General features: G+C 61.3%; 55 protein-coding genes and 1 tRNA gene. 29 read left to right on the plus strand and 27 right to left on the minus strand.

The window, feature by feature from the left end; translation table 11 throughout:
• Nucleotides 1-228 precede the first annotated feature (228 nt).
• Nucleotides 229-315: transfer RNA gene (locus tag ACQY6C_RS00935), tRNA-Leu, on the minus strand.
• A gap of 171 nt (nt 316-486) precedes the next feature.
• On the opposite strand from ACQY6C_RS00935, the gene ACQY6C_RS00940 reads away from it, so the two are divergent.
• Nucleotides 487-1,440 (plus strand): complex I NDUFA9 subunit family protein, encoded by a 954-nt coding sequence (locus ACQY6C_RS00940; RefSeq protein WP_427963690.1) that lies wholly within the window; start codon nt 487-489, stop codon nt 1,438-1,440.
• Nucleotides 1,441-1,460: 20 nt separating this feature from the next.
• Here ACQY6C_RS00940 and ACQY6C_RS00945 read toward each other — a convergent pair whose 3' ends face one another.
• Nucleotides 1,461-1,955, minus strand: a complete 495-nt coding sequence (locus tag ACQY6C_RS00945) for an NfeD family protein (protein WP_427963692.1) — start codon at nt 1,953-1,955, stop codon at nt 1,461-1,463.
• Nucleotides 1,955-2,944, minus strand: coding sequence for an SPFH domain-containing protein (locus tag ACQY6C_RS00950; RefSeq protein WP_427963694.1), 990 nt, complete (start codon nt 2,942-2,944; stop codon nt 1,955-1,957). The genes ACQY6C_RS00945 and ACQY6C_RS00950 overlap by 1 nt, the downstream gene beginning before the upstream one ends.
• A gap of 137 nt (nt 2,945-3,081) precedes the next feature.
• Between ACQY6C_RS00950 and ACQY6C_RS00955 the strand changes: the two genes are divergently transcribed.
• Nucleotides 3,082-3,546 carry a protein tyrosine phosphatase family protein gene (locus ACQY6C_RS00955; RefSeq protein WP_427963696.1) on the plus strand — a complete coding sequence of 155 codons (465 nt, stop codon included), beginning with the start codon at nt 3,082-3,084 and terminating at the stop codon, nt 3,544-3,546.
• A gap of 10 nt (nt 3,547-3,556) precedes the next feature.
• Here the strand turns inward: ACQY6C_RS00955 and ACQY6C_RS00960 are convergent, their stop codons facing one another.
• The 5 genes from ACQY6C_RS00960 to ACQY6C_RS00980 form a co-directional block, all read right to left on the minus strand.
• Nucleotides 3,557-4,432 carry a dienelactone hydrolase family protein gene (locus tag ACQY6C_RS00960; protein ID WP_427963698.1) on the minus strand — a complete coding sequence of 292 codons (876 nt, stop codon included), beginning with the start codon at nt 4,430-4,432 and terminating at the stop codon, nt 3,557-3,559.
• Between the two features lie 66 nt (nt 4,433-4,498).
• Nucleotides 4,499-5,518: an NAD(P)H-dependent flavin oxidoreductase gene (locus ACQY6C_RS00965; RefSeq protein WP_427963700.1), complete on the minus strand. Its 1,020-nt coding sequence runs from the start codon at nt 5,516-5,518 to the stop codon at nt 4,499-4,501.
• A 92-nt stretch (nt 5,519-5,610) separates the two neighbouring features.
• Nucleotides 5,611-6,540, minus strand: coding sequence for a GGDEF domain-containing protein (locus ACQY6C_RS00970; RefSeq protein ID WP_427963702.1), 930 nt, complete (start codon nt 6,538-6,540; stop codon nt 5,611-5,613).
• 289 nt (nt 6,541-6,829) lie between these two features.
• Nucleotides 6,830-7,501, minus strand: a complete 672-nt coding sequence (locus tag ACQY6C_RS00975) for a helix-turn-helix domain-containing protein (RefSeq protein ID WP_427963704.1) — start codon at nt 7,499-7,501, stop codon at nt 6,830-6,832.
• 141 nt (nt 7,502-7,642) lie between these two features.
• Nucleotides 7,643-8,923 (minus strand): aspartate kinase, encoded by a 1,281-nt coding sequence (locus ACQY6C_RS00980; protein ID WP_427963706.1) that lies wholly within the window; start codon nt 8,921-8,923, stop codon nt 7,643-7,645.
• A 52-nt stretch (nt 8,924-8,975) separates the two neighbouring features.
• Here ACQY6C_RS00980 and ubiG point away from each other — a divergent pair, with 52 nt between their 5' ends.
• On the plus strand, nt 8,976-9,743 hold the full coding sequence (ubiG, locus tag ACQY6C_RS00985; protein WP_427963708.1) for a bifunctional 2-polyprenyl-6-hydroxyphenol methylase/3-demethylubiquinol 3-O-methyltransferase UbiG: 768 nt from the start codon (nt 8,976-8,978) through the stop codon (nt 9,741-9,743).
• On the opposite strand, the gene ACQY6C_RS00990 is transcribed toward ubiG, so the two are convergent.
• Nucleotides 9,718-10,785 (minus strand): glycerophosphodiester phosphodiesterase family protein, encoded by a 1,068-nt coding sequence (locus tag ACQY6C_RS00990; RefSeq protein WP_427963709.1) that lies wholly within the window; start codon nt 10,783-10,785, stop codon nt 9,718-9,720. The genes ubiG and ACQY6C_RS00990 overlap by 26 nt on opposite strands.
• 20 nt (nt 10,786-10,805) lie before the next feature.
• Between ACQY6C_RS00990 and ACQY6C_RS00995 the strand changes: the two genes are divergently transcribed.
• Nucleotides 10,806-10,958, plus strand: a complete 153-nt coding sequence (locus ACQY6C_RS00995; protein ID WP_427963711.1) for a hypothetical protein — start codon at nt 10,806-10,808, stop codon at nt 10,956-10,958.
• Between the two features lie 27 nt (nt 10,959-10,985).
• Here ACQY6C_RS00995 and ACQY6C_RS01000 read toward each other — a convergent pair whose 3' ends face one another.
• From ACQY6C_RS01000 to ACQY6C_RS01040, 9 genes are all read right to left on the minus strand, one after another.
• Complete coding sequence (locus tag ACQY6C_RS01000; protein ID WP_427963713.1) at nt 10,986-11,330, minus strand: ArsC family reductase; 345 nt, start codon at nt 11,328-11,330, stop codon at nt 10,986-10,988.
• A complete protein-coding gene (locus ACQY6C_RS01005; RefSeq protein ID WP_427963715.1) occupies nt 11,327-11,641 on the minus strand; it encodes an antibiotic biosynthesis monooxygenase family protein in 315 nt (104 codons plus the stop codon). The genes ACQY6C_RS01000 and ACQY6C_RS01005 overlap by 4 nt, the downstream gene beginning before the upstream one ends.
• Nucleotides 11,642-11,650: 9 nt before the next feature.
• Entirely contained in the window at nt 11,651-12,115 is a 465-nt protein-coding gene (gene ruvC / locus ACQY6C_RS01010) for a crossover junction endodeoxyribonuclease RuvC (protein ID WP_427963717.1), read from the minus strand.
• Nucleotides 12,116-12,126: 11 nt separating this feature from the next.
• Complete coding sequence (locus tag ACQY6C_RS01015) at nt 12,127-12,882, minus strand: YebC/PmpR family DNA-binding transcriptional regulator (RefSeq protein ID WP_427963718.1); 756 nt, start codon at nt 12,880-12,882, stop codon at nt 12,127-12,129.
• Between the two features lie 157 nt (nt 12,883-13,039).
• Nucleotides 13,040-13,906 carry an alpha/beta fold hydrolase gene (locus tag ACQY6C_RS01020; protein ID WP_427963719.1) on the minus strand — a complete coding sequence of 289 codons (867 nt, stop codon included), beginning with the start codon at nt 13,904-13,906 and terminating at the stop codon, nt 13,040-13,042.
• 58 nt (nt 13,907-13,964) lie between these two features.
• On the minus strand, nt 13,965-14,447 hold the full coding sequence (locus ACQY6C_RS01025; protein WP_427963721.1) for an arsinothricin resistance N-acetyltransferase ArsN1 family B: 483 nt from the start codon (nt 14,445-14,447) through the stop codon (nt 13,965-13,967).
• 2 nt (nt 14,448-14,449) lie between these two features.
• Nucleotides 14,450-14,797, minus strand: coding sequence for a heavy metal-binding domain-containing protein (locus ACQY6C_RS01030; RefSeq protein ID WP_427963723.1), 348 nt, complete (start codon nt 14,795-14,797; stop codon nt 14,450-14,452).
• 51 nt (nt 14,798-14,848) lie between these two features.
• Entirely contained in the window at nt 14,849-15,085 is a 237-nt protein-coding gene (locus ACQY6C_RS01035) for a DUF2312 domain-containing protein (protein ID WP_203111360.1), read from the minus strand.
• Between the two features lie 111 nt (nt 15,086-15,196).
• On the minus strand, nt 15,197-15,514 hold the full coding sequence (locus ACQY6C_RS01040) for a DUF1244 domain-containing protein (RefSeq protein ID WP_427963987.1): 318 nt from the start codon (nt 15,512-15,514) through the stop codon (nt 15,197-15,199).
• Between the two features lie 48 nt (nt 15,515-15,562).
• On the opposite strand from ACQY6C_RS01040, the gene pyk reads away from it, so the two are divergent.
• Both pyk and ACQY6C_RS01050 read left to right on the plus strand, forming a co-directional pair.
• Nucleotides 15,563-17,032 (plus strand): pyruvate kinase, encoded by a 1,470-nt coding sequence (gene pyk / locus ACQY6C_RS01045; RefSeq protein WP_427963725.1) that lies wholly within the window; start codon nt 15,563-15,565, stop codon nt 17,030-17,032.
• Nucleotides 17,033-17,095: 63 nt separating this feature from the next.
• Complete coding sequence (locus tag ACQY6C_RS01050) at nt 17,096-17,410, plus strand: hypothetical protein (RefSeq protein ID WP_427963727.1); 315 nt, start codon at nt 17,096-17,098, stop codon at nt 17,408-17,410.
• Nucleotides 17,411-17,458: 48 nt separating this feature from the next.
• Here the strand turns inward: ACQY6C_RS01050 and ACQY6C_RS01055 are convergent, their stop codons facing one another.
• The 5 genes from ACQY6C_RS01055 to rpoB form a co-directional block, all read right to left on the minus strand.
• Nucleotides 17,459-17,755 (minus strand): PilZ domain-containing protein, encoded by a 297-nt coding sequence (locus ACQY6C_RS01055; protein ID WP_427963729.1) that lies wholly within the window; start codon nt 17,753-17,755, stop codon nt 17,459-17,461.
• Nucleotides 17,756-17,967: 212 nt separating this feature from the next.
• On the minus strand, nt 17,968-19,317 hold the full coding sequence (gltX, locus tag ACQY6C_RS01060; protein ID WP_427963731.1) for a glutamate--tRNA ligase: 1,350 nt from the start codon (nt 19,315-19,317) through the stop codon (nt 17,968-17,970).
• 115 nt (nt 19,318-19,432) lie between these two features.
• Nucleotides 19,433-19,789 carry a DNA-directed RNA polymerase subunit beta' gene (locus ACQY6C_RS01065; RefSeq protein WP_427963733.1) on the minus strand — a complete coding sequence of 119 codons (357 nt, stop codon included), beginning with the start codon at nt 19,787-19,789 and terminating at the stop codon, nt 19,433-19,435.
• Nucleotides 19,790-20,118: 329 nt separating this feature from the next.
• Nucleotides 20,119-24,411: a DNA-directed RNA polymerase subunit beta' gene (rpoC, locus tag ACQY6C_RS01070; RefSeq protein ID WP_427963735.1), complete on the minus strand. Its 4,293-nt coding sequence runs from the start codon at nt 24,409-24,411 to the stop codon at nt 20,119-20,121.
• Between the two features lie 64 nt (nt 24,412-24,475).
• A complete protein-coding gene (gene rpoB / locus ACQY6C_RS01075) occupies nt 24,476-28,657 on the minus strand; it encodes a DNA-directed RNA polymerase subunit beta (protein WP_427963737.1) in 4,182 nt (1,393 codons plus the stop codon).
• 20 nt (nt 28,658-28,677) lie between these two features.
• Here rpoB and ACQY6C_RS01080 point away from each other — a divergent pair, with 20 nt between their 5' ends.
• The 3 genes from ACQY6C_RS01080 to ACQY6C_RS01090 all read left to right on the plus strand — a co-directional run bounded on the left by ACQY6C_RS01080 (nt 28,678) and on the right by ACQY6C_RS01090 (nt 31,145).
• Nucleotides 28,678-28,881, plus strand: coding sequence for a hypothetical protein (locus tag ACQY6C_RS01080; protein WP_427963739.1), 204 nt, complete (start codon nt 28,678-28,680; stop codon nt 28,879-28,881).
• Nucleotides 28,882-29,064: 183 nt separating this feature from the next.
• A complete protein-coding gene (locus tag ACQY6C_RS01085) occupies nt 29,065-30,111 on the plus strand; it encodes a metallophosphoesterase (protein WP_427963741.1) in 1,047 nt (348 codons plus the stop codon).
• Entirely contained in the window at nt 30,108-31,145 is a 1,038-nt protein-coding gene (locus ACQY6C_RS01090; RefSeq protein ID WP_427963743.1) for a hypothetical protein, read from the plus strand. The genes ACQY6C_RS01085 and ACQY6C_RS01090 overlap by 4 nt, the downstream gene beginning before the upstream one ends.
• Nucleotides 31,146-31,172: 27 nt before the next feature.
• On the opposite strand, the gene ACQY6C_RS01095 is transcribed toward ACQY6C_RS01090, so the two are convergent.
• Complete coding sequence (locus ACQY6C_RS01095) at nt 31,173-31,847, minus strand: DUF4956 domain-containing protein (RefSeq protein WP_427963989.1); 675 nt, start codon at nt 31,845-31,847, stop codon at nt 31,173-31,175.
• A gap of 245 nt (nt 31,848-32,092) precedes the next feature.
• Between ACQY6C_RS01095 and ACQY6C_RS01100 the strand changes: the two genes are divergently transcribed.
• Genes ACQY6C_RS01100 through ACQY6C_RS01110 form a run of 3 tightly spaced genes read left to right on the plus strand, consistent with a single transcriptional unit; the run spans nt 32,093 to nt 33,007 of the window.
• Nucleotides 32,093-32,224 carry a hypothetical protein gene (locus ACQY6C_RS01100; protein ID WP_427963745.1) on the plus strand — a complete coding sequence of 44 codons (132 nt, stop codon included), beginning with the start codon at nt 32,093-32,095 and terminating at the stop codon, nt 32,222-32,224.
• A 28-nt stretch (nt 32,225-32,252) separates the two neighbouring features.
• The gene (locus ACQY6C_RS01105; protein ID WP_427963746.1) at nt 32,253-32,798 is read left to right on the plus strand and encodes a DUF2975 domain-containing protein; all 546 of its coding nucleotides are present in this window, start codon (nt 32,253-32,255) and stop codon (nt 32,796-32,798) included.
• Nucleotides 32,798-33,007, plus strand: a complete 210-nt coding sequence (locus ACQY6C_RS01110) for a helix-turn-helix domain-containing protein (protein WP_427963748.1) — start codon at nt 32,798-32,800, stop codon at nt 33,005-33,007. Before ACQY6C_RS01105 ends, ACQY6C_RS01110 begins: the two co-directional genes overlap by 1 nt.
• Before the next feature lie 19 nt (nt 33,008-33,026).
• Here the strand turns inward: ACQY6C_RS01110 and ACQY6C_RS01115 are convergent, their stop codons facing one another.
• Nucleotides 33,027-34,148 carry a dipeptidase gene (locus tag ACQY6C_RS01115; protein WP_427963750.1) on the minus strand — a complete coding sequence of 374 codons (1,122 nt, stop codon included), beginning with the start codon at nt 34,146-34,148 and terminating at the stop codon, nt 33,027-33,029.
• 60 nt (nt 34,149-34,208) lie between these two features.
• On the opposite strand from ACQY6C_RS01115, the gene ACQY6C_RS01120 reads away from it, so the two are divergent.
• From ACQY6C_RS01120 to ACQY6C_RS01165, 10 genes are all read left to right on the plus strand, one after another.
• Complete coding sequence (locus ACQY6C_RS01120) at nt 34,209-34,736, plus strand: MarR family winged helix-turn-helix transcriptional regulator (RefSeq protein WP_427963752.1); 528 nt, start codon at nt 34,209-34,211, stop codon at nt 34,734-34,736.
• A 287-nt stretch (nt 34,737-35,023) separates the two neighbouring features.
• On the plus strand, nt 35,024-35,539 hold the full coding sequence (gene rplJ / locus ACQY6C_RS01125; protein ID WP_427963754.1) for a 50S ribosomal protein L10: 516 nt from the start codon (nt 35,024-35,026) through the stop codon (nt 35,537-35,539).
• A gap of 80 nt (nt 35,540-35,619) precedes the next feature.
• Entirely contained in the window at nt 35,620-35,997 is a 378-nt protein-coding gene (gene rplL, locus ACQY6C_RS01130; RefSeq protein WP_427963756.1) for a 50S ribosomal protein L7/L12, read from the plus strand.
• Nucleotides 35,998-36,153: 156 nt separating this feature from the next.
• Nucleotides 36,154-37,554 (plus strand): MATE family efflux transporter, encoded by a 1,401-nt coding sequence (locus ACQY6C_RS01135; protein ID WP_427963758.1) that lies wholly within the window; start codon nt 36,154-36,156, stop codon nt 37,552-37,554.
• A gap of 181 nt (nt 37,555-37,735) precedes the next feature.
• The gene (gene groES, locus ACQY6C_RS01140; protein WP_427963760.1) at nt 37,736-38,023 is read left to right on the plus strand and encodes a co-chaperone GroES; all 288 of its coding nucleotides are present in this window, start codon (nt 37,736-37,738) and stop codon (nt 38,021-38,023) included.
• Nucleotides 38,024-38,076: 53 nt separating this feature from the next.
• Nucleotides 38,077-39,726 (plus strand): chaperonin GroEL, encoded by a 1,650-nt coding sequence (gene groL, locus ACQY6C_RS01145; RefSeq protein WP_427963762.1) that lies wholly within the window; start codon nt 38,077-38,079, stop codon nt 39,724-39,726.
• Nucleotides 39,727-39,839: 113 nt separating this feature from the next.
• Nucleotides 39,840-41,594, plus strand: coding sequence for a DUF1963 domain-containing protein (locus ACQY6C_RS01150; protein ID WP_427963764.1), 1,755 nt, complete (start codon nt 39,840-39,842; stop codon nt 41,592-41,594).
• A gap of 108 nt (nt 41,595-41,702) precedes the next feature.
• Nucleotides 41,703-42,497 carry a class I SAM-dependent methyltransferase gene (locus tag ACQY6C_RS01155; protein WP_427963766.1) on the plus strand — a complete coding sequence of 265 codons (795 nt, stop codon included), beginning with the start codon at nt 41,703-41,705 and terminating at the stop codon, nt 42,495-42,497.
• Nucleotides 42,498-42,590: 93 nt separating this feature from the next.
• Nucleotides 42,591-42,998 (plus strand): host attachment protein, encoded by a 408-nt coding sequence (locus ACQY6C_RS01160; RefSeq protein ID WP_427963768.1) that lies wholly within the window; start codon nt 42,591-42,593, stop codon nt 42,996-42,998.
• A 138-nt stretch (nt 42,999-43,136) separates the two neighbouring features.
• Nucleotides 43,137-44,153: a serine hydrolase gene (locus ACQY6C_RS01165; RefSeq protein WP_427963991.1), complete on the plus strand. Its 1,017-nt coding sequence runs from the start codon at nt 43,137-43,139 to the stop codon at nt 44,151-44,153.
• A gap of 196 nt (nt 44,154-44,349) precedes the next feature.
• On the opposite strand, the gene ACQY6C_RS01170 is transcribed toward ACQY6C_RS01165, so the two are convergent.
• Nucleotides 44,350-44,634 carry a hypothetical protein gene (locus ACQY6C_RS01170; protein ID WP_427963770.1) on the minus strand — a complete coding sequence of 95 codons (285 nt, stop codon included), beginning with the start codon at nt 44,632-44,634 and terminating at the stop codon, nt 44,350-44,352.
• 261 nt (nt 44,635-44,895) lie between these two features.
• Between ACQY6C_RS01170 and polA the strand changes: the two genes are divergently transcribed.
• Nucleotides 44,896-47,754 carry a DNA polymerase I gene (gene polA, locus ACQY6C_RS01175; protein WP_427963772.1) on the plus strand — a complete coding sequence of 953 codons (2,859 nt, stop codon included), beginning with the start codon at nt 44,896-44,898 and terminating at the stop codon, nt 47,752-47,754.
• Between the two features lie 102 nt (nt 47,755-47,856).
• Nucleotides 47,857-48,936, plus strand: a complete 1,080-nt coding sequence (locus ACQY6C_RS01180) for a mechanosensitive ion channel family protein (RefSeq protein ID WP_427963774.1) — start codon at nt 47,857-47,859, stop codon at nt 48,934-48,936.
• 24 nt (nt 48,937-48,960) lie between these two features.
• Here ACQY6C_RS01180 and ACQY6C_RS01185 read toward each other — a convergent pair whose 3' ends face one another.
• Nucleotides 48,961-51,303: a CDC48 family AAA ATPase gene (locus ACQY6C_RS01185; RefSeq protein WP_427963776.1), complete on the minus strand. Its 2,343-nt coding sequence runs from the start codon at nt 51,301-51,303 to the stop codon at nt 48,961-48,963.
• Between the two features lie 913 nt (nt 51,304-52,216).
• Between ACQY6C_RS01185 and ACQY6C_RS01190 the strand changes: the two genes are divergently transcribed.
• From ACQY6C_RS01190 to ACQY6C_RS01210, 5 genes are all read left to right on the plus strand, one after another.
• Nucleotides 52,217-52,924, plus strand: a complete 708-nt coding sequence (locus ACQY6C_RS01190) for a CoA transferase subunit A (protein ID WP_427963778.1) — start codon at nt 52,217-52,219, stop codon at nt 52,922-52,924.
• Nucleotides 52,925-52,944: 20 nt separating this feature from the next.
• A complete protein-coding gene (locus tag ACQY6C_RS01195) occupies nt 52,945-53,736 on the plus strand; it encodes a hypothetical protein (protein WP_427963780.1) in 792 nt (263 codons plus the stop codon).
• A gap of 10 nt (nt 53,737-53,746) precedes the next feature.
• Entirely contained in the window at nt 53,747-54,403 is a 657-nt protein-coding gene (locus tag ACQY6C_RS01200; RefSeq protein WP_427963782.1) for a CoA transferase subunit B, read from the plus strand.
• Between the two features lie 53 nt (nt 54,404-54,456).
• The gene (locus ACQY6C_RS01205) at nt 54,457-55,125 is read left to right on the plus strand and encodes a ferritin-like domain-containing protein (protein WP_427963784.1); all 669 of its coding nucleotides are present in this window, start codon (nt 54,457-54,459) and stop codon (nt 55,123-55,125) included.
• A gap of 121 nt (nt 55,126-55,246) precedes the next feature.
• Nucleotides 55,247-55,633, plus strand: a complete 387-nt coding sequence (locus tag ACQY6C_RS01210) for a DUF302 domain-containing protein (protein ID WP_427963786.1) — start codon at nt 55,247-55,249, stop codon at nt 55,631-55,633.
• Nucleotides 55,634-55,727: the final 94 nt, after the last annotated feature.

Consider the following 55,727-nt stretch of genomic DNA (forward strand, 5'->3'; position numbering starts at 1 on the left):
ATTGTCCGACCTTCGGCTGCAAAGAGCGAATCTTGGTGTCCGTTAGTGGCAATGGCCAATCCTCTGGCTGGACCAACTTCCCTCACTCTTTCGTTACCCCCAATATTACCCCCGAATCACGTGGATTAACGAGAATCAACCAGAAGCACCAGCAAACGAAAATGGCCGTTAAATCGCTGTTTTTCGCGACTTTAACGGTAAAATCAGAGTTGTCTAGAATTGCATAAATGGTGCCCAGAAGAGGACTCGAACCTCCACGCCCTTGCGAGCGCCGCCACCTGAAGACGGTGCGTCTACCAATTCCGCCATCTGGGCACACACATGCAGCGGGGTCATCGAAAGCCGCGCCGCTCGGTAGGAGCGCGCCAATAGCGACTGCCTGCCACCCCTGTCAACGCCCGTGATGCACCCGCGAGGCTTGCAGTCGCCAAAGCCTTGCGGCAAGGCGGGCGCCAACACCCACTCTCTCACAAATACGGACCGGCCATGGCTAAGACTGATCCCCTCAAGGACAAGCTCGTAACGATCTTCGGCGGCAGCGGCTTTCTGGGTAATTACCTCACGCAATCGCTGCTTGAGCGCGGCGCGCGCATCCGCCTCGCCAGCCGCACGCCCGAAAAGGGCTGGCCGCTCAAACCGCTGGCGAATCTCGGCCAGCTCCAACTTGCCCGCTGCGACGTCAATGACGAGCGCGCCGTGGCCGCAGCCGTCGCAGGCACGCATGCGGTGGTCAATCTGGCAGGATCGTTCAGCGGCGATCTGATGCAGCTTATGGGCGAAGCGCCCGGCGCAATCGCGAAGCACGCCAAGGCAGCCGGGGCTCAGGCGTTGGTGCATGTCAGTGCGATCGGTGCCAATTCCGAATCGCCGACCGCCTATGGGCGGGCCAAGGCGCTGGGTGAAACCCGCGTTCTCGAAGCCTTCCCGACAGCGACAATCGTCCGCCCTTCGGTCCTGTTCGGCAAGGATGACAATTTCATCAATATGTTCGCCGGGCTGATCCAGTTCGCCCCCGTGCTGCCGGTTTTCGGCCCCACGGCAGAGTTGCAGCCCGCCTATGTCGACGATGTCGCCGAAGCAATCGCCCAGTCCGTGCTGGGGCCGGGCAAGCATGGCGGCAAGACATTCGAACTGGGCGGACCCGAGCGGATGACGATGCTGGAGCTCAATGAGCGGATTGCAGCCGCGCAGGGACGCAAGCGGTATTTCATCGCCATGCCGGATGCGCTGTCGGCGATTTTCGCTGCGCTTCCGCTGACCCCCATGTCGAGCGACCAGTGGAAATTACTGAAAGCAGGCAACGCAGCCTTGGGCAATTATCCGGGCTTCGACGAGCTGGGTATCGAGCCAAGACCGCTCGGCCTGTTCCTCGACAAGTGGATGGTACACTTCCGCACGCATGGCCGCTTCGGCCTCAAGGACGCCGGGGTCACCGCCTGAGCGCGCGCTAGCTCGCCCGGCTATCCCGCTTCGCCTGCCTCGCCATCCTGTTGCGGCGGTGGCAGGGCGGCTTCGATCGCTTCGACAATCAGGATCGCCCCGTCGCTACCGGTGATGCGCACGCGCGCGCCCACGTCCATGTCGGGACCGCGCGCGAGCCACTCGCTGTCGCCCAGCTTGACCCGGCCGGTGCCGCCATCGAGCGCTTGCGTCACCAGCGCAGTCTCCCCCACCAGCCGCGAACCGCGGCGGTTGAGCAGCGGATCCGCGCTTTCGATCGGCGTATCGCGCAGGAAGCGTTTGGCGCTGAAGGCCGCGATCAGAGAAAGCGAGACGAAGATGACCACCTGCGCCGGCAGGCCAAGGTCGAGCCCCAAGGTCAGCAAGCCGGTGATGATCGCCGCGACCGCCAGCCAGATCAGATAGACGCCGGGCACAAGCATTTCGAGCGCGGCCAGAACCAGCCCGATCGCGATCCATACCCAATGCGGATCGAAGGAGCCGAAATCGTCCATCAGCTATCGCCTGAGCGCGGCACACTGGCGCGCGGGCGGCTGGGCGGGAGCGGTTGGCCCGAGCGGGTTGTGACATCGCCTTCGGTCGGTTTGATCGCGTCTTTCACCAGTTCGCCGATCCCGCCGAGCGAGCCGATCAGCTGGGTGGCTTCGACCGGGAACAGGATCGTCTTGGCATTGGGGCTTTCCGCGAACTTGCCCACCGCCTTGGTGTATTCCTGCGCGACAAAATAGTTGATCGCCTGGCTGCCCGAGGATGCGATGGCGTCCGACACCAGTTGAGTGGCGCGGGCTTCCGCCTCTGCAGCGCGTTCGCGAGCCTCGGCGTCGCGAAAGGCCGATTCACGCTTGCCTTCCGCTTCGAGGATCGACGATTGCTTGCGTCCTTCAGCGCGCAGGATCGAGCTGGTCTTGTCGCCTTCGGCCTCGAGGATTTCGGCGCGCTTCAAACGCTCCGCCTTCATCTGCCGCGCCATTGCTTCGGAAATGTCCAGTGGCGGGCGAATATCCTTGATCTCCACGCGGGTGATCTTGACGCCCCAGGGCGAGGTCGCATGATCGACCACCGCCAGCAGACGGGCGTTGATCTCGTCACGCTTGGACAGTGTCTCGTCAAGATCCATGCTGCCCATCACCGTGCGCAGATTGGTGGTCGTGAGCGCCATGATCGCCTGGTAGAGATTGGCCACCTCGTAAGCCGCCTTGCCCGCATCGAGGACCTGGAAGAAGACCACCGCATCCACGCCGACCATGGCGTTATCCGCCGTGATGATCTCCTGACCGGGAATGTCGAGCACCTGCTCCATCACATTCACCTTCTGCCCGACGCGGTCGATGAAGGGGATGATGATGTGCATGCCGGGATCGGCGGCGAGCGTGAACTTGCCGAGCCGTTCGATGGTATAGACGTAACCCTGCTTCACCACGCGCACTGCCATCAGCAGGAACACGATCAGCAGGAACAGCAGAGCGATTAGCACGTAACCCATGGAAATTGGCTCCTTTCGGTCCTCTGGTGGCAATCTAGACTGCGGGATCGCCTTGGCCAAGCGAAAGCGGAGAAAATCGACATGGTCCGCGCGGCTGCTATGAAACGGTTCCGAACAATTGGAGCAGCTACATGGCCATGAGTGACGTTTCAGATCCGCAGTATATCCGCAATTGGCAGCGCAGGCCTGACGGCATCACGACCTCGGGCAAGCTCGATGCGGGTGACCCTGCGCGGCTGGCGGCAATCGGGGTCAGGCATGTGGTCAATCTCGCGCTGGACAATCATCCCGAAGCGCTGGCGGGTGAGCGCGAGCTGCTGGCGCAGCACGGCATCGGCTATACGCATATCCCCGTGCCTTTCGATGCGCCGACGCGCGAGCACGTGGCGGCTCTGCGTGACGCCATCGACCAGGCCGAAGGGCCGGTCCATGTGCATTGCATCATGAATTACCGAGTCACGGGCTTCTTCTACCTGCTCGACCGAGAAAGCGGCCTGCCGGAGCCCGAAGCCCGCGCGCGCATGACTGCGGTGTGGAACCCGCTCGACAGCGATGAGCCCGCCGCACAGCCATGGAAGGCGTTGCTGAGCGGGGAAGGCTGAGAACCAGCCGCTAGAGTGTGCGCTTGTAGAGCGCCAACAGCGCCGCCCAGGCCTCTTCCGCCGGGCCTTCGGCATAGGACGGGCTGTCAAGCACCGTCCAGCCGTGATCGCCGCCATAGACTTTGATATCTGCAGTGCGACCCGCCGCATCTGCTGCCTCGCGTAAGGCGGTCTTGTCGTCGGGTGCCTTGGCATCATCGTTCTGAGCGATCGCGATCAACAGCTCCGCCTGCATCTTGCCCATGACCGCATGCGGACTAAGCGGATCGTCAGCACGCACAAGCCCTCCGCCATGGAAACTTGCCGCCGCTTTCACCCGCTCAGGGACTGCCGCCGCAGTCCACAGCGCGAAGGAACCTGTCATGCAATAGCCCTGCGTGCCGATCCCGCGAGCCGTATCGACGCCGTCCTGCGCGTCGATCCATGCCACCACGCTGCGCGCGTCGCGCGTCACCGTTTCGGCGGTAAACTTCTCGCGCCACGGCCCGACCTTCTGGAAGCCGCCCTCGTCGATGAAGGCAGCGAAATCCGCGAATTGCTCGCCCGCAACATCGCGGTAATAGGGATTGGCGACGAAAACTGCATAGCCTTCGCCCGCCAGCCTCCTAGCCATGCTGCGTTTGGCTTCGCGCAGGCCAGCGATATCGGGCCACATGATGACGCCGGGAGCCAACCCGCTTGCGGGGCGGACGAAGAATCCGTCCATCGTCCCGTCGGCAGTTTCGAAGGTGACCCCGCTTTCGGTCAGTTCGATCAAACCGTCTTCGGCATTGCTCTGTCCCGAGGAGCCACAGGCGGCGATTGTCGCCGCGCCCGCCAGCACGCCGAACTGCCGGCGGCTGATGCGCTCGCGCGCCCATTGCTTCAGATTGGCTTCGTCGCACATGGGTGCACTCTCCTTCGTTTCCGGTCGAAACGAAGACTATGGTGCCATACCATCATCGACAAGGGCTTAGCGGCGCGAGAGCGCCTCTTCGCTTTCGGCCATCAGCGTAGCGATGATCTCAGCCACAGGCTCTTCTGCCTTGACCATGCCGACCGACTGGCCCGCCATCAGGCTACCGCCCTCGACATCGCCATCGATTACTGCGCGGCGCAATGCACCGGCCCAGTAATGTTCGATCTGGAGCTGCGCTTCGTCCATCGCCACTTCCTCTCGGTCGAGCTTTCCGGCGACCTCGATCTGTTTGGCGGTAAAGGATTCGGTGCCCTTGTTCTTGAGCGCGCGGACCGGAATGACCGGCAGGCGCGGATCGACCTGGACGCTGGCCACTGCATCGCGGGCCGAAGCGCGGAAGAATGCCTTCTTGAAATCGGGATGCGCGATGCTCTCGCTGGCGCAGGCGAAACGCGTGCCGAGCTGCACGCCAGCCGCCCCCATCTCGAGATAGCCCGCAATCGCCTGGCCCTTGCCGATGCCGCCTGCAACGAAGATCAGATGCTCGTCCGCCAGCGCGGGCAGCATCTCCTGCGCCAGCACGCTGGTCGAAACGGGACCGATATGGCCGCCTGCCTCCATCCCTTCGATCACCAAAGCATCGGCACCGGAACGCAGCAGCTTCTTGGCCAGCGCCAGCGTGGGTGCGAAACAGATCACCTTGGCATCCGCGCCGCCTTCTCCCTTTATCGCTTCGACGCTGCCCTTGGGCGGAATACCGCCCGCCAGCACGACGTGGCCCACACCATGCTTGCGGCACACGTCGATCAGATCGAACAGCTGCGGGTGCATGGTGATGAGGTTCACGCCGAACGGCTTTGAGGTCAGCTTCTTCGTCTCGGCAATCTCGGTATCGAGCAGTTCGGGCGTCATCGCCCCGCACGCGATCACGCCGAAGCCCCCGGCATTGGAAATGGCGGAGACGAGATTGCGCTCCGACACCCAGCTCATCGCGCCGCACAGGATGGCGTAGTCGCAGCCGAGGAAGTCGGTGCCGCGTTTCATCAGCGCGGCCGTTTTTGAAAAGGTGCTCATGCTGAGCGCGATTAGGCGGGTCAGCGCGTGCGGGCAAGACGCTTCGCTGGTACCTTGCGGCATTATGCCCACCGGCGCCATGGCGACCAGTACTATGCCAGTCGGCGCTGCTCCATGCGGATCGACGCCTGGTGGCCCAATTCGCTGCGCCGCCCTCCCGCCGCCTGCGACAGGGTAAGCGCCAGCTCGGCGCTCGCCAGCACTTCGTCGCGGTCGCCGGACATGGCGGCGATCCCGGCGCTGGCGCTGACACGGATTTCCCCAGTGCCGCTCTCTTGCGAAAGGCGCGCGAAGATCTCGATCGCTTCGGCGGCTATGTCATGCGCTGCATGGACATCGACGTCAGGCAGGATCGCTGCGAACCTCTCCCCCTCCAGCCGGGTCAGGATGGGTTCGTCGCCCAACATGGCGCGCAGGAACTGGGCAAAGGCCCACAGCACCTCATCGCCCTTGCTCTGCCCATAATTGAGCGTGATGGCGCGAAAACGGTCGATCCCGAACAGGATCATCGCCCCCTTGTTCCCTTCGCGGCACAGCATCCGCGACATGATCGACATGAAGGCATGGCGATTGCCCAGGCCCGTCACCTGATCGGTCATCGAGGCGTTGAGAACCTCGTCTTCCAATGAGCGTCGATGGGCGATTGATCGCATGATGCCGATGGCGCCGGAGATTGTACCACTGGCATCGGGCGTGGGCCGAAGGGCGAGTGCATACCAGCGCTCTCCCACATCGATGTCACCGCCACTGCAGGCCGGGAACTCGATCCGGTCGGCGCTTGGCCTGCCACCAAGAGCGTCCTTGCAATATTGCCGCACCCGCGCCGCGTGACCGCCCTGCGCAATATCTGCGATATGCGGCGCGATCAGCATTGCACCGAGTTCGATCCCGAAGCTCTCGAGCCCCGGCGAAGCTTCGGTCATGAAGCCCCCTGCATCGGTCTTCAGCAGAATGTCTCCGGCGCAATCGGCCAGCAATCCGCACAATATTGAACCGTCATCGACGGTGAATCTCCCGACCATTGCCGTGTGCCCCCTCGGCGTTGACGAAGTTCCCCAGTTGCTCCGCGCTCAGTCCGGCATATTGACGTTAGCTAACCCGTTTCCTTGCTTTCCCCGCCCTTTTTCCCCAAGCGGATCGGTACAAATCCCCATTCGCGTTAGCCGTGTAAACATACAAAACTGAATTACGAATCAACGACTTACTTCGTTTACCATAATTCCGCGAAGGGGCAGTTGGTTTTGCGGTGAACGGAGAGGCTGGCAGCAGACCATCGGGGCCGGAAGCGCAGCTGTGCAAGGACAGTGTCGATCAGACTTCGATCATGATGCGGACCCGATCGGGCGTCGTGCCATAGGCTTCAGCAATCTGCTTGCGGCTCGTTTCGAGCAGTTCTGAGATGCCGGGCGGCTCACTGAAACTGGCCAGCTCGTTTGGCTCGATCCCCAGCGCTGCGGCGATCGCCGGCAAGCGCTCCTCGACCGGACGTGCCTTGCCCTTTTCCCATGCCCAGACAGTCGGCTTGCTGACCCCGAGCTGGTCGGCGACTTGCGCCAAGGTCATTCCGCGCTGTTTGCGCAGGTTTTCCAGCCGCTTGCCGAACAGTTCGCCAGTCGCCCTGCGCCCGATGCTCGGTTGGCCGATTTCCGGCGGCAAGGGAGCGGATGCGCGCAGTTCGGTAGCGCTCAGCGCCGCAGCGCCTAGCCGTTCGTCGAATGCGCAGCCGAACAGCATACCGCTCGCCCAGACCACGCGCGCGCTGGCGAGCCCGGCCTCTGGGATCTCGACCGCAAGCCGTTCGTCCACACTCAGGGCAAGCGTGGTTTCAAGCAGCATCCCGGTGGCCGAGACATTGTGCACGACGACATTGGCCTGCTCCCCGCTGGGAAGTGTGCCGCTTGTTTCAAGCAGCAGGTGCCGGCGCGGATCAGCCCGCGATTCAATACTTAACTCACTTGATTCGAGATGCGCCTTCAGCGGCATGGGTGTCGCTCCTTCTGAACCCTGAAGGTCGAAGGGCGGAGTTAAGGATTGGTTATCAGGCCGCGTTAGCGCGGTGGGCCGTTTCGCACTGTCGCCTAGCGTTGGACAGCACGCATTTCCATACCGAGAAGCCGGTGCGCGTCAGGCGGCCTCGTCTTCGGAATCGAGCCCATAGGCGGTGTGCAGAACGCGCACGGCCAGTTCGGTCTCATCCTCGTCGATCATCACCGAAACCTTGATCTCGGAGGTCGAGATCGCCTGGATATTGATCCCGCGATCGGACAGCGCGCGGAACATGGTGCTGGCGACACCTGCGTGGCTCTTCATGCCCACACCGACCACGCTGATCTTGGCGACCTTGCTGTCAGTGATGATGCGGTTGAAGCCGATGTCGCCGCGCTTGTCTTCCAGCAACGCCTGCGCCCGTGCCAGATCGGTCTGCGGCACGGTGAAGGTCACGTCGGTCTCGCCCTTGTCGCGGCCCACGTTCTGGATGATCATGTCGACATTGATCGAAGCATCGGCGAGCGGCTCAAAGATATGCGCCACCGCGCCCGGCTTGTCAGGTACGCGGGTCAGGATGATTTTCGCTTCGTTCTTGTCGTGAGCGATACCGGTGACGAGCTGGCGTTCCATGTCGCCCTTCTCCACTAATTGATCCATTTCCTCATCCGACACGATCAGCGTGCCGGGCAATTCATCGGCGGGCACGGCATCATCGCCGATAAAGCTCGAAAGCACCTGCACCCGCACGCCTTCCTTCATCGCCAGTCCGACGGAGCGAGTCTGCAGCACCTTGGCCCCGACTGAAGCGAGCTCCAGCATTTCCTCGTAAGTCACAGCCTTGAGCTTGTGCGCCTTGGCCACGATACGCGGGTCGGTAGTATAGACCCCGTCGACATCGGTGTAGATATCACAGCGGTCCGCCTTGACTGCCGCCGCCACTGCCACCGCCGAGGTGTCCGAACCACCGCGCCCCATGGTGGTGATGCGGCCTTCTTGCGAAATACCCTGAAAACCGGGGATCACCGCGATCTCGCCGCGGTCCATCGCTTCAATCATGCCGGGCGCATCGATCGTATCGACCCGCGCCTTGGCATGGGCCTCAACCGTGCGGACCGGCAATTGCCAGCCGAGCCAGCTACGCGCCTTGCAGCCCATCGATTGCAGCGTCAGCGCCAGCAATCCGCTGGTGACCTGCTCGCCGCTCGCAACCACCACGTCATATTCCGCCGGATCATAAAGCGCATTGGCTTCGCGGCAGAAATTGACCAGCCGGTCGGTCTCGCCTGCCATCGCGCTTACGACCACGGCAACCTGGTGCCCGGCGGCCTGCTGTTTGCGCACGATATTGGCCACGCGACGAATGCGTTCGGTCCCCGCCATCGAGGTGCCGCCGAATTTCATCACGATACGTGCCACGAGTAATACGCTCCTTCTGGAATCGCGCTCCGCGCGCTGTTAGGGGCAGTATATGGGCGATGCAACTGTATCAGACGCAATGAAATCTACGGGCGGCACAACCATCCGTCCCGATGAAGCTGCGCATTTCGGGGCGCTGGCGCGCGAATGGTGGAATGCCAAGGGCCCGATGGCCTCGCTCCACCAGGTCAATCCGGTGCGTCTGCGCTTCATCCGCGAGGCGGTGGACGCGCATTGGGGTAGCGATCGCGCCGGCATCCGCCCGCTCGCGGGAAAGGCCGCGCTCGATGTCGGTTGCGGTGCCGGGCTGGTGTGCGAACCGCTGGCGCGGCTGGGCGCGGATGTGACCGGTGTGGATGCTTCGGCGGAGAATGTGGGTGTCGCCAGCGCCCATGCAGAGGGCGCCGGACTCGATATCCGCTACATGTCTGGGGAACTGGCGAGCCTCGACATCGGAGCATTCGATCTCGTCACTTCGCTGGAAGTGGTGGAGCATGTCGCCGACAAGCCGAAGTTCCTGTCATCGCTGGCGGAAAAGCTCGTACCCGATGGGCTGCTGGTGCTCTCGACCCCCAACCGCACCACGGCGAGCAAGCTGTTGCTGGTCGAAGCGGCGGAGCGGACCGGCTATGTCCCGCGCGGCACCCATGACTGGGACGATTTCGTGACGCCTGAGGAGTTGCGCGAATTGCTTGCCGCGGCCGGGCTGGAAATGGGCGAGCCGCAAGGCATCACCTGGCGACCGGGCAAGGGGCTGCACCTGTCGGTGAGCGACCTTTCGCTCAACTACATCGTCACCGCCCGGCATCGAGCTCGCTGAGCGCGCCCACGACAAGCCCAGGATCGTCGGTGAAAATGCCGTCGATTCCCTGGACCACTAGCAGATTGACCATCCCCAGCACGTCGCCGGTGCCGCCATCCTGCGATCCGCGTTTCAGCACGGGCGGAAGGAAGGCGTTCTCCTTGCGCAGGGTCCAGCCATGTACCTTCAACCCGGCATTGTGCGCGTCATCCACCAATCCTGACGGTATGCCATCGGGGCCGAATGCCAGACGCAAATCGATCCCTATCGCGTCGGCATATTTGGCGACTTCCGCCAGCCCCGTGGGCGTGATCATGTCGCCATAATACATATCGGGCTCGTCCGCCGGGCCGCCGCTTTCGGCGACAAGCTGCACCAGCCTGAAACCACTGCGTTGCTTGAGCCGCTGGAGCGTCCCGACTTCGAAGCACTGGATGAAGATCGGATCGTCCGCGGTAATACCGAATTTGCGCAATTCGTGCAGCAGCAGGTCAACCATGTCGATGCCCGAATTCTGCAGCAGGAAAGTGGGATGCTTGATTTCAGGATAGATGCCGATCCTGCGCCCGGTCTCGGCTTCCTTTGCGCGGACCAGCGTGACGATCTCTTCAAGTGTCGGCACCTGGTACAGCCCGTTGAATCGCGCATTGGCAGGGCGGATCGCGGGGATGCGCTCCTTCGCCCGCAGCGTCCGCAGCTCCGCCAGCGTGAAGTCCTCAGCGAACCAGCCCGCAACGCGCTGGCCATCCACGGTCTTTTCGCGGCGGCGGTCCTCGAACTCCTCACGGCTTGCGACATCGGTGGTGTCGGACAGCTCGTTTTCATGCCGCGCGACCAGCGCCAGGTCCTTGGTCACGACCAGATCGGGCTCGATATAGTCCGCACCTTCATCGATCGCACGCTCATAGGCGGCAAGCGTATGTTCGGGCCGCTCGCCGCTGGCACCGCGATGGGCAATGACGATCGGGTTTTCCGCCGCCACGGAAACAGCCGGATACGCCAGGGCCAGCAGCATGGTAGCCGCCACGGTAATCATTTCCCTGAACCTGCCTTTAGACATAGGCGTCACATCCTGCGCGCATGTTCAAATACCTCATCCTGCTTGTCGCAGCCGGTGGAATCGGCCTGTGGGCGACCGGTTATGATCTGGCCAAACTCAAGCATGAGTTCCAGAGCTATTCGCATTCCGAGGCGGAGCAGTTCAGCGGTCGGGCCTTTCTTGGCGACAATTAGCTCGGCGGTGGCCAGAGCGCACTGGCTCTAGAATACCTCCGCCCATTCGCTTTCCTTGAAACCGACCAGCAACCCGCCATCATATTCGACCACCGGACGCTTGATCATGCTCGGATTGGCTTCGAGTAGCGTCACCGCCTTCGCGGCATCGATATCCGCCTTTTCTGCGTCGGAAAGCTTGCGAAAAGTCGTGCCGCGCCGGTTGAGTATCGTATCGACGCCCTTGTCCGCGATCCACACTGCGAGTTTCGCCGGATCGGCGCCTTCCTTCTTGTAATCATGGAAGGCGTAATCGAGGCCCTGCCGCTCGAGCCATTTGCGCGCCTTCTTGACTGTGTCGCAATTGGGGATGCCGTAAAGCTTGATCGTCACGTGTCGTCCTTAGCCTTGAAATTGTGAACCTTTGGGGAATCGCAGGCGAACAATGTGTAGCTCGCATAATAATCCTGGCGCCCCCTGGCCTGGACCTCCGCGTGTTCGGCCACCCGCCGCCAGCCGAGCGCGGCCGCTTCGTCCTCCCATTCGGAGATAGCCACGACCTCGCCGTCATCGGCGGTGTAGCTCTTGAACGAAAGGAAGCCCGGCTGCGCGCTTGCCAGTTCAACCATCCTGTCGGCATCGGCGGCATAGGCCGCCGCATCCATGTCGGCGCGTTTGCGATTACGGAACACGACCAGATACACGGCTCTCTCCTACCCTAGATTCGCATCGGCAATCGCCACCGCCAGCGCATCAGCGGCGTCGGCTCCGGCGATTGCTGCGCCGGGTAGCAGCACCTTGAGCATGGCCTGCACCTGAACCTTGTCTGCTCCACCGGTGCCGGTGATCGATTTCTTGACCAGTCGCGCGGCGTGTTCGTTCACGCTGAGCCCATGAGCTGCACAGGCGGCCAGCACCGCACCGCGCGCCTGCGCCAGCTTGAGCGTCGTTTGCGGGTTCTTGTTGACGAAGATTTCTTCCGCCGCCGCCCGATCGGGTGCGTGCGTCTCGATCACGGCACGGATCGCATCATGCAGATGATGCAGCCGCACGGCGATCGGTGCCTTGGCATCCGTCTTGACCTGGCCGTTGGCGATGTGGCTGATGCGCGATCCCTCGGCCCGGATCACACCCCAGCCGGTACAACTGAGCGAAGGATCGAGGCCGAGGATCAGCACCGCGTTCCGGCTCAGTCGCCGAGCTTTTCCATGATGTCGTCGGAGATATCGTAATTGCCCCACACGGTCTGCACATCGTCATCATCGTCGAGCGCATCGACCAGCTTGAGCAACGTTCCGGCAGACTTTTCGTCCATCTCGACGGTCAGATTGGGCTTCCACGCCAGCTTGACGTTCTCCGCTTCGCCCAGCGCCTTTTCCAGCGCACCGGCGACTTCGTGAAGCGATTCCGCGCTGGTCCAGATCGAGTGGCCGCCATCTTCGCCCATCTCGCTTTCGACATCGTCCGCACCCGCTTCGATCGCGGCTTCCAGAATCGTGTCCTCGTCGCCCGCGCTAACCGGATATTCGATCAGGCCGACACGCTCGAAACCGTGGACCACGCTGCCTTCGGTGCCGAGGTTGCCGCCGTTCTTGCTGAAACAGGTGCGCACATTGGTGGCTGTGCGGTTGCGGTTGTCGGTCAGCGCTTCGACGATGATCGCGGAGCCGCCCGGACCATAACCCTCGTAACGCACTTCTTCGTAACTATCGCCGTCGGCAGCAGAGGCCTTGTCGATCGCACGCTGGATATTGTCCTTGGGCATGGACTGCGCCTTGGCGTTGTTGACCGCCAGGCGGAGGCGCGGGTTCATGTCCGGATCGGGCGTGCCCATCTTCGCCGCCACGGTGATTTCGCGGCTGAGCTTGGAAAAGAGGTTCGAGCGCTTCTTATCCTGCGCACCCTTGCGGTGCATGATGTTCTTGAATTTGGAATGGCCTGCCATGGCTTCGCTTAAGTCCGTATCGATGGTTTGGAATGACTGCCGCAGCCCCTAGAGTGATTTCGAGTGAATTGGCAACATTTCAGGACTCGTAAATCGCGGCCGGACAAGTGCGTTGCGCCGAGCAACGGGGGCGACGGATAGCAGAACTGCGGTCCGGTCAGAGCGGCATATAGCGCGCAAGGAAGCCCATTACCGCGGTGTTGAAGACATCGTTCTTGTCGCCTGCAACCATATGCCCCGCTCCGCCCACATCGGCGATCTCCACATGCGGCACCTTGGCCTTGAATGCCGCGATGCCCCTGTCCGAAACCATGTCGCTGAGCATCCCGCGCACGACCAGCACCGGCACATCGCCATCCTCGCCGATCCGCTGCGATGAACGCTCCAGCGGCTCGTGGAACCGGCCCGCATCCTCGATATCGAACATCACCGGGTCCCAATGCCAATGGAGCCGCCCGTCATCGCGCAGGCGCAGGTTCTTCATCAGCCCGCTCGGATCCCTGGGCCGGGGCCGCTCGGGATAATAGGCCGCAACCGCATCGGCCGCTTCGTCCAGATTGGCGAAGCCTGCGTGATGCGCATTCATGAAGCCGACGATCCGCTCCACCCCGGTGCGCTCCATCTCGGGCACGATATCGACCAGAATGATCGCGGCCGGTTTCAGCCCTTCGCCTGCAGCATGGATCGCGGTGAGCCCGCCCATGGATGCGCCGACCAGCGCATAGGGAACGGTGCAGCCGTCAACCACGGCGCGGACATCTTCGATCCGGTTCTGAAGCGCATAGGCCTGGTCAGGCGACCAGTCGCTCTCACCATGGCCGCGCGCATCGAGATTGACGACGCGATATCCCGCCGCAACCAGCGCGCGCATCGCACCCGCCCAGCTATGCCGTGTCTGCCCGCCGCCATGCATCAGCAGCACCAGCGGCGCGCCTTGCGGCCCGGCAACGTCAGCCGCCAATGTGAGCCCATCCGATGTGACGAAGTGTTGAACCAGCGATTCGCTAATATTGGTTTCGGCCATTTTGCTGCCGTGCTTCCCGGTTTGTTATGTGCACAGCGGCCCTATGAGAAAAGGTTGCTTAGAGCAACCTTTGCCACCAGCCCACGTCGCGCCAGCCGCCCAGCTTGTGGCCAACCTCGCGATAAATCCCGACCGGCGTGAACCCCATGCGCTCATGCAGAGCGATGCTTGCATCGTTGGGCAAAGCGATACCGGCAAAAGCGGCGTGATAGGTGCGCCCCAGCAGCGGGAGCAATTCGCCATAAAGCGCGCTGCCCAGGCCCTGCCGCGCGAATGCATGCTCGACATAGACCGCCACATCGCAGGAACTGGCATAGGCCGCGCGCGTCCGGTGCGGCGAGCCATAGGCATATCCGGCGGTTGCGCCGTCGATCTCGGCCACCAACCAACCGTGAGTTGCGCCGTAGCTTTCGATTCGCCGCGCCATCTCTGCTGCATCGGGCGGTTCGGCCTCAAAGCTCACCCAGCTTTCGCTGACGAATGGCGCATAGATTTCCGCGCAGCGAGCGGCATCGTCAGCCGTCGCCGCACGGATCTGCACGGTCAGACTTTCACCGCCGTGCCACTGGCCGAAACCATCAGCATCGACCCTGTATCGCCGATCACCTCGTAATCGAGATCGACACCCACCACGGCATTGCCGCCGCGCGCGCCGCATTCGGCCTGCAATTCATGGATCGCCTGTTCGCGCGCTTCGGCCAGGATACGCTCATAGCTGCCCGAACGCCCGCCCACGATGTCGCGAATATTGGCAAACAGGTCGCGGAACAGGTTGGCGCCAACGATCACTTCGCCCGTCACGATGCCCAGATATTGCTGGATCGGCTGCCCCTCGATCGTGGGTGTGGTTGTAACGATAATGCCGCGTGCGTCTTTCCAGGGTCCGGCCATGAATTTCTCCTTTGAAGCTGTATTATAATGATAATACAGAAGACCGGAAAATCAACCGAGGCCGAGCGCCGCCTTGTAGGTATCGAGCACCATTTCCATTTCGGCGCGATCATCGGGCTTCATCTTACGCAGACGCACGATCTGGCGCATGATCTTGGCGTCGTAACCAACCGCCTTGGCTTCGGCATAGACGTCGCGGATATCGTCGGCGATGCCCTTCTTTTCTTCCTCGAGGCGTTCGATGCGCTCGATCAGCAGGCGCAGGCGGTCGTCGGTGGCTTCGGCCATGTCGTATCAGCTCCAGTGAAATGAGAATCGCGAGAGATTCGGTTGGCGGCTCGATAGCCAGCGGGCGCGAGCCCGTGAACCCGGCGAATCCTCAATCCACCGTATTTTCGACTACTGGTTCTTTTTGAGGCTCGCTTCCATCGCCGCGAGCTGTTCTTCGGTGGCGGGTTTCTGGCGCGTGGCCTTCCATTCCTCCATCGGCATGCCGTGGATCAGCTCGCGCGCGGCAGGCTTGTCGCCTTCGTATCCAGCATCACGAATCCAGTCCGCCAGGCAATTTCGGCAAAAACCCGCCAGCCCCATCAGCTCGATATTCTGCGCATCATGGCGGTGGCGCAGGTGGCGGACCAGCCGCCGAAATGCCGCCGCCGCTACGGCATCGTCGAGTTGATCCAGTGCATCGGGGGCGGAGGGCGCATTCGTATCCATCATTACTTGTCCTTGAGTTGCCCAAAAGCTGTGCCATAGCACTCATCCATGTCAAACCCCGATCTCCAAAGGCTCGATCCACGCGGTCGCAAGGTCAAGATCCTCGCTACGGTTGGCCCCGCCAGCCGCAGCCCCGAAATGCTCGCCAAGCTGCTCAAGGCCGGCGCAGACGCCTTCCGCGTCAATATGAGCCATGGCGACCATGAAACCCATGCCGCCACGATCAAGGCGATCCGCGCGCTTGAGCGCGAGTTCAACCGCCCGGTTGCGATCCTGGCCGATCTTCAGGGCCCCAAGCTGCGCGTCGGCACTTTCAAGGACGGGCAGGCGGTGATCCGGCACTCGGGCCATTTCACGCTCGATCGCAATCCGGAGCCGGGCGACGAGAAACGCGTCTGCCTGCCGCATCCCGAATTGTTCGGTATCCTCGAGAAGGGCCAGCGCCTGCTGATCAATGACGGCAAGATCCGGCTCAAGGTGATCCGCGCGAGCGAAGAGGAGATTCTCTGCTCGGCCGAAGTCGGCGGCGTCATCTCCGACCGCAAGGGCGTGAACGTGCCTGACGCCGAAGTGCCGATTCCCGCGCTGACGGAGAAGGATCGCAAGGATCTCGCCTTTGCAGTCGAGAATGGCGTCGACTGGATCGGCCTCAGCTTCGTTCAGCGACCCGAAGACCTCGCCGAAGCGCGCAGGCTGATGGGCGGATATGGCGCGCTTTGCGCCAAGATCGAAAAACCCATGGCGGTTCGTCGTCTCAGCGAAATCATCGAACTGTCGGACGGGATCATGGTCGCGCGCGGCGATCTGGGGGTCGAGCTCGAACCCTATGAAGTCCCGCCGCTGCAGAAGAAGATCGTCAACGCCACGCGTATGGCGGGCAAGCCGGTGATCGTGGCGACGCAGATGCTCGAGTCCATGATCTCCTCACCGGTTCCGACCCGCGCGGAAGTTTCCGATGTCGCCAATGCCGTTTATGACGGCGCCGACGCGGTGATGCTTTCCGCCGAAAGCGCGGCAGGCGAATGGCCCGAGGAATCGGTTGCCATGATGGACAAGATCGCGATGCAGGTTGAGCGCAGCGAGGATTACAAGGCGCGCGTCCGCTTCCTCGAGACGCCGCCCGATGCGACCACCAGCGATGCGCTCGCCCATTCATGCATGACGATCGCCGATACGGTGTCGATCAGTGCAATAACCGTTTTCACCTCATCCGGCTCGACCGCCCGGCGCGTGGCGCGAGAGCGGCCCGCTACGCCGATGCTGGTGCTGACCCCTTCAGACAAGACCGCGCGGCGCGTGGCGCTGCTTTGGGGTGCGCATGCCGTCGCGACGAAGGACATCGGCAGCTTCGAAGAGATGATTGCCAAGGGCAAGCGGATGGCGCTGCGGCATGGATTCGGTAAGGCCGGGAGCAAGCTGATCGCGCTGGCGGGCGTGCCGTTCGGCACACCAGGAGCGACGAACCTGCTGCATGTCGTCACGCTGACCGGCGACGAGCTGGACCGGCACGAGAGTTGATAGCCTCAAACGTCCGTTAATGACCCCGTTGCCGACGTTAGACATCGCATGCATAATTAGGTGATGAAGAAAGTTGCAGGAACCAGTTTCGGCCTAATCGCCGTTTTTGCGATGACCGCCATTTATCTGGAATATAGGGGGCTCGTAATTGTCCACGATGAAACAGGCATGGCATCCAATGCTCGACTAACAAATGCGGAGGAAAAGCAGGCGCTTTCGGTGCTTCCGTTAGGTTATTTTGTTGGCATCCCCTCGTTAGAGGGCGGAATTGAAGTGCTGTGTTCCGACGGTTCAAGGGCTCGCGGAGGTTACGTGACACCACACGCACGCACTGTTGTGACTGTAAAAGGCCATGGAACCTGCTCAACGATGTCGTAGCAATGTCCGTTTTCCACCCACTTGCGGACGTTCGCTACAGAAACGCCCTCAGGCCGCCTGCTGCATCTGTTCCTGGATATGCACCAGCGTCGGCTCGTAGAGCATCTCGTCGAAAGCTACGCCCGCTCGCTCGTCCTCGATCCACACCACCTTGGCCGAGCGATAGCCCAGCGTCGGCATCTTGATCGTGATGTGTTCTTCCGGCTGGACCGACCAGCCGCGCGAATCGAGCATGCATCCGCCGAGCGAAATGTCGAGAATGTCGAGCACCATCTTGCGTCCCGAACGATAGCGGCACTCGGCCTGCGGGCGTTCGTTTCCGTCCAGGTTTGCGCCATAGCTCATCGATCCGGTTCCTTTCCAGCGGGCGACTGTCCTTGCTTTCGAACTTGTAGCCCAAGACACTTGCCAGCATCGTTACGAGCATGGCGGATTTGGAGTTTACGGCCGAGGTTGAAGCCTGAAGTTGAATCTTAGGGTTAATCTGTAAAGATTCGGTGATGAGGGGGCCGATCTGGCCGTTAACGGCCAATTGCCCATCCTACCCCGCGCGCGGCCTAGCCATGTGCTGCGCGTTCGAGCCGCGCGCGCACTTCTCCCTCGCCGATCAGCGGCAGCAGTTCCTTCATATCCGGCCCGTGGTCCATGCCGGTGAGCGCCTGGCGCAGAGGGAGGAACAGCGGCTTGCCGTTGCGGCCCGTGGCCTCTTTCAACGCATTGGTGAGGCCATGCCACGGGTCATCGCCCCATGTGAGAAGGCGCGCGGCCTCGGCCAGAAAGCTCCTGTCCTCGGCAGAGAAGTCCATCCGGTCGATCGGCCCTGTGACGAGCCGCCACCACTCGCCCGCCTCATGCACAGTGGCAAGATTGGGCCGCACGGCATGCCAGCCCGCCTCGTCCATGCCATGCGGCAGGCGGTGCTGCACATCGGCGAATTCCATCTGGTGGACGATGGCGGTGTTGAGCCGGTCCAGTTCCGCATCGTCGAACTTGGCCGGTGCACGCCCGAAGGTGGAAAGTTCGAATGTTTCGAGCAATGCGGCGCGATCGGTAATCGGTTCGACGGCAAGCGAAGTGCCCAGCCGCGCGAGCAACGCGACCAACGCTTCAGGCTCGATTCCCTTCTCGCGGAACGCATCGCAACCAAGCGAGCCGAGCCGCTTGGAGAGCTTGCCTTCACGCCCCACCAGCAGTGCTTCGTGAGCAAAATTTGGCAGGTTTTGCTGCACGCCCACGCCTGCAGCAAAAAGTGCGGTAAACATCTGAATTTGCACTGCAGTATTGGAAACGTGATCCTCGCCGCGCAACACGTCGGTTATGCCCATCTCGACGTCGTCCACAGCGCTCGGCAGCATATAGAGCCATGAACCATCTGCCCGGCGAATGACCGGATCGGAAAGCTGCGCGGGATCGAATTTCTGCGGGCCGCGTACACCGTCTTCCCATTCGATCGTCTCGTCGTGGTCGAGCTTGAAGCGCCAGTGCGGCGCAATGCCCTCCGCCTCTTTCGCGGCACGCTGCGCATCGCTGAGCTCCAGCGCAGCGCGGTCATAGATCGGCGGCAGACCGCGTCCGAGCAGCACCTTGCGCCGCAACTCCAGCTCCTGCGCGGTCTCATAAGCGGGATAGACCCGCCCAGCCTCCTTCAAGGCCGCAAAGGCTGCTTCGTAATGGTCGAGCCGCTGCGACTGGCGTTCCTCGCCATCCGGCTCGATCCCGAGCCATGCAAGATCGCCGCGGATGTCCTCGACATATTCCTCGCGCGAACGTTCCGCATCGGTGTCGTCGATCCGCAGCAGGAAACGCCCGCCTTCCTTTTTGGCAAGCATCCAGTTGTGGAGCGCGGTACGGATATTGCCGACGTGAAGGCGCCCGGTGGGCGAAGGGGCGAAACGGGTGGTGGTCATGTGCGCCCCTATAGGCGCTATTCGGCAGGATTGAAGTATTTGCGTGCGAAGGTTCATCGCAATGAGCGGCGACGCGCCCCTTGCCCGTGCCGTATCGAAGCTGTCCTGGACTGGTTCAAGCCATGTCGGCCCCCGCGAGCCGCACCGCCGCCTGCCACAGGCGCTCATGCCGGTCGTAGCGGACGAGACCGTCGATCTCTGCAGAGAACTCATCCCGGTCACATAGCGAGGCGGCGGCGACCATGCGGGCAAGCGTAGTCTCGTCGTAACCGAGCATCTGGCAACACGGCGCCCCGACACGGATCGGTTCTGGCCAGCACCGCGAACAGAGCTGCGCAAACTCGATAGCGAGGCTGGCAACGGTCAGGCTACCAAGGCGCACCGCGAGGAAGGGGAAGGGATCCTGCGCGGCCCGGTCATGACGAGCGATGACGCGCAAAGCGAAGACAAAGCGTGCGGAGACAGGCGGCACTTGGTCTATCCGCGAGGGTCGGGCCAGCCGCACGATCCAATCTCGGTCGCGCCCATGGATTTCGGAACGCCCGGTTCCAGCCTTGCTTCCCGGAGTATTATCCGCCGTGAAGCCATGACGCCTTTGCCTGGGCCTATCCATTGCCGTTCTCTCGCGCTTTGATCCATTTCGCTTTTGTTAGATTAATTGCGACTGCTTCGCAATAGCATAAATGGCGTTGGCAGTGCTTCCTTTTCCGCCGAAACAACATTTCCGGCAAAACAAAACCCCGCCGGAGCGCGACGCTCCAGCGGGGCTCTCTTTTCGTCAGCCTGCGTGAGGCTTGGCGATTATTCGGCGGTTTCCGCAGCGCTGGCCCCGGAACCACCCATGGCAGCCTTCATCGCTTCTTCCGAAGGGATGGCGTCAGCTTCGGGCTCAGGCTCGGTAGCGTTCGCAGCAGCGAGCGCATCCTGCTGCTTCTTCCACTGCGCGCGCAGCGCAGCGTCGCGGCTGGAGGCGGTGACGCGCATCCGGTTCATGCCCGCGCCGGTACCGGCGGGGATGAGACGGCCCACGATCACGTTTTCCTTCAGCCCGATCAGCGTGTCCTTCTTCCCTTCGACCGCCGCCTGCGTCAGCACGCGGGTGGTTTCCTGGAACGAAGCGGCCGAGATGAAGCTGCGGGTCTGCAGCGAAGCCTTGGTAATGCCGAGCAGGATCGGCGTGCCGGTGGCAGGCGCCTTGCCCTTGCCCAGCTTGGCATTGGCTTCGTCCATCTCTTCGCGATCGACCTGCTCGCCCGGAAGCAGCACAGTATCGCCGCCATCGGTGATCTCGACCTTCTGCAGCATCTGGCGAACGATCACCTCGATGTGCTTGTCGTTGATCTTCACGCCCTGCAAGCGATAGACTTCCTGGATTTCGTTGACGAGATATTCGGCCAGCGCCTCGATCCCGAGAACTTCCAGAATGTCATGCGGATTGGGACTGCCGGAGATGAGCGTATCGCCCTTCTTCACGAAGTCGCCTTCCTGCACGTCGATCACCTTGGTCTTGGGGATCAGGTATTCGACGCGATCACCCTCCTCGGGAACGATCGCGATCTTGCGCTTGGCCTTGTACTCGCGGACGAACTCGATCTTGCCCGAAATCTTGGCGATGATCGCATTGTCCTTGGGCAGGCGCGCTTCGAACAGCTCGGCAACACGCGGCAGACCGCCGGTGATGTCGCGCGTCTTGGCGGCTTCGCGCGAAGCACGGGCGAGAATGTCACCCGCCTGCACTTCCTGGCCGTCCTCGACAGAGAGCGTGGTGCCCGGAGCCAGCATGTAGCGCGCAGCCTCGGTCTCATCACCCTTCTTGTCCGTCTCGTCACCCAGCAGGGTGAGGCGCGGGCGAAGGTCTTCCTTCTTCTTGCGGCCGGTCGCACGGTTCTCGGTGACGACGCGCTGGGCGATGCCGGTGGCTTCGTCCGAACGCTCTTCCATCGTCGTGCCGTCGAGCAGGTCCTGATAGCGGACCACACCGCTGGTTTCAGTGATGATCGGCAGGGTGAACGGATCCCACTCGGCCAGGCGATCGCCTTCCTTCACCTTGGCGCCATCCTTGTGCATCAGGACGGTACCGTAAGGCACCTTGTGGATTTCACGCTCGCGCCCTTCGGCGTCGATCACCGCCAGCTCGCCATTGCGGGCGAGCGAGAGGATACGGCCCTTCTTGTCGGTGATGGTCGGCATGTCGCGATATTCGACCTTGCCGTCCGACACCGCTTCGAGGTGCGAGGTTTCGTTGAGCTGCGCCGCACCGCCGATGTGGAAGGTCCGCATCGTCAGCTGCGTGCCAGGCTCACCGATCGACTGCGCCGCGATGACGCCGACAGCCTCACCGATATTCACCGGCGTACCGCGTGCGAGGTCACGGCCATAGCAGGTCGCGCAAACGCCCTGTTCGGCTTCGCAGATCAGCGGGCTGCGGATCTTGGCCGACTGGACTTCGGCTTCCTCGATGTCCTTGACCATGGCTTCGTCCACCAGCGTGCCAGCCTTGACGATCACTTCACCGGTGGCGGCATTCATGATGTCTTCCGCCACGGTGCGACCAAGGATGCGCTCGCCAAGCGACGCGATCACCGAACCGCCCTGAACGATGGCGCGCATTTCCAGCGCGTTATCGGTCTTGCAGTCCTCTTCCACGATCACGCAGTCCTGCGACACGTCGACCAGGCGGCGGGTCAGGTAACCTGAGTTCGCCGTCTTGAGCGCGGTGTCGGCCAGACCCTTGCGGGCGCCGTGGGTGGAGTTGAAGTATTCAAGGACGGTCAGGCCTTCCTTGAAGTTCGAGATGATCGGGGTCTCGATGATCTCGCCCGACGGCTTGGCCATGAGGCCGCGCATACCGGCGAGCTGTTTCATCTGCGTCGGGCTACCACGTGCGCCGGAGTGGCTCATCATGTAGATCGAGTTGATCTGGCCCTGCTTGCCGTCATCGCCAATCGGCTGCGAGCGGATTTCTTCCATCATGGCGTCAGCCACCTGGTCACCGCAGCGGCTCCAGGCGTCGATCACCTTGTTGTACTTTTCCTGCTGGGTGATCAGGCCATCCTGATACTGCTGCTCGTAATCGGCAACCAGAGCCTTGGTCTGATCGACCAGTTCCACCTTCGAATCCGGAATGATCATGTCATCCTTGCCGAAGGAAATGCCGGCACGGAACGCGTGGCGGAAGCCCAGCACCATGATCGCGTCAGCGAACAGCACGGTGTCCTTCTGGCCGGTGTGGCGATAGACCTCGTCGATCACGTCGCCGATGTCCTTCTTGGTCAGCAGGCGATTGACGATGTCGAAGGGCACCTTGTGGTTCTTCGGCAGACACTCACCGATCAGCATGCGGCCCGGCGTGGTGACGAAGCGCTGCATCGACACATTGCCGTCCTCATCGGCCTGCGGAACGCGGGCGATGACGCGGGTGTGCAGGGTGACAGCCTTGGTCTCGAGCGCCTGGTGCACTTCGGCCATGTCGGAGAAGCGCGGCAGCTTCTCGATCTTGGTGCCGTCCTTCTCCTCGATGAACTCGGGAGTCTTCTCCTGGCGTTCCATCGAGAGATAATAGAGGCCCAGCACCATGTCCTGCGAAGGCACGATGATCGGCTTGCCGTTGGCGGGCGAGAGGATGTTGTTGGTCGACATCATCAGCACGCGCGCTTCCAGCTGCGCCTCGAGGCTCAGCGGGACGTGCACGGCCATCTGGTCACCGTCAAAGTCGGCGTTGAAGGCCGAGCAGACCAGCGGGTGAAGCTGGATCGCCTTGCCTTCGATCAGCACCGGCTCGAACGCCTGGATGCCCAGGCGGTGGAGCGTCGGCGCGCGGTTGAGCAGCACGGGATGCTCGCGGATCACCTCGTCGAGGATGTCCCAGACTTCCTTGCGTTCCTTCTCGACCCACTTCTTGGCCTGCTTGAGGGTCATCGAAAGACCCTTGGCGTCCAGGCGGGCGTAGATGAACGGCTTGAACAGCTCGAGCGCCATCTTCTTGGGCAGGCCGCACTGGTGCAGCTTGAGTTCCGGCCCGGTCACGATGACCGAACGGCCCGAATAGTCGACGCGCTTGCCGAGCAGGTTCTGGCGGAAACGGCCCTGCTTGCCCTTGAGCATGTCGCTGAGCGATTTCAGCGGACGCTTGTTGGCACCGGTGATCACGCGGCCGCGGCGGCCATTGTCGAACAGCGCATCGACGGCTTCCTGCAGCATGCGCTTTTCGTTGCGGACGATGATGTCCGGCGCGCGCAGCTCGATCAGGCGCTTCAAGCGGTTGTTACGGTTGATGACGCGGCGATAGAGATCGTTGAGATCGGACGTCGCGAAACGGCCGCCGTCCAGCGGAACCAGCGGGCGCAGCTCGGGCGGAATCACGGGGATCACTTCGAGGATCATCCATTCGGGGCGATTGCCCGAATCGATGAAGCTCTCGACGACCTTCAGTCGCTTGATGATCTTCTTGGGCTTGAGCGTGGACTTGGTGGTCGCGAGCTCTTCCAGCAGATCCTCGCGCTCCTGCTCGAGGTCGAGATCCATCAGCATGATCTTGACCGCTTCGGCACCGATCCCGGCGCTGAAGCTGTCCTCGCCATATTCGTCCTGCGCTTCGAGCAGTTCGTCTTCCGTGAGCAGCTGGAACTTCTCAAGCGGCGTCAGGCCCGGTTCTGTAACGATGTAGCTCTCGAAATAGAGCACACGCTCGAGCTGCTTGAGCTGCATGTCAAGCAGCAGGCCGATGCGCGACGGCAGCGACTTGAGGAACCAGATATGCGCAACCGGCGCGGCCAGTTCGATGTGCCCCATGCGCTCGCGGCGGACCTTGGTCACGGTCACTTCGACGCCGCACTTCTCGCACACGACGCCCTTGTACTTCATGCGCTTGTACTTGCCGCACAGGCACTCGTAGTCCTTCACCGGGCCGAAGATGCGCGCACAGAACAACCCGTCACGCTCGGGCTTGAACGTGCGGTAGTTGATCGTCTCGGGCTTCTTGATCTCGCCGAACGACCACGAGCGGATACGCTCGGGCGAAGCGATCCCGATCTGGATCTGGTCGAAGGTTTCCGGCTTTGCGAGCTGGTTGGTGAATTTGGTCAGTTCGTTCATTTTTCAAATCCCATACGGGTGAAATCTTTGGGCGAATGGAGCGGGGGCCTGAGGCCCGCCGCCCTTATTCAGCCGCCTCCGGCCATTCGTCCTCTTCGCCTTCCTCGCCGTCGCTAAGCGACTTGAGTTCGACATTGAGGCCCAGGCTGCGCATTTCCTTGACGAGCACGTTGAAGCTCTCCGGAATGCCGGCTTCGAAGGTGTCGTCACCCTTGACGATCGCTTCGTAGACCTTGGTCCGGCCGACCACGTCATCCGACTTGACGGTGAGCATTTCCTGCAAGGTGTAGGCAGCGCCATATGCCTGCAGTGCCCAGACCTCCATTTCACCGAAGCGCTGGCCACCGAACTGCGCCTTGCCGCCCAGTGGCTGCTGGGTGACGAGCGAGTAAGGGCCGATCGAACGGGCGTGGATCTTGTCGTCAACCAGGTGGTGGAGCTTCAGCATGTAGATGTAGCCCACGGTCACCTTGCGGTCGAAGGCATCGCCGGTGCGCCCGTCATAGAGCGTTACCTGGCCCGAACCGTCGAGACCCGCCTTTTCGAGCATGGTCGTGACATCGCCTTCGCGCGCGCCGTCGAACACCGGAGTGCCCATCGGAACGCCGTTGGTGAGATTGCCGGCCAGTTCCACGATCTCGCCAGCCGAACGGGCATCGATCTCGTCATGGTACTGCTCGCCGTAAACCTCCTTGAGCTTCTCGGCGACGGCCTTGGGCGGCTTGGCCGCTTCGGGATCCGGATTTGCCTCACGCCATTCCTCCAGCGCAGCGGTCACCTGCTGGCCGAGGCCACGCGCCGCCATGCCCAGATGCGTCTCGAAGATCTGCCCCACGTTCATGCGCGAAGGCACGCCCAGCGGGTTGAGCACGATATCGACATGGGTGCCGTCTTCGAGGAACGGCATGTCTTCGCACGGCAGAATCCGCGAGATGACACCCTTGTTCCCGTGGCGACCGGCCATCTTGTCGCCCGGCTGCAGCTTGCGCTTCACCGCGACGAAGACCTTGACCATCTTGAGCACGCCCGGAGCCAGTTCGTCACCGCGCTCGAGCTTTTCCTTGCGGTCTTCGAACTTCTCTTCGATGCCCTTGACGGCTTCGTCATACTGGCTCTTGACCGCTTCGATCTGAGCCTGACGCTTGTCGTCTGCCACCGCGAACTTGAACCATTCGTGGCGCTCGACACCCTCGATCAGTTCCTCGTCGATCGTAACGCCCTTCTTCACGCCCTTGGGCGCAGCCGAAGCCGTCTGCCCCAGCAGCATGTCGCGCAGGCGGTTGTAGGTTGCACGGTTGAGGATGGCGCGTTCGTCTTCGCTGTCCTTGCGCAGACGCTCGATTTCCTCGTGCTGGATCGCGCGCGTACGGTCATCGATCTCGATGCCGTGGCGGTTGAACACGCGCACTTCCACGATCGTGCCGGCCACGCCCGGAGGCAGGCGAAGCGAAGTGTCGCGCACGTCGCTGGCCTTTTCGCCGAAGATCGCACGGAGGAGCTTCTCTTCCGGCGTCATCGGGCTTTCGCCCTTCGGCGTGATCTTGCCGACCAGGATATCGCCCGGGTGCACTTCGGCACCGATATAGACGATGCCCGCTTCGTCGAGATTGCGCAGCGCTTCCTCGCCGACATTCGGGATATCGCGGGTGATGTCTTCCGGGCCCAGCTTGGTATCGCGAGCCATGACCTCGAATTCCTCGATATGGATCGAGGTGAACACGTCATCCTTCACGATGCGTTCGGAGATCAGGATCGAGTCCTCATAGTTATAGCCGTTCCAGGGCATGAAGGCGACGAGGCTGTTCTTGCCCAGCGCCAGCTCGCCCAGGTCGGTCGAAGGGCCGTCGGCGATGATATCACCCGGCTCGACGACTTCGCCCACCTTCACCAGCGGACGCTGGTTGATGCAGGTGTTCTGGTTCGAACGCTGGAACTTCTGCAGCGTGTAGATATCGACGCCCGACTGGCCGGGTTCGACATCGCCAATCGCACGGATCACGATACGGGTCGCGTCCACCTGGTCGACGATACCGCCGCGAGTGGCAGCGATCGCGGCACCCGAATCGCGCGCCACGGTCTCTTCCATACCGGTGCCGACAAACGGCGCCTCGGCCTTAACCAAAGGCACCGCCTGGCGCTGCATGTTCGAGCCCATCAGGGCGCGGTTGGCGTCATCGTTTTCCAGGAACGGAATCAGCGACGCGGCGACCGAGACGAGCTGCTTGGGCGAAACGTCCATCAGCGTGATCTGTTCGCGCGGGGCCATGAAGTAGTCACCGTTCTGGCGTGCGGAGACGAACTCTTCGACAAAGTGCCCCTTGTCATCGAGCTCGGCCGAAGCCTGCGCCACGGTATGCTTCTGCTCTTCCATCGCCGAGAGGTAGATCACTTCGCTGGTGACCTGGTTGTTCTCGACCTTGCGGTAAGGCGTTTCGATGAAGCCGTATTTGTTCACCCGGCTGAAGCTGGCGAGCGAGTTGATCAGGCCGATGTTCGGGCCTTCAGGCGTCTCGATCGGGCAGATACGGCCATAGTGCGTCGGATGAACGTCGCGCACTTCGAAGCCGGCGCGCTCGCGGGTAAGGCCGCCCGGGCCAAGCGCCGAAACGCGGCGCTTGTGGGTGACTTCCGAAAGCGGGTTGGTCTGGTCCATGAACTGCGAAAGCTGCGAAGAACCGAAGAACTCGCGCACTGCGGCGACAGCCGGCTTGGCGTTGATGAGATCGTTCGGCATCACGGTCGAGACGTCGACCGAGCTCATGCGTTCCTTCACCGCGCGCTCCATGCGCAGCAGGCCGACGCGGTACTGGTTTTCCAGCAGCTCGCCCACCGAGCGGACACGGCGGTTGCCGAGGTTGTCGATGTCGTCAACTTCGCCCTTGCCGTCCTTCAGGCCGACCAGTTCCTTCACCACCGCCAGGATATCTTCCTTGCGCAGCGTGGTGACGGTGTCTTCGGCATCGAGGCCAAGACGCATGTTGAGCTTTACGCGGCCAACCGCGGAAAGGTCATAACGCTCGCTGTCGAAGAACAGGCCTTCGAACAGGGCTTCTGCGGTTTCCTTCGTCGGCGGTTCGCCCGGACGCATGACCTTGTAGATCGCTTCGAGGCCTTCGTCGCGATTTTCGGCCTTGTCGACCTTCAACGTGTTGCGGATCCACGGGCCAGTATTGATCTCGTCGATGTCGAGCAGCTCGAGCTTGTCGATACCGGCAGCGTCAAGCGCCTCGAGATTCTCGGGCGAAACTTCATCGCCGGCTTCGATGTAGATGCGACCGGTCTTCTCGTCGATCAGATCATTGGCTGCATAGTGGCCGAAGATTTCCTCGGTCGGGAGCAGCAGGTCCTTGAGGCCATCCTTGGCCGCCTTGTTGGCAGCGCGCGGCGAAATCTTCTGACCGGCGGGGAACACTTCTTCGCCCGTCTTGGCATCGACCAGCGCGAAGGCCGGCTTCTGGCCGCGCCACGTCTCGGCCACGAAGGGGATCTTCCACCCGTCCTTGGCGCGCTCCCACGAAACGGTGTCGTAGAAGAAGTGGAGGATTTCCTCGCTGTCCAGGCCCAGCGCATAGAGCAGCGCGGTAACCGGCAGCTTGCGCTTGCGGTCGATACGGACGTTGACGATGTCCTTGGCGTCGAATTCGAAATCGAGCCACGAGCCGCGATAGGGAATGACGCGCGCGGCGAACAGCAGCTTGCCCGAAGAGTGGGTCTTGCCGCGATCATGGTCGAACAGCACACCCGGCGAACGGTGCATCTGCGACACAATCACGCGCTCTGTGCCGTTGATGAAGAAGGTGCCGTTCTCCGTCATGAGCGGCATGTCGCCCATGTAAACGTCCTGCTCCTTGATATCGAGCACGGAGCGGGTTTCGGTTTCCTGGTCCACTTCGAACACGATCAGGCGCAGCGTGACCTTCATCGGGGCGGCATAGGTGATGCCGCGCTGGCGGCATTCGGTCACGTCGTATTTCGGCGGCTCAAGCTCGTAATGCACGAAGTCGAGTTCGGCGGTGCCGGCGAAGTCGCGGATCGGGAAAACCGAACGCAGTGTCTTCTCCAGGCCGGAAACATAGCCCGTTTCCTTGTCCGAGCGCAGGAACTGCTCATAGCTTTCGCGCTGAACCTCGATCAGATTCGGCATCTGCACCACTTCGTGGATGTCGCCGAAGATCTTGCGGATACGCCTTTTCGCCGTACCCGAAGCCTTGCTATTGCCCTTGGGGGACTTCGCCTTGGTTGCCATGTGAGAGAAACGCCTCTTGCTTGTCTGCCGGACCGCTGGTGCAGGCCGGTGCCGTGAACATTCATGTCACGCGTATGAAATGGCTCCATATCCGGCGCATGGTACCGGAACGCGAAAAGGCCGCAGCGATGCACATGGCCAACCCGGCCAGGCTGCTGCAGCTATTCAAGCGTCGCGAATATGGAACCCGCCGCTTCCATTCCCAGACCAATTCCCGCGCATGAATCGGCCTTGCTCGAAGCGAGCGGTTGACGGCCATATAGGATTGAGGACAGCACGTGTCAAACGCCCAAGGGCACCCAGAGGGCAGCCCGACAATGGGCGGCGGACGGCTTGCCTGCGTATATGCTATAGGGCCTCTGTCCGATCGGGGAGTTGCAATGGTGCATGGGCCTCTACGATTCTTGATGGTTCTCGTGTTTGCGCTGTTCGGGGCAAGCTCTGCCGCAAGCAGTCATAGTCGCGTCGAAACACCATCGCGGGTCATCGCGGTTGGCGATCTGCATGGCGATTTCGAAGCATGGCGAAACATCCTGCTGGCGTCGGGACTGGCCGATAGCGAGGGCGAATGGACTGGAGGCGACGCAGTGCTGGTCCAGATGGGCGACATAGCCGATCGCGGGCCGGATTCGCTCAAGATCATCCGCGATTTGCAGCGGCTTGAGAAAACTGCCCCAGTATCCGGCGGTCGAGTCATTGTCTTGCTGGGCAATCATGAAGCGATGAACGTCATTGGCGATCTGCGCTACGTGCATCCGGGCGAGTATGTGGCCTTTACGGACAAGCGCTCGAAGCGCAGGCGCGAAGCCACCTGGCGCGCCAATCGCGAGGCTATCGAAGCGGCCTATGCTGCGCTCGATCCGCCTCTCGACGCAGATCAAGCCAAGGCACGCTGGTTCGCTGAAACTCCGTTGGGAATGCTCGAGCATCGCCGCGCATGGAAGCCGGGCGGCGAGTTGGGCCTATGGGCCGCACAGCTCCCGGCAATCGTGCGGATTTCAGGCGTGCTTTTCGCGCACGGCGGTTTGAGCATCGAAAGGTCGACTGAATCCATCGACGCGATCAATGCCCGCATCCGCGCCGCGATGGAGCCGGGTGAAGCGATCGATCGCAGCGTGATCGAAGACCCGCTCGGTCCGCTCTGGTACCGCGGAAATCTCTTGCGTCCTGCCGCGGACGATATGCGTATGCCTATCGAGGAAGAACTGGCGCAGATCCTCGCGCACTTTGGAGCTCAGCGCCTGGTCGTGGCGCATACGCCATCGCTGAAAGGGATCACGGAAAGCGCCGGTGGCCGGCTGATCCGGATCGATACCGGCATTTCCCGATACTATGGCGGGCCGCAAAGCTATCTCGAACTGATCGGCACGCGCGCCATCGCTCACACACGCGATGGGGACGGTGAATGGCAAAGCCGGGAATTGGCCGCTGCGTCATTGGAAGCGGCGCAATGAAGCGCCTTGCCTCTTTTGTCCTTGCATGGATTTTCGCCTGTGGACCGGTGCAGGCGCAGGATGATCGCGGCAAAGTGACTCCGCTCTTTGCCGAATCCAACCCGGTCGAGCTCACGATAAAGGGCCCGATCAGGCAGATAGCTCGCTCGGCGGAACGCTCGACCGAGCCTCGCAAGGCCAGAATTGAAGCCGCTGGAGAAGTGCACGATATCGAGCTTTCGGCACGCGGAGTTTCTCGACGCAAACGGGAAAACTGCCGGTTCCCGCCACTGCGGATCGCCTTTCCAGCGAAGACCGGCAAGGCTTCCCTCTTCCACAAGCAGAGCCGCATCAAGCTCGTCACCCATTGCCGCAACCAAGGGAGTTTCGACCAGGTGGTGCTGCGCGAATACGCCGCCTACCGCATCTACAATGTCATTACGCCAGAAAGCCTGAAGGTCAGGTTGGCCCGCATCACCTATGTCGACGGCGACCAGGTGATTGCCTCCCGCCCCGGTTTCTTCATCGAGGATGCTGACGATGCAGCGCGCCGCCTTGGCAGCAAGGAGGTCGACATTGGAAGCATCCCTTCGAGCGCGCTTGAACCCGAAGACGCTGCCCGATTTGCCCTTTTCCAATATATGATCGGAAATACGGACTGGGCCATGATCACCGGGCCCGATCCGGCCGACTGCTGCCACAATGCAAAGCTTTTGGGTGAGCGCAAGGACGCACGTGCCAGCTTGACCCCTGTGCCTTATGATTTCGACAATTCCGGCCTGGTCGGCGCGCCCTATGCGGCACCCAACCCGATCCTGAAGGTCAAGTCCATCAAGACGCGCGTCTATCGGGGGTTCTGTCGCCACAACTCCCATGTCCAGGCGACGTCCGACCGATTCCGAGCACTATGGCCTGCCATCGAAGCGGAGATCCGCGCCGTCCCTGATCTGGACGCCAGGTCCGTCCAGACCATGCTGAACTATCTTGGAGGATTCTATCGGGATGTGGAGGACAGAGGCGCAGTTGAAAGGAACATACTCGGGCGCTGCCGCTGACTCACGGCTACTTTCGGCATCCGGACTCTATTGCGGATTTGCTCCCTCTCCAGACTGCATGGCTTCAGCCCTGACATCCTCATCCTGGCCTTCCCCGTCCCGGCTTTCTTCTTCCGACTGCGCGTATCTCGGCCTCAAGTAGCGATGGGTGCCCTGTTCAGCGCCATAATCGGTGCCCCAAAGCAATGCGAAGGCATAGTTGAACATGATGGTCATCACGAGAGCGATCTCCAGTGCCCCGATCCCCGCGCCGAGCCCGATGCCGATTGCAAGCAGGATGTAGATCGCATCGCCCGAACTCTTGAGCGTGTTGCGAAAGCGCACGCCGCCGACGATCCCGGCAAGCGAAAAGGCCAGGGCGAGAGAATTGTGCACCATGACCACGATTGACGTCACCGCGATCGGCAGGACAATCATGGTTTCAACCAGCGCCTGGTCATATTCCTTGCGGCTACGGCTCGCCATATAGACCCAAGTGACCGGCAAGGTGGTGAGGAGCGCCCCGGACACCGCAATAAACAGCCACAGGATAGACCCGCTCAGGTCGGCCACGCGCGTGGCACCGATCCTGATGTTCTCCATGGAATCGGCTGGCGCCGACGCCAACAGGGTTTCCGCACCGCCAAGGGGAAGGAAATCGACGGCATCGGGGTAGATTTCAACCACGCCAAGCACCAGCCCGGTGACCAGCGCATAAAACACCGTCAAGCGCAGAAATAGCCTTCCGACAATCATGCCCGCCCCCAGTCTGCCAGGTCGGACCCCGGCCGATGCCCCACTATACGGCGAAAGGCCGGTCGGGCCAATCGAGTGGCTGGCGGCCCAAGCGCAAACACACCGCTTATCGCAAAACAATTCGCAATATATCGTTTTTCGATATTATCGATTGACAATAAGGTCGACTCGGCTTATTGATTATCGATATTACGAATATAGGAGATCGATAAATGTCCCGCTTGCTTTCCCAATCCACCGCCCTGTTCGCGGCGCTTTTCATCACCGCGGTCTCGATGAATGCCATCGTCTCCGTTCCCGTCACCCTTCCCGTTGTGGTCGCAGCCGCCCCCGTGTTGGCCTGATCGCAACCAAGCCCGAGGAACTCAGCCCATGAACAATGCGAACAGCGACCCACTTCTCCTGGCCGGCAAGGTCCTGGCGATATTCATGCAGATAGCGATGGCGTTTGGTGCCGTTGCATTACTGATCGGCATGCCGGCACTGATATGGTTTCGCGCCGATATTCTGGCCGAATATGTCGAGGAAGTTGGCGATCCGAGCGTCAGCCTTCCGCTCTTCTCCCTTATCGGCATTATGCTGATCGGCCTCGCCATGGTTGCAGCCATGTTCGTATTCTTCGGCAAGCTGCGCCAGATCATCGACACCGTCGGCCAAGGCGATCCGTTCCAGCCTGCCAATGCCGACCGCCTGAGCCTGATGGGCTGGCTGATTGTGGGCCTGCAACTGCTTGTTCTGCCAGCAACCGCCATCGGCCTGCACCTGGCTCAATTTGCGGACAAGATTAAGGATGCGAATTTCTCTCTCGACAGCGGGTTCGACCTGGCCACGATCCTGCTGGCGGTGATCCTGTTCATCCTCGCCCGCGTCTTCCGCCACGGCGCTGCGATGCGCGAAGATCTGGAAGGGACAGTCTGATGCCGATCACAGTCAAACTCGACGATCTGCTGCACGATCGGCGCATGACGCTCACGGAACTCGCGGAGCGGGTCGGCCTGACGCTCGCCAATCTCTCGATCCTCAAGACCGGCAAGGCCAAGGCAATCCGCTTCTCCACGCTCGAGGCAATCTGCCGGGAGCTGGATTGCCAGCCAGGCGACCTGCTCGGCTACGACGAGTCCGAATAATCCGGCAGACCAGACCTCCTCAGCGCCAGGTTTCCTCGAACACTCGCAGGAAATTGGCGCCGAGGATCTTTTCGACCGCTCGCTCGCTGTAGCCCCGGTCGAGCAAGGCACCCGCGATCAGGCGCATCCGCTGCGGCCCGTTCAGTTCGACCACGAAGGGTGGCGGGCCCTCGCCCGGTGCATTGACACCTGCCTTCTTCCGCTCTGCAATGCTGTCATTCCATTGCTTCATGCTTTCCGGGCCGGTGTCGAATTCCAGCAACAGCGCGTCGCTCCCGATGCCCACGTGATCCTCTCCGCACACATCGATCGCATGAGTGAGATGCCGCATATAGACATCGAGCGTCTGCTGTTCGAGCCCGGGCGTGAGATAGGCCAGTTCATAAATTCCCACGACCCCGCCTGCCTCTGCAACGGCACGCAGTGCTGCATCGGAACGATTGCGCGGGTGGTCGAACACCGCACCGCAACCGGCGTGCGAGATCATGATCGGCCTGTCGCTCTGTTCGACGATATCGAGCGTCGATCGGTCGTTCGAATGGCTGGCGTCGACGGTAACGCCCAGTGCATTCATCAAGATCACCGCATGGCGACCCTTTTCCGTCAGCCCCGCATCGCGATCCGGTACCATCACGCCCGAGGCGAAGGGCGACTGACCGTTGTAGGAAAGCTGCATGGAGCGGACGCCCATTTCGCAAAACAGCTCGATCCGGTCGAGCCGTCCGTCGAACATGGTCGCGTCCTCAAACGCGTAGATAATGCCAATGCGGCCAAGTTCCTTCGCCTTGCGAATATCTTCTGTGCTGCGAACATGCAGATAGACTTCGCCATGGGCGGCGATCTGCTTGTTGACCCATCCGATGTGGTCGATCGCGCCTTCGAACGAAGGTTCGGCACCCGCAAGACTGTATCTCACCGCGGTCAGGCCGGTCGAAAGCACCTCTTGCTGGAAATCCGGCGCAGATGGATCCTCGTTGAACGCCGGCAGCATGTTTCCGTTGATCGCAATCGAACGCGCCATCAGCGCGTCGAGCCTTCCGCCAGAACTTGCGCCAGCCAGCAATCTGGCTTGCGGGGCTGCCAGGACGGCGCCCGCCAGGCCGGCTTTCAACAGCGATCTGCGCCCAAGCGGTTTCAACATTTGTCAGAATCTCCTATTTATGTAGGTGACTACACATATTCACCGATCTAAGAGATGGCAATGCCAATAACGGACTTCCCGCGATCCGTCGGTACAAAGGCAATGGGGGCCCGCATCCGCAGGCTCTCCGAACGCATCGACCGTGAATCCGGGCGCTGCTACGCATTGTTCGATACGCGATTTGAGCAGCGTTGGTTCGGCATCGTCAATCAGCTTAGGCTGCATCAATCGATGTCGGTGGGCGAACTGGCATCGGCCCTGGGCATCACCCATGTCTCTGTCAGCCAGGCGCGCAAATCGCTGGAGGCGGAAGGGCTCGTCAAATCGGTCACCGATCCGCAAGACGGCCGCAAGTCCATGCTTGTGCTTACGCCCGCAGGGGAACGCCTGGTGGCCAGGCTCGCGCCGCTATGGTCGGCGATGGAAGCCGCGTCCGAGGAACTGTTTGCGGAAGCAGTTGGGTTGCTGGAGGGGATCGAACTGCTCGAGCAGGCACTGGATGCCCGCTCCCTGACCAGCAGGATCATCGACCGGCTGGACGCGGAAAATCCCGGCGGACCGCAGGCCGATGAGTCCGAAAAGCCTTGACTGATTGGCCCGTTGCGGCCAAAGGCGCGCCCGTCCACGCAAGTGGTCATCCGTCCGAGACAGTTGGTGACCGGAATATGCCGGTCTTAATTTCCAGCCTAGACGGGGAAAAGAGATTTCAGCGGTGCCGCCTTGCGGTTATCGCATCGCATGCTCCAAATGGCGCATGCACCCCTCCTTCCCTTTGTCGACGGACCTAGCCCGTACGGAGCCGATGGTTTCGTGCGGACACATGTGAGCCGGCCGTTCGGAATTCGTTCCGGGCGGTCATAGTGAAGGAGTATGGCATGGATCGTTCGCAAAAAGCCGAAGCGGTTGCCCAGCTCAACGCGGTCTTCAACGAGGTCGGTGTGGTGGTTGTCACCCGCAACCTCGGCCTGTCGGTGGATCAGTCCACCGAACTGCGCACGAAGATGCGTGAAGCCGGTGCTTCCTACAAGGTTGCGAAGAACCGTCTCGCCAAGCTCGCCCTGAAGGACACCGATTACGTCGGGATCGAAGAGTATCTCTCCGGCCCGACCGCGCTGGCCTGGTCTGAAGACCCGGTCGCGGCTGCCAAGGCCGCTGTCGATTTCGCCAAGTCGAACGACAAGCTGGAAATCGTCGGTGGTTCGATGGGCACGCAGGTGCTCGACGAAGCAGGTGTCAAGGCGCTCGCCTCGATGCCCAGCCTCGACGAGCTGCGCGGCAAGATCGTGGGTCTCGTTAACGCCCCGGCGACCAAGGTCGCTCAGGTCGTCAATGCCCCGGCTGCCAAGCTTGCCCGCGTGTTCGGTGCCTATGGCGCCAAGGACGCTGCTTAAGAGACGATTTCGCAAACGCGATTTTTTCCGGAATGACCCCAGAACGGGCATTCCAGCCGAATTTTTTGGAGTGAAACATCATGGCCGATATTGCCAAGCTTGTTGAAGAACTGTCGAAGCTGACCGTCCTCGAGGCGGCCGAACTCGCCAAGGCACTGGAAGAAGAGTGGGGCGTGAGCGCCGCTGCTGCCGTTGCCGTGGCTGGCCCCGCCGGTGGCGGTGACGCCGCTGCCCCCGCTGAAGAGAAGGACGAATTCGACGTCGTTCTTACCGGCGACGGCGGCAAGAAGATCCAGGTGATCAAGGAAGTCCGCGCCATCACCGGCCTGGGCCTCACCGAAGCCAAGGCTCTCGTCGAAGGCGCGCCGAAGCCGCTCAAGGAAGGCGTCAACAAGGCCGAAGCCGAAGAGATCAAGGGCAAGATCGAAGCTGCCGGCGGTACCGTCGAACTCAAGTAAGCTTCTTTCTCGCTTGCGAGATAAACGAAGGGCGGTGCCGCAAGGTGCCGCCCTTTCTCTATGTGGCCTTGATGCCGCGCACACGGATCAAAACCGCCCCCAGCCAAAATCGCGTTTGAGCGCAGCTTGCCGCTCGACTATCCGGGCCGGCTTGCCATGACGCATGAACGTCCTCTCAAGCCCCTGCCGATTGGCAGCGACGGCTGGCGCACGGAAATTCGCGCCACCTACCGGCTCGCCTGGCCGCTAGCTGCTGCCAATCTGTTGCAGATGCTGGTTCATGCGGTCGACGTGATCTTCGTCGCACGGCTGGGTGAGACGGAGCTTGCGGCGTCCTCGCTTGGAATCGCACTGTTCGGCCTGCTGATGTGGGCCTTTTCCGGCCTCACCGGAATCGTCGCCGCTCTGATAGCGGAGGAGCTGGGCCGACGCGCGCATGCGGTGCGCGAAGTCCGCCGTTCGGTCCGCATGGCACTGTGGCTGGCAGTGCTTTCGGGTGTGCTTGGCATGGTGATCTGCGGGCAGGGCGAAGCGATCATGCGCCTGACGGGTCAGGACGATCACCTGGCGGAACGCGCTGGCGACTTCCTGGCCATCGTCATGTTTGCGATGGTGCCGATGGTCATGGCCAGCGTGCTGCGCAATTTCGTTTCGGCTCTGGGCCGGCCGATTTTCGCCATGGCTATCACCGCGATGGCGCTGGGTGCGAGCCTGTTGGGCAATTACGCCTTCGTTTTCGGCAATCTGGGTGCGCCCGCGCTGGGGCTGGAAGGTTCGGCACTGGCCAGCGTGACGACTTCGCTGTTCGTAGTGGCATGCTACATTGTGGCAATCCTGAGGGACCGCCGGCTGCGGCGCTATCGCATTTTCGGCAATTGGTGGCGGCCCGAATGGGCCCGCTTTTTCGATCTTATTCGGCTCGGCTCTCCGGTGATGGTGATCATCATCGCGGAGGCGGGGTTGTTCAGCGGTGCAGCGCTGCTGATGGGCCGGATCGGCGCGTCCGAACTGGCGGGGCACACGGTTGCACTGCAGATTGCTTCGCTTGCCTTCCAGGTGCCGTTTGGCGTGGGCCAGGCAGCGACCATCCGCGTCGGCTATCACTATGGGGCAGGCAATCATCTGGCGATTGGCCGGGCGGGTTGGGTCGGAATCGCGATGGGGGGCGGCTTCATGTGCCTCACCGCATCTGCGATGATACTGGCGCCCGAGCTGTTGCTGCGGATCTATGTCGACCCGACGCTGGCAGCCAATGCCGCCATGGCCGCATTTGCCGTCCGCTATATGGTGGTCGCCGCCGCCTTCCAGCTGTTCGACGGGATTCAGGCGGTCGCCGCCGGGGCTTTGCGCGGATTGCAGGATACCCGCGTGCCGATGCTGATCGCGATCTTCAGCTATTGGGTGCCGGGATATGGCGTTGCCATATGGCTGGGTTTCTACACCCCGCTTGAAGGAACAGGCGTCTGGATCGGGATGGCGATCGGCCTTGTCTTCGCGGCTGTCCTGCTTACATGGCGCTGGTCGCGCCGCGAACGGTTGGGATTGGTAGCCAGCTAGGGACTGCATTCCCTTCTCAATGGCGCAGGCCAGAGCCGTCAGGCCACGCAAGAAGGCTGACCATTTTTTTCGCCTTCCCCCTGTTGACTCTACGCCATCACATCCCCAGATGCGCCCCGCTGGCACTCTTGAGGAGAGAGTGCCAATCTTGAAAGTTCAACCTAATGGAAAGGTCATAGATATGGCATTTCGTCCGCTGCACGACCGCGTTCTGGTCCGTCGCATCGAAGCCGAAGAGAAAACGGCAGGCGGCATCATCATCCCCGACAGCGCCAAGGAAAAGCCGAGCGAAGGCGAAGTCATCGCCGTCGGCAATGGTGCCAAGGCAGAAGACGGCAGCGTTACCCCGCTCGACGTTTCGGCAGGCGATCGCGTGCTGTTCGGCAAGTGGTCCGGCACCGAAGTCACCGTCGACGGTGAAGAGCTGCTGATCATGAAGGAAAGCGACATCATGGGGATCATTTCCTGATCCTTTGATCGCTTCGCATTCTTTCCAACACATCTATTCCAGGAGAATAATCAATGGCTGCCAAGGACGTAAAGTTCGGCCGTGACGCTCGCGAAGGCATCCTGCGCGGCGTCGACACCCTCGCCAACGCGGTGAAGGTCACGCTCGGCCCCAAGGGCCGCAATGTCGTGATCGACAAGAGCTTCGGCGCACCGCGCATCACCAAGGACGGCGTTACCGTCGCCAAGGAAATCGAGCTCAAGGACAAGTTCGAGAACATGGGCGCGCAGATGCTGCGCGAAGTCGCATCGAAGGCGAATGACGCTGCCGGTGACGGCACCACCACCGCAACGGTGCTGGCTCAGTCGATCGTCACCGAAGGCATGAAGTCGGTTGCGGCCGGTATGAACCCGATGGATCTCAAGCGCGGCATCGACCTCGCTGTCGAGAAGATCGTCGAGAACCTCAAGGGCCGTTCCAAGGACGTGTCCGGTTCCGAAGAGATCGCCCAGGTTGGCATCATCTCCGCCAATGGCGACCGTGAAGTCGGCGAGAAGATCGCCGAAGCCATGGAGAAGGTCGGCAAGGAAGGCGTCATCACCGTCGAGGAAGCCAAGGGCCTCGAGTTCGAACTCGACGTCGTCGAAGGCATGCAGTTCGACCGCGGTTACCTCTCGCCTTACTTCATCACCAACCCTGACAAGATGACGGTCGAGCTCGAGAACCCGTACATCCTGATCCACGAGAAGAAGCTGTCGAACCTGCAGTCGATGCTGCCGGTGCTCGAAGCGGCTGTTCAGAGCGGTCGCCCGCTGCTGATCATCGCAGAGGACATCGAAGGCGAAGCGCTGGCCACGCTGGTGGTCAACAAGCTGCGCGGCGGCCTCAAGGTTGCAGCGGTCAAGGCACCGGGCTTTGGCGATCGCCGCAAGGCCATGCTGCAGGACATCTCGATCCTGACCAAGGGCGAGATGATCAGCGAAGACCTCGGCATCAAGCTCGAGAACGTTACGCTCGGCATGCTGGGCGAAGCCAAGAAGGTCACCATCGACAAGGACAACACGACCATCGTCGATGGCGCCGGTTCGGCTGACGACATCAAGGCCCGCGTCGGCGAAATCCGCGCACAGATCGAAGCCACGACCAGCGATTATGACCGCGAGAAGCTGCAAGAGCGCCTCGCCAAGCTGGCTGGCGGCGTTGCCGTGATCAAGGTTGGCGGTGCCACCGAAGTCGAGGTGAAGGAGCGCAAGGATCGCGTCGATGACGCGCTGCACGCAACCCGCGCCGCGGTCGAGGAAGGCATCGTTCCGGGCGGCGGCACTGCGCTGCTCTATGCCACCAAGGCTCTCGACGGCCTCGAAGGCGGCAATGACGACCAGACCCGCGGTCTCGACATCGTGCGTCGCGCGCTGCAGGCCCCGGTTCGCCAGATTGCCGAAAACGCAGGTCATGACGGCGCTGTCGTTGCCGGCAAGCTGATCGACGCCAAGGACGAATCGCTCGGCTTCAATGCTGCGACCGACGTCTATGAGGATCTGGCCAAGGCTGGCGTGATCGACCCGACCAAGGTCGTTCGCACCGCGCTGCAGGACGCTGCCTCGGTTGCCGGCCTGCTGATCACGACCGAAGCCGCGATCACTGAAAAGCCGGAAGACAAGGCCGCGCCTGCCATGCCCGATATGGGCGGCATGGGCGGAATGGGCGGCGGCATGGGCTTCTAAGCCCGCGCGCCATTCGCAAAGACCAGAAGGGGCCGGGGAAGCAATTCCCTGGCCCTTTTTTATTTGTTTAACTTCGTATACTTACCAATACTGCCGTTTCACGGGGAAGTTAAATGCCATTTTGGGTTCAACTGATAACAATAGCTCTGATACTGCTGTGGTTCTGGCAGAAGTATAAGGAGCAGCAGAGCAAGCCGGAAAGGGCAGACCCGTCATTAGGGGGCAAGCCGCATCCCGCGATTTCGCGACGGCTTGCGAACGGAACGGCTAGTAATGGAGAGCCTGAGGAGAGCGAATGGCTGAAACCTGATTCCGAAGAGAAAGCTACCCGCGACGCGCGACAGCAACACGAACGCGAAGCACGCGCCGCCTACGAGGCGCGCATGGCGAACCCAGCCAAGCCTGTCGATGAAGAGATCACCGTCGTCATGCGGAAGCAGATTCCTCCGAGGGACGAGCCTCCTCGCTCGTGGATCGGCGGCTTGCCAATGATGCCAGACGATGTTGAATGGCCGCGCGGCATCAATCCCGAAAGAAGCGACGATGGCGAAGTACCCTTGCATTTCATCTGCCAGATTGCGCTCTCCGATTTGCCCGAAAATTTGTGGGACGGCCATGGCCCGCGTGAAGGCTGGCTGTTGCTATTCGTAAACAACAACAGTTGTGACCTTGGCGACGATGGCCTCACCCGCTTCATCTACACCCGCGAGCTTGGTCGGGAACGTCAACCGCCTGACGATATTTGCGTAGTTCATGATGGCTCATATACTGATGCAACAGATTGGAAGCGGCGCGAAACGACATATCCGCACTTCTCTGTCGATCTCGTGAGCTTGCCAGATCGCCTCTACGAAAGAGACGGCCATCAATATGCTTCGCCAGAGAATCTCGAAGCATTGCTTTACGCAGATGAAGCGGTGGGTGAGAACAGGCCGTTTCGCCAAATTTCGGAACCGTTCTCTTGGCGCTGTATCGCGCTATCAATCGAGAAGGCACTGGCCGCAATGGATGACGAGCGCGTCAAGGCGAACAGCGAGCGCTATAAGGCCAAGATGGTCGAAAAGGTGCGCGTTCCAGGAGCACTAGAACACATCATTTCGGACAAACAAGCGCAGGTCGAAATGTGGCTCGACGCGAGGAACAACCGCGAACTGGTCAATGCCGACCCTGCCACACTGAGCGAGCAGGAACTTAGTGTCGTCAAACATGTGACGGAAATGCGAGCAGATATTGGAGAAACGCATGCCCTGCTGACCAGCTATCCCGATGCTGAAAGCTTGCTCACCTTTCTGGAGAGCGATTCGAGAGAGCAATGGCTCGCCGAGCTTCGTCCAGGCCTCCAGAGCCTGAACAATTTGGCAGAAGAGCGAGGCCTAGACACCCCACTTTCAACGGAAGACTGGGCCGCGATCAAAGTAGAGTTAGCCACGGCTGACAAGGCGATATGGGCGTTGGGGTGGGGACATTCGCGAGAACGTGGATTACCAGTCACTGTCAAGAAAGAGGCACTTGCCGCGATCGAAATTCTGAAGAACAATATGACGGCAGTTTGTGCAGACGTTGCCAAGCTCTACTATACCGATCCTGCCCGTCGCGGGCTGATCCCCGAAGCAGATCTGCCCGCACTCGAAGCGCATTACCGCAGTATTTACGACAATCGGCCGCAGCGCATGGGTGGTTATCATGATGGAGTCCAGAGCGAAGACGACATCAAATTGCCGGATAGCGTGTTGCTGCTGCAGTTGTCTTGCGACTACGCGCTCGAAATGCTCTGGGGGGATTGCGGGGCAATATATGCCTACATCTCGCCCGCTGATCTTGATGCCTGCGCATTTGACAAAGCAAGTTTGCATTTGGAGTGCGGATAGGTACCGGCGGCGCAATCAGCCGGGCCGTTTCTTCATCCGCATGGTTGTCGGTTTGGCTTCGGCCTGAAATTGCCCTATCTCTCCAGCAGTTTGGGAGAAGGAAAGACCATGCGCACGAAACTCGTTCTTGCTGCCGCCCTGGCCGCAACAGTCCTGTCGGGCTGCAACTCCGCCAGCGAACCTGTGGCCGAAGCCCCCGCATATAGCGCGAAGCAATACCGCTCGGCGATTGACGACATTGCCCGGCTCGACGACCGGAAGGACGACGAAGCGCGCAAGCCTGGTGAACTGCTCGCTTTCGCTCAGATCGACAAGGGCGAGGTCGTAGCCGACTACCTGATGGGCAGCGGTTACGTGACCCGGCTGCTGGCTATCGCGGTGGGCGCCAATGGCAAGGTTTATGCCGTCCAGCCCGACGAAATCATTGCCCAGTTCCCAAATCTTGCCGAGGCGCAGGATGTTGCAGTGGCGCCCTATGCCGATGAGCGCGGCGAACCGGTACGCGTCTTCCCCCTGCGCGGTCCGATGGCGCAGCCGCCTTTCCCTGAACCGCTCGACACCATCATCACGGTGATGAACTTCCACGATCTCTACACGGCAAAGCGGCCCGAGGGCACTGCCGAGAATACCATTAAGTCCTTCTTTGATGCCTTGAAGCCGGGCGGGACGCTGGTGGTTGTCGACCACCGGGCTGCGGACGGCGCCGGTGCACAAGCGGCCGAGGAGTTTCATCGGATGGACCGCGAACTGGCCCTCAAGGACCTGACAGCGGCCGGCTTCGTACTGGATGAGGAAAGCGACCTCTATGCGCAGGCCGGCGATCCGCACACAGTCGGGGTGTTTGACGAATCGATACGCGGCAAGACGGACAAATTCGCCTTGCGCCTGCGCAAACCGGAATAGCCAGACTGACTGATTCCTGCTGTAAAGCGCGGACCTCTTTCCTTTCTCCGCAGTTGGTTGGGTGGACCGATCAACAAGAAGAAGGAACTGCGCATGAAACTGCCGCATAAGGCCCATGTCGCGATCGTCGATGGCGAGAACTTCACGCTCTATCGCAACGAAGGGCAGATATTCGAACCCAGGCTGGCGAAGGTCGAAAGCCCCGATCTCAAGTCGACCAATTTCAGCGCTGGAGTGAGGCATCAGGATCATCTTGGCCGGATGCTGGGCCGGACCCAGCTTGACGAGCTGGCTCACGGTGCAGCAGTGGCAACCTGGCTCAATGGCAAGGCGATCGCCGGCGAGCTGGGCGATGTGCTGATTGTCGCCGACCCCAAGACGCTGGGCGAGATGCGCCAGCATTTTCATCCCGAACTGGAAAAGCGGCTGACGGGCGAATTGGCAAAAACACTGACCAGCAAGAAAATACCAGGCATCGAAAAGGCCATCGCTGCCGCCTGAACCGCCATCTCCGACCCTGATTGGCGAGTCTCGTCGTTTGCGCGGCACCTTTCGTCGCATGCACGCACCAATTCGCTTGCTGTGCGGAATCGCGCCCCGTTAATTCTCGGATAACCACGATTGGCTTATACGGACACGATGCTGAGGCATATCAAGCTCTTTACCGCCACTGCCCTGCTTTCGGCCGGACTGGCCGCAGCGCCTGTCAGCGCGCAATCGACGAACCTCGAAGCCGAGTTCGATCGCGCACTGGGCACTCAGCTCCGCAGCCCGCAAAGTTTCGATGCGGTCTATGATTCCTCGTTCGAGCGCCGCATCGCGCAGCTTGCCGACGGGGACCATGGCCGGATCGGCGTCGCCGCGATCGACCTGTCGACCGGCGAGGAGATTTCCGTGCTGGGCGACCAGCTCTTTCCCATGGCGTCGACCAGCAAGATCGCCGTCGCCGCGACATATTTGGAGATGGTCGAGAAGGGCAAATATTCGCTTACCAGCGAGTTTCCCCTGCTGATCCCGATCCGGTCAGCGAAGTTTTCGTCGCAGCGTGCACCGGTTCGCAAGGGCGAGTACATGCCGGCAATCGACCTGATCGAGCTCATGATTACCCGCTCGAGCAATTCGGCCACCGATGCGCTACTCGCCGCCGTTGGCGGCCCGGAGAAGGTCAACGAGTGGGTCCACCGCAACGGGATCAAGGAATTCAGTATCGACCGCGACATCGCGACGCTGGTGCGCGATGACGGGGAGCACGATCCGGCCGCCTATATCGACCGGCGCGATGCCGCGACGCCTCAAGCCATGCTCGAGCTGCTCCAGGGCCTCTATCAGGGCAAGTATCTGACAGCCGAAAGCCGCCGGGTCATCCTCGGAGCGATGAGCCGGACGCGCACAGGCAAGCGCCGGATCAAGGGTATGATGCCCATGAATGCACAGGTGAGCCACAAGACCGGATCGCTCCACAACACCTCGAGCGATATCGGCTTTGTCGAAGCACCGGATGGCCGAACCATAGCCGTCGCCATCTATGTGACCGGCCAAGGCACCCGCAGCGCCCGCGAAGAACGGATCGCGACTATAGCGCGCGCGCTCTATGACGGATTTGCGTCGCGTGCGCGGAACGCGCAGAAGGATGACGAACGCCGCTCGGGCGGCTGAATCCAGGCCAGAATTTGCTCGATGGAGTGGCAGCACCAGGCTCGCCATTTACGTTCGCTGTGTTCACGGCCCCCGACACACGGTCAAATGATTCGCAGATCAAAGTGGCGCAGGCGGACTATTGACGCAGACAAACAAAAAGGGCGGCACCTTGCGGTACCACCCTTCCTGAATCGACTAGTCGATTAAAGCGCGATTACTCAGCAGCTTCTTCAACAGCGTCAGCAGCGTCGTCGGCAGCTTCTGCAACTGCGTCAGCAGCGCCTTCGGCAGCGTCGGCAGCGGCATCAGCAGCTTCGCCAGCAGCTTCTGCAGTGGCGTCAGCAGCTTCACCAGCAGCGTCGGTCATGGCGTCAGCATTTGCTTCGGCGTCAGCAGCCATTGCGTCAGCAGTTTCACCGGCCTGGTCAGCCGTTTCCGAGCAAGCAGCGAGGCCGAGAGCCGAACCGGCGATGGCGGCAGCAAGAACGATCTTACGCATAGGTTTTAATTCCTTAGATCAGCGAGTGGTAATCGCACAGCCCGTTGCCAGACCGCACGCGAAGCCAAGCAAGGATGCTCGACTCTGGGCGGGAGAAATAATGGCGACTTTGTGGCAGTGCAAGCGAATTTGCCCAATTACGTCATTTTCTTGCCTCATTCTGCCGCGCCTCGCGCACGGCCTGACACGCTTGAATCGAGTGTGGAAATCACTCTTCGAAAGCGTCTTACCAGCGCTCTCCCGCACTGCTAGCAAGGCCCCATGGCGGACAAGCAGCATCTCTACCTCGTCGACGGGTCTTCCTATATTTTCCGGGCCTATCACCGGTTGCCGCCGCTGACCGATCCGGAAGGAACGCCGGTGGGCGCAGTCTATGGCTACACCACCATGCTGTGGAAGCTGGCAGAAGATCTCGACCAGGCCGAGGGGCCAACCCATCTGGCGGTGATTCTCGATGCCGGTTCGAAGAGCTTCCGCAACGATATCTACCCTGAATACAAGGCGAATCGGCCTCCGCCGCCTGAAGACCTGGTGCCGCAATTCCCGCTGATTCGGGACGCGACGCGTGCATTCAGCCTGCCGTGTATCGAGGAACAGGGGCTGGAGGCTGACGATCTTATCGCTTCCTATGCGCGCGAGGCGCAGCGCCAGGGCTGGAACGTCACCATCGTCTCTTCCGACAAGGACCTGATGCAACTGGTGGGCGAGATGGATGGCGCCAATGGACCGGCGCGTATCGACATGCTCGATACGATGAAGAGCCAGCGCATCTATATCGACGAGGTGCGCGAGAAGTTCGGCGTGACGCCCGAGCTGGTGGGCGATGTGCTGGCGCTGATGGGTGACACGGCTGACAATGTGCCCGGCATATTCGGGGTCGGACCGAAGACCGCGAGCAAGCTGATCGTCGAACATGGCTCGCTCACTGCCGCGCTCGACCAGGCACCCGAGATGAAGACATCCAAGCTCAAGGAACGGCTGATCGAGGGCCGCGGCGATGCCGAAATGAGCCGGGTGCTGGTGGCGTTGAAGGAAGATTGCGACCTTCCCGAGCCGCTGGAGGAGTTCAAGCTCGACGGCGTTCCGCCCGAACCCCTTGCAGCATTCCTCGAAAAGCACGGCTTCACTTCGCTGCTCAAACGGCTCGATGCCGGAAGGGGCAGCCCCGAACGGGCAACCAATCTCAATCCCGCCAAGCAACAGACCGCAAGCGACAAGGCCAGCGACGGTGGGAGCGAGGCAGGCAATCGCCAACCTCTGCCCGATATGCCGGCGGTGGATCGCAGCGCCTATGAAACGGTTCAGACGATGGAGCGGCTGAAACACTGGATTGCCCGCGCAATGGCGGCGCAAACGGTGGCGGTCGATACCGAAACCTCTTCGCTCGACGCCATGCGCGCGGATCTGACAGGGGTCAGCCTGGCGCTCGGCCCGAACGACGCCTGCTATATCCCGCTGGGCCATGGCGGCAGTGACATGTTCGCTGAACGGCCCGAACAGATCGGACTCGAGGCAGCAGTGGAGGCGCTCAAGCCGCTTCTCGAAAGCGATGCGGTGGTGAAGATTTTCCAGAACGGGAAATACGACCTCAACGTACTCGCACGCTATGGCATTGTCGTCGCCCCGATTGACGACACCATGGTGATCAGCTTCGCGCTCGATGCAGGGCGCAGCCACGAGGGCATTGGCGGTGGACACGGGATGGACGAATTGTCCGAGCGGCACCTCGGCCACACGCCGCTATCTTTCAAGGATGTCTGCGGGACCGGCAAGAAGGCGATCCCCTTCGGCGAGGTCCCGCTCCAGCGCGCGACCGAATATGCCGCCGAAGACGCCGATGTGACCTGGCGGCTCTACCAGCATCTCAAGCCTCGCCTCGCCGAAGAAAGCGGCACGCGCATTTATGAGCGAGTCGACCGTCCGCTGATCCCCGTGGTGGCGCAAATGGAGCGCCACGGCATCAAGGTCGATCGCGCGCGTCTGGCAAAACTATCCGAAGAGTTCGCACACGAAACCGCGCGGCTGGAAGGCGAGATTCACGAACTTGCAGGGCAGGAGTTTACCGTTGGCAGCCCCAAGCAGCTTGGCGATATCCTGTTCGACAAGCTCGGCCACAAGGGCGGCAAGAAGGGCAAGAGCGGACAATATTCGACCGACCAAAGCGTGTTGGAACGGCTTGCGGGCGAAGGGGCGGGTATCGCCAAGAAGGTCCTCGAATGGCGCCAGCTGGCGAAGCTCAAATCGACCTATACCGACGCGCTGCAGGAAGCGATCAACCCCGATACGGGCCGCGTCCACACCAGCTACAGCCTGGTCGGTGCGCAGACGGGCCGCCTCTCCTCGACCGATCCGAACCTGCAGAACATTCCGGTGCGCACCGATATCGGGCGGCAGATCCGGCAGGCCTTTGTGCCGGATGATGGCAATGTCCTGCTCGCTGCCGACTATTCGCAGATCGAGCTGCGCCTAGCCGCGCATATGGCCGATGTGCCGACGCTGAAGGAAGCCTTTGCCAATGGCGAGGACATCCACGCCCGCACCGCCACCGAAATGTTCGGCGAGGTTACGCGCGACACAAGAGCGCGGGCCAAGACGATCAATTTCGCCATCCTCTACGGCATTTCTCGCTGGGGCCTCGCAACCCGGCTGGAAGTCGAGCCCGACGAAGCGCAGGCGATGATCGACACTTATTTCCAGCGTTTCCCCGGCATCCAGCGCTATATCCATGACACGCTCGAGACTGTGCGTGAATGCGGCTATTCGCAGACGTTGTTCGGCCGCAAGACATGGTTCCCGCGGATCAATTCCAAGCATCAGGCAGAGCGGCAGGGCAGCGAGCGCGCCGCAATCAATGCACCGATCCAGGGAACCAGCGCCGATATCATCAAGCGGGCCATGGCACGGATGATGCCAGCGCTCGAAGCCGAGGGCCTGGGCCATATCCGCATGCTGCTGCAGGTGCATGACGAACTGGTGTTCGAAGTGCCCGAAGGCGATGTTGCCGCCGCTTCACCGATCATCGACCGCGTGATGGCCGAGGCTGCCCTGCCCTCGGTCGAGCTATCGGTTCCGCTCGGAATCGAAATCGGCACCGGTGCGAATTGGGACGCTGCACACTGACCTTGGCACGACCCGGGCGAGCCGCAGCCGTGGCGGTCGGCCTACTGGCCTGCCCCACCATGCGCCTTGCATCACGCCTCCATCATCCATAGGTGCTGCGACATGTTCGACAGGTACAATCCCGCCAACTGGACGATAGACTGGGAAGAAGTGGGCGTCACGGCGATTGCGTTGGCCGTGGACATCCTGATCGCCTACCTGCTGTATCGCCTGGTCTTTGCGATCGTGACGCGGCTTACCCGCATGTCCGAAACGACCATCGACGAAATGATTGTCGAGCGCATTCGCCAGCCCGTCAAATGGTCCTTCATTGCGATCGGCGTCACATTGGTGGCACAAGTCATGCCGCAATTGCAGGCAATCTGGGAGCCATTGGCCCGCTTCCTGCGACCGGCGCTGCTCGGCTGGATCGCCTATACGCTGGTCAAGACTTTCGCCGCCGCGCTTGAAGTCAGGCTGGAGCTATCGGATGATCCGGTGGCGATGCGCAGCCGCCGCACCCGTATCGCGGTACTTTCACGCACAGCCATATTCGCGATCATATTCATCACCGTGGGTCTGATGCTGATGAGCGTGCCGGGCGTACGCGATATCGGGACGACCCTGCTCGCATCTGCGGGCCTTGCCGCCCTGGCGGTTGGCGCTGCCGCTCAGCCTGCGCTGAAATCACTCATTGCCGGGTTGCAGGTCGCGCTGACCGAACCATTCCGGATTGGCGATCTGGTGAAGATCGACGACCAGGCAGGGCGGGTGGAGGAAGTACGGCTGAGCTTCGTCACCGTGCGCACCTGGGATGACCGCGTCCTGGTTGTGCCAACCAGCCGTTTCCTGGACCAGAGCTTCGAGAACTGGTCGCGCAAGAGCGAGAAGCTGACAGGGCCGGTCTATCTCCATCTCGACCCGGCCGCCGAGATCGGCCCTATCCGCGAGGAGTTCGAACGTTTCGTGGAAGAGCAGGAGCTGTTTGACGGTCGGACCAAGGCCCTGCTGATGACCGAGGCCTATCCGGAAAGCATCGAATTGCGCCTGTCCATGAGCGCCGCGTCGATCGGCGACCTGTGGCAATTGCGCTGTGCCGTGCGCGAACACATGCTCGAATGGCTACGCACAAACCAGCCCGACGCACTGATCCGTCACCGGCTTGAAGTCGAAGCCGCCAACGCCCGCGCGACTGGCGGCTAGCCAGAAGCGAGTTCACGCTGCAGGTTATTCGATCGGGCTGATGTCCTTCCCGCCGTGCTTCTTGTCGCGCGTGGGCTCCACCATTCCTTCATAGACGAAGCCGATCGGATTGACCTCCGCTGCGCGCTTCTTCAATTCGCCGCGCATCTTCTTGTATTCGGCTTCCATCTGGGTGGTGACGGTTGCGCGCGAATCCTTCAGCGCTTCAGCGAAGTCCTCCGCCGAAACTTCGTTCACTTCGCTGCCGACGCGGCGCAGTGCATTGAGCCCCGCGCGGCGAACCACATCTTCCAGATCGGCACCGGTGAAACGCGCGGTCTTGCCAGCGACTTCCGCCAGATCGACATCCTTCGCCAGCGGCATTCCCTCTGTATGGATCTCGAGAATCTGTTTGCGACCTGCCTTGTCAGGCGTGCCGACATAAACCAGCTCGTCGAACCGCCCCGGGCGCAGCAGGGCCGGATCGACCAGCGCCGGGCGATTGGTCGCACCGATCACGACGACGGACTGCAATTCCTCCAGCCCGTCCATCTCCGCCAGAATGGTGTTGACCACGCGGCCCGTGACCTGCGGTTCGCCTTGCCCGCTTCCACGCGCGGGTACCAGGCTGTCGATCTCGTCGATAAAGACCACGCAGGGTGCAACCGAGCGGGCGCGCTGGAACATGCGGGCGATTTGCTGTTCGCTTTCGCCATACCATTTGCTGAGCAGGTCGGAGCTCTTCATCGAGATGAAGTTCGCTTCGGCCTCCTTGGCGACAGCCTTGGCCAGCAGCGTCTTGCCGGTACCGGGAGGGCCATAGAGCAGGAAGCCCTTGGCCGGGCGTATGCCAAGCCGTGCGAATGCGTCGGGATTCTTGAGCGGCAGCTCGATCCCTTCCTTGAGCTTGTCGATCGCATCCTCGACACCGCCGATATCGCTCCAGGCGACATTGGGCATCTGCACCATGACTTCGCGCATGGCGCTGGGCTGGACCCGCTTCAACGCAGAGAGGAAATCCTCACGCGTGACGCAAAGCTCCTCCAGCACTTCGGCAGGGATGGTGCGTTCATCGAGATCGAGCTTGGGCATGATCCTGCGAACGGCATCGATCGCTGCCTCGCGCGCCAGCGCCGCGATATCCGCACCCACGAAACCGTGTGTGACCCGTGCCAGCTCATCCAGATTGACCTTGTCGCCCAGCGGCATGCCGCGCGTATGGATCGAAAGGATTTCGCGGCGGCCTTTCTGGTCGGGCACGCCGATCACGATTTCACGGTCGAACCGGCCGGGGCGGCGCAGTGCTTCGTCGATCGCATCGGGGCGGTTGGTGGCCGCGATGACGACCAGGTTCGAGCGTGCCTCCAGCCCGTCCATCAAGGTGAGCAATTGCGCGACCAGCCGCTTTTCCGCTTCGCCAGGCACCTGCTGGCGCTTGGGAGCGATCGAATCGATCTCGTCGATGAAGACGATGGCCGGCGCTACGCGGCTCGCTTCCTCGAAAACTTCGCGGAGCCGTTTCTCGCTCTCGCCATAGCCTGAGCCCATGATTTCCGGGCCGTTTATGGTGAAGAACTCGGCGTCCGATTCGTTCGCAACTGCCTGCGCCAAACGGGTCTTGCCGGTTCCAGGCGGGCCGTGGAGCAACACGCCCTTGGGCGGATCGACACCGAGCCGGGTGAACAATTCGGGATAGCGCAGCGGCAGCTCGACCATTTCACGAAGCTGCTGAATCGTCTCGCCCATGCCGCCGACATCGTCGTAATTGACCGAAGCGCGCGCATCGCGCGGCTCCTCGAATTCCGAACGCAGCTCGACTTCGGTGTTCTCGTCGATATGAACGATGCCCTTGGGAGCGGTGGACACCACCGAGAGCCGGATTTGCGTGAGTGCATAGGCAGGCGTGCGAAGCAGCTGTCGCACGTCTGACGGCATGTTGTGCACCGGTTGTTGCCCGGTCGTTGCGACAAGATCGCCGGCCACCACGGGGCGGCGGAAAAAATTGCGCTTGAGCGCCTGGCTCGGCCCCTGCAGCCGCATTTCTCGCTGGGCGGGCGCGAAGACGACCCGCGTGGCCGGGCGCGATTCGACTTTCCTCACATGGACATGTTCGCCGGAGCCGACTTCGGCATTGCCGCGCTGCAATCCGTCGAGTCGGACGACATCGAGCGTTTCGTCTTCGGGGTAGGACGCCATGGCGATCGCCGCCGTGCTCCGCTTCCCTGTAATTTCCACCACGTCGCCTTCGGTGATTCCCAACGCCTGGAAGGTAGAGCGCGGCATGCGCGCTATGCCCTGGCCCGATTCCTCCTGCCGGGCAGCGGCCACCTGCAGGCGCACCGTGCTGTCATCGGCTTCGCTCTTCTTCTTCGCGGCGGCATCGGCCATCAGGCAATCTCTCTCTGCAATTCGCTTGGCGCGGTAGCCCTAGCTAGGAAGCATCCGTCACACATGCAAACCGACAATTGACGGATAAGTGCCTGCGAGGGCGGAAATTGTCGGCGCGCATCGGCTCATCGGTAGCCATGCACGGGCAAAGCGGCGAGGCAGGCAAGAAAAAGGCCCGGCTGGATCTACCAACCGGGCCGGAAAGTCTTGGGAGAGGATGCCTGAAAGGCAGGCTCTTTGTGCACCTGCAGCATAGATTGTGCAATTGCGAAAAGAGCACTTGCTCTTGCGATTGTTGCAATCCTTCGCATTTGCGTCTGATTCGAGCGTATTCGCGATATTTTATTACAAACGGTCAAGCTCGCCACGAACCAATTTGTCGAAAATGCAGGTGCGATCCACTGCTCGTCACAGCGTAGGGTGCCAGGAAATTGCTAGTCACGCCCTGCGAACAACCATGTCGGATCGATGGTTTTCGGCAATGCGCCGTCAGTTGCAGGGGGCTGCATTGCAGCGATTCGTCCACCAGATCGGCCGCAGGCAAGAAAAAGGCCCGGCTGGACGTACCAACCGGGCCGGAAAGTCTTGGGAGAGGATGCCTGAAAGGCAGCTTTGTTATGTTGCATAACGCCCTATTGTGCAAGTGCGAAAAGTTCATAGTTTGTTGCATCATATGCAACATACGATTCTGAGACCTCAAGAATTGGCACGGCATATCGTAGTAATTACAGTGTCATAGAGTGAGCGCGCACCACTCATGGCTATACTGCAGCGCAGCATGCAATATAGTTTCACGCAATTTTCGCAAAGTAGAATATTCTTGTGCAGCTGGCCGGGTGACAGGCCAATTGATAGTGTCTAGGGGATGTGTGCGACATAGCCCGCAAGCACAATTTGCAGAAACGGACATGCGATGAAAAAGCTCTATCCCGATGCCGCCACCGCCCTCGAAGATTTGCTGCATGACGACATGCTGATCGCCAGCGGAGGCTTTGGCCTCTGCGGCATTCCCGAACGCCTGCTGACCGCGATCCGCGAAAGCGGGGTCAAGGGCCTGACCTTCGCCAGCAACAATGCCGGGATCGACAACGAAGGCATCGGCATGCTGCTGCGCACGCATCAGGTGAAGAAGATGATCAGCTCCTACGTCGGCGAGAACAAGGAGTTCGAGCGGCAGTTCCTTTCCGGAGAGCTCGAGGTCGAGTTCTGCCCGCAAGGCACTCTGGCCGAACGCATGCGCGCGGGCGGTGCGGGAATCCCCGGCTTCTATACCAAGACTGGCGTCGGCACGCAGGTGGCCGAAGGCAAGGAGGTCAAGAGTTTCGACGGCGAGGACTATATCCTCGAGCGTGGCATCTTCGCCGACCTTGCCATCGTCAAGGCATGGAAGGCCGACGAGACGGGCAATCTGATGTTCCGCAAGACCGCACGCAATTTCAATCAGCCGGCGGCGACATGCGGCAAGGTCTGCGTTGTCGAGGTCGAAGAGATCGTGCCTGCGGGTAGCCTCGATCCTGACTGCATCCACCTGCCGGGGGTCTATGTCCAGCGCATGATCGTGGGCGCTCCCTACGACAAGAAAATCGAGTTCACGACCACGCGGGAACGCGAGGCGGCGTGATCGCTGGCCCCGCCCTCCGGTTGCTCCGGGTATCGGGGGCGCTCGGCGCAGCCCTGATGCTGCCGGGCTGCCTGGCGGCGGCGATCCCGGTGATGGCAGGCAGCGTGCTGGCGACCAAGGACGTAGTCGCCGAGAGCCGCGAGAATCGCGACGGGCAACAGCCTGCCGCGATTCCGGCGAAAACGACCCTCGCTGGTGAAGCCGCTCCGACTGTGCCGGGCGGTTCGGTAGAAGTTGGCTCCGGCACAGGGATGCAGAGCCCATTTGCCAGTTTCGCGGCCTATGCGATGGAACAGGCATTCAAGGACATGTCGGGCGAGGCCGTACAATCGGCTTCGTTGCGCAATCCCGGCGCGCTGGACGGCGAGCGCAATGAATGCGGCAACCTCGAACCGGCCGTACTGATCGACCTCGATCCCAAGTCCGGCCTCGTCCCCGAAGCCGGGGACCTGCGCGCTGACAAGCGTGCTGCAAATCTGCTCGCCAGCCTGCGCAACCAGGGCGTCACCGTCGGCTGGATATCGGGCCGCACTGCCGCAGATGCAGGCACGATCCGCAAGGCGCTTGCAAGCTCCGGCCTCGATCCGGAGGGGCAGGACAGGCTGGTGCTGATGCGCTACCCGCAGGACCGCAAGCAGACCAGGCGGCGCGAGTTCGCGGAGCAATATTGCATCATTGCAATCGCCGGCGATGCGCAGTCCGATTTCGACGAACTCTATGATTATCTCAAGAACCCAGCCGCAGCCGCGCCGCTCGAGGCGCTCTATGGCAACGGCTGGTTCCTCACCCCATTGCTTCTGACACAGGAATAGGACGCAAGACATGTCGGACGAAAAACACGGCTGGACCCGCGACGAGATGGCGGCGCGCGCTGCACGCGAATTGGAAGACGGCTATTACGTCAATCTGGGTATCGGCATACCTACGCTGGTCGCCAACCATATTCCCGAAGGGATGCAGGTCACGCTGCAAAGCGAAAATGGCATGCTGGGGATCGGGCCGTTCCCCTATCCTGACGAGGTTGACGCTGACCTTATCAATGCCGGCAAGCAGACCATCAGCGAATTGCCGCACAGCGCCTATTTCGACAGCTCGCAAAGCTTTGCCATGATCCGCGGCGGGCATATCGACCTGACCGTGCTGGGCGCTATGGAAGTGGCCGAGAACGGCGACATCGCCAACTGGATGATCCCCGGCAAAATGATCAAGGGCATGGGCGGCGCGATGGACCTGGTCGCCGGCGTCAAGAAGATCATCGTTGTGATGGATCACAATGCCAAGGACGGCAGCCCCAAATTCATCCCGGAATGCACGCTGCCGCTGACCGGCACCAATGTGATCGACATGATCATCACCGATCTCGCAGTGTTCCAGCGCCCCGATCACGACAGCCCGTTCAGACTGATCGAGTTGGCGCCAGGCGTCACGGCAGAGGAAGTGGCGGAAAAGACCACCGCGAAATACGAGGCTGCGCTCTAACCTGAAAATCCAATTGTTTTGCGAGACTCGCCTGCGTGTGAGATACTGCGCGCATGGGTCCATTCGCCGCCTTCCGCGCTCGCTTCCTCGATGTGCTCGCATCGATCTATATCTATAACGAGCATCGCGGTTACACTTCGCTTGACCGCGTGCTGGAAGCTGTGCGGGCGCGCTGCCCCGATGACCGCGACTTTATTGCCGCGGTCGAGAAGCATCGCGCCGACGAAGAAAAACACTATCGCATGTTCCGCCGCTGGTTCGAGCTGGAGGGGCGGATGCCGCTCAAGGTCGATCGCACCTGCGGCCATATCGATCATTTCATAGAGACGGTGTTCGGCTGCACCATCGACGAACTCGATACAGCAGCCGTCGTCGCCGACGGGGATGCATTCGAGAAGCTCTGCCGCGTCATCATGATCACCGAACAGCGCGGCATGCGGCAAGTCGAAATATTGCTCAAGAACAGCCATATTTTGTCCGATCGCGGCATGACGAGCATATTCAAGGTGGTGGAGCGCGACGAGCCGAGCCACTGGATGCCCTATGATTCATGGCTGCGCGCCAATGGCCGGCGCCCCCAGCCGCGCTGGCGCGAGAAATGGACCGATTACTGGATCCACAAGTCGCTGATGCTCGCCAAGCTGCCTGCGGTATTCATCAACCGAAACAATCCGCGGCTGAGCAGTTGGCCCGACGAAGATCCCAACGCTTACGCCATCTGATTCAGACGCATGGTTCGCTGGAACATGCGGCGGCACCGGGAACCGATTGGCGGATTTCCGGTTCATGGACAGATATGCGCGGATGAGGTGAGTCTCCGCTTCAACGCAAGGGAGTACCTCGATGAGTTTCTATTTCTCCAAGACGCTGCCCGTAGATTTCGACGAAGCCTGCCAGCGCACGATCGCGGCATTGCAGGAACAGGGCTTTGGCGTCATCACCGATATCGACATCAGGGACACCTTCGCCAAAAAGCTTGGGATCGAGTTCCGCAACTACCGCATATTGGGGGCCTGCAACCCGGGCCTGGCGCATGAGGCGCTGATGATCGAGGACAAGGTCGGGACCATGCTGCCGTGCAATGTTGTGGTCCAGGACGCGGGCGATGGAATGTCCGAAGTCGCCGCGATCGATCCCGTCGCTTCGATGCAGGCGATCGAGAATCCGCAGCTCAATACGGCCGCCGAAGTGGTTCGCGAGAAACTGAAAGCGGTGATCGATAGCCTGTGATCTGACCCCTGCTCGATCCTTGAACCGGCAGTTTTGCGCCACCGACCGTGGATATGCGCTGATTCACTGCAAAACCTGAATTTGCGCCCCCCAC

Origin of the sequence: Altererythrobacter sp., from assembly GCF_050299635.1 — a bacterium.
In the GTDB taxonomy this organism is placed as follows: Bacteria; Pseudomonadota; Alphaproteobacteria; order Sphingomonadales; family Sphingomonadaceae; genus Erythrobacter.

Excerpts from the sequence above, each read along its gene's own strand:
- ACQY6C_RS00940 (WP_427963690.1), top strand. The coding sequence starts at position 487 with ATGGCTAAGACTGATCCCCTCAAGGACAAGCTCGTAACGATCTTCGGC.
- ACQY6C_RS00945 (WP_427963692.1), bottom strand. The coding sequence starts at position 1,955 with ATGGACGATTTCGGCTCCTTCGATCCGCATTGGGTATGGATCGCGATC.
- ACQY6C_RS00950 (WP_427963694.1), bottom strand. The coding sequence starts at position 2,944 with ATGGGTTACGTGCTAATCGCTCTGCTGTTCCTGCTGATCGTGTTCCTG.
- ACQY6C_RS00955 (WP_427963696.1), top strand. The coding sequence starts at position 3,082 with ATGAGTGACGTTTCAGATCCGCAGTATATCCGCAATTGGCAGCGCAGG.
- ACQY6C_RS00960 (WP_427963698.1), bottom strand. The coding sequence starts at position 4,432 with ATGTGCGACGAAGCCAATCTGAAGCAATGGGCGCGCGAGCGCATCAGC.
- ACQY6C_RS00965 (WP_427963700.1), bottom strand. The coding sequence starts at position 5,518 with ATGAGCACCTTTTCAAAAACGGCCGCGCTGATGAAACGCGGCACCGAC.
- ACQY6C_RS00970 (WP_427963702.1), bottom strand. The coding sequence starts at position 6,540 with ATGGTCGGGAGATTCACCGTCGATGACGGTTCAATATTGTGCGGATTG.
- ACQY6C_RS00975 (WP_427963704.1), bottom strand. The coding sequence starts at position 7,501 with ATGCCGCTGAAGGCGCATCTCGAATCAAGTGAGTTAAGTATTGAATCG.
- ubiG (WP_427963708.1), top strand. The coding sequence starts at position 8,976 with ATGGGCGATGCAACTGTATCAGACGCAATGAAATCTACGGGCGGCACA.
- ACQY6C_RS00990 (WP_427963709.1), bottom strand. The coding sequence starts at position 10,785 with ATGTCTAAAGGCAGGTTCAGGGAAATGATTACCGTGGCGGCTACCATG.
- ACQY6C_RS00995 (WP_427963711.1), top strand. The coding sequence starts at position 10,806 with ATGTTCAAATACCTCATCCTGCTTGTCGCAGCCGGTGGAATCGGCCTG.
- ACQY6C_RS01015 (WP_427963718.1), bottom strand. The coding sequence starts at position 12,882 with ATGGCAGGCCATTCCAAATTCAAGAACATCATGCACCGCAAGGGTGCG.
- ACQY6C_RS01020 (WP_427963719.1), bottom strand. The coding sequence starts at position 13,906 with ATGGCCGAAACCAATATTAGCGAATCGCTGGTTCAACACTTCGTCACA.
- ACQY6C_RS01030 (WP_427963723.1), bottom strand. The coding sequence starts at position 14,797 with ATGGCCGGACCCTGGAAAGACGCACGCGGCATTATCGTTACAACCACA.
- ACQY6C_RS01035 (WP_203111360.1), bottom strand. The coding sequence starts at position 15,085 with ATGGCCGAAGCCACCGACGACCGCCTGCGCCTGCTGATCGAGCGCATC.
- ACQY6C_RS01040 (WP_427963987.1), bottom strand. The coding sequence starts at position 15,514 with ATGGATACGAATGCGCCCTCCGCCCCCGATGCACTGGATCAACTCGAC.
- pyk (WP_427963725.1), top strand. The coding sequence starts at position 15,563 with ATGTCAAACCCCGATCTCCAAAGGCTCGATCCACGCGGTCGCAAGGTC.
- ACQY6C_RS01050 (WP_427963727.1), top strand. The coding sequence starts at position 17,096 with ATGAAGAAAGTTGCAGGAACCAGTTTCGGCCTAATCGCCGTTTTTGCG.
- ACQY6C_RS01055 (WP_427963729.1), bottom strand. The coding sequence starts at position 17,755 with ATGAGCTATGGCGCAAACCTGGACGGAAACGAACGCCCGCAGGCCGAG.
- gltX (WP_427963731.1), bottom strand. The coding sequence starts at position 19,317 with ATGACCACCACCCGTTTCGCCCCTTCGCCCACCGGGCGCCTTCACGTC.
- rpoC (WP_427963735.1), bottom strand. The coding sequence starts at position 24,411 with ATGAACGAACTGACCAAATTCACCAACCAGCTCGCAAAGCCGGAAACC.
- rpoB (WP_427963737.1), bottom strand. The coding sequence starts at position 28,657 with ATGGCAACCAAGGCGAAGTCCCCCAAGGGCAATAGCAAGGCTTCGGGT.
- ACQY6C_RS01085 (WP_427963741.1), top strand. The coding sequence starts at position 29,065 with ATGGTTCTCGTGTTTGCGCTGTTCGGGGCAAGCTCTGCCGCAAGCAGT.
- ACQY6C_RS01090 (WP_427963743.1), top strand. The coding sequence starts at position 30,108 with ATGAAGCGCCTTGCCTCTTTTGTCCTTGCATGGATTTTCGCCTGTGGA.
- ACQY6C_RS01100 (WP_427963745.1), top strand. The coding sequence starts at position 32,093 with ATGTCCCGCTTGCTTTCCCAATCCACCGCCCTGTTCGCGGCGCTTTTC.
- ACQY6C_RS01105 (WP_427963746.1), top strand. The coding sequence starts at position 32,253 with ATGAACAATGCGAACAGCGACCCACTTCTCCTGGCCGGCAAGGTCCTG.
- ACQY6C_RS01110 (WP_427963748.1), top strand. The coding sequence starts at position 32,798 with ATGCCGATCACAGTCAAACTCGACGATCTGCTGCACGATCGGCGCATG.
- ACQY6C_RS01115 (WP_427963750.1), bottom strand. The coding sequence starts at position 34,148 with ATGTTGAAACCGCTTGGGCGCAGATCGCTGTTGAAAGCCGGCCTGGCG.
- ACQY6C_RS01120 (WP_427963752.1), top strand. The coding sequence starts at position 34,209 with ATGCCAATAACGGACTTCCCGCGATCCGTCGGTACAAAGGCAATGGGG.
- rplJ (WP_427963754.1), top strand. The coding sequence starts at position 35,024 with ATGGATCGTTCGCAAAAAGCCGAAGCGGTTGCCCAGCTCAACGCGGTC.
- rplL (WP_427963756.1), top strand. The coding sequence starts at position 35,620 with ATGGCCGATATTGCCAAGCTTGTTGAAGAACTGTCGAAGCTGACCGTC.
- ACQY6C_RS01135 (WP_427963758.1), top strand. The coding sequence starts at position 36,154 with ATGACGCATGAACGTCCTCTCAAGCCCCTGCCGATTGGCAGCGACGGC.
- groES (WP_427963760.1), top strand. The coding sequence starts at position 37,736 with ATGGCATTTCGTCCGCTGCACGACCGCGTTCTGGTCCGTCGCATCGAA.
- groL (WP_427963762.1), top strand. The coding sequence starts at position 38,077 with ATGGCTGCCAAGGACGTAAAGTTCGGCCGTGACGCTCGCGAAGGCATC.
- ACQY6C_RS01150 (WP_427963764.1), top strand. The coding sequence starts at position 39,840 with ATGCCATTTTGGGTTCAACTGATAACAATAGCTCTGATACTGCTGTGG.
- ACQY6C_RS01155 (WP_427963766.1), top strand. The coding sequence starts at position 41,703 with ATGCGCACGAAACTCGTTCTTGCTGCCGCCCTGGCCGCAACAGTCCTG.
- ACQY6C_RS01160 (WP_427963768.1), top strand. The coding sequence starts at position 42,591 with ATGAAACTGCCGCATAAGGCCCATGTCGCGATCGTCGATGGCGAGAAC.
- ACQY6C_RS01165 (WP_427963991.1), top strand. The coding sequence starts at position 43,137 with ATGCTGAGGCATATCAAGCTCTTTACCGCCACTGCCCTGCTTTCGGCC.
- ACQY6C_RS01170 (WP_427963770.1), bottom strand. The coding sequence starts at position 44,634 with ATGCGTAAGATCGTTCTTGCTGCCGCCATCGCCGGTTCGGCTCTCGGC.
- polA (WP_427963772.1), top strand. The coding sequence starts at position 44,896 with ATGGCGGACAAGCAGCATCTCTACCTCGTCGACGGGTCTTCCTATATT.
- ACQY6C_RS01180 (WP_427963774.1), top strand. The coding sequence starts at position 47,857 with ATGTTCGACAGGTACAATCCCGCCAACTGGACGATAGACTGGGAAGAA.
- ACQY6C_RS01185 (WP_427963776.1), bottom strand. The coding sequence starts at position 51,303 with ATGGCCGATGCCGCCGCGAAGAAGAAGAGCGAAGCCGATGACAGCACG.
- ACQY6C_RS01190 (WP_427963778.1), top strand. The coding sequence starts at position 52,217 with ATGAAAAAGCTCTATCCCGATGCCGCCACCGCCCTCGAAGATTTGCTG.
- ACQY6C_RS01200 (WP_427963782.1), top strand. The coding sequence starts at position 53,747 with ATGTCGGACGAAAAACACGGCTGGACCCGCGACGAGATGGCGGCGCGC.
- ACQY6C_RS01205 (WP_427963784.1), top strand. The coding sequence starts at position 54,457 with ATGGGTCCATTCGCCGCCTTCCGCGCTCGCTTCCTCGATGTGCTCGCA.
- ACQY6C_RS01210 (WP_427963786.1), top strand. The coding sequence starts at position 55,247 with ATGAGTTTCTATTTCTCCAAGACGCTGCCCGTAGATTTCGACGAAGCC.